This is a genomic window from Trichocoleus sp. ST-U2 (assembly GCF_039961875.1).
Taxonomy (GTDB): Bacteria; Cyanobacteriota; Cyanobacteriia; order Cyanobacteriales; family FACHB-T130; genus FACHB-T130.
Genome location: NZ_JAMPJY010000007.1, coordinates 1 through 57,671, shown reverse-complemented (window position 1 = coordinate 57,671; position 57,671 = coordinate 1). Strand labels below are relative to the sequence as shown.

The window sequence follows — 57,671 nt, the reverse complement described above, 5'->3', positions numbered from 1 at the left end:
ATATGGGGTAGAACCCCACCCCCGACCCCCTCCCCGCAAGCAAGGAGGGGGCTAAGAAGTGAGGATGAGGCTAAGAGGTAAAGAAGGGGTTCAATAGATTAGGTTTATGAGCTAGTGCGATCGCTATCAGATGCAGATGTGGCTTGGGCTGATAAATTGTTCGGTACGCAAGCTTTACGGTAGTTCAAGCTTGAAGAGGTGCGTAGGAGGAAGTCTGAGGCGATCGCGATCGCCTGCTGTGTCTTTTCTATCGCTTAAGTAAATTTTATTGAGAATAGACCCACAAAGCCCCAAGGTTGACTGTCTTGGGGTTTTGCTTTAGCAATTACAGGCGATCGCATATCCCAAATGGCTTACAGACGCCCATAGGCAGTTGAACGCTTGAATTTGTAATCCATCTTAAAGCTCAGAGTTCTGAGTTTTAAGATGAGACGAAATCACGAAGATTGCATTGCCCTTCTTGAACAAATTCGCTGGAGTGGAAAGCCAAAGTGTCCATATTGCGAATCGACCAATTATAGGAAATTGAAGAATGAACACAGATACCAGTGTAATGAGTGCTTTACTTCATATAGCGTTACAGTTGGTACGCTATTTCATAAAACTCATGTAGACTTGGACAAATGGATTTTGGCGATTCCCCTTGTTTTAAAGTCGCCAGCAGGCATCAGTGGGCGTCAGCTTGCTAAGGAGATCGGGGTGAACAAAAACACAGCTTGCTACATGATCGAGCGTATCCGTAGAGCCATAACGGAGGAACCGGAACTGTTACAAAAGCTCAGTGTGGTTTAGTCTAGTGCCTGATTAACTGACAAAACTTCTGCAACCGTTACGCAGTCAGACTAGCTGATAATTCCTAGGGTGAAAGCCAGGAGCCTTTACTTGACAACGATTTCTCTAATTTCCTTAACGGGGTCTTTCCTGGCTTTACCAGTCAATCAGGGCTAGACAGACAACTTTGACAGTCTTGGCACAATTCCGACAGAGTCACAGTGTCTCTGAAATGATTTTTAGAGACTGTGTCATTTTGTTAGAAAAATTGGACAGGGTTTATAAAGATGAATCTAGGGTTTTTACATGAATTTAGGAAGCTTTTTTAAAATTAATTCATCATCAATTTTTGTTTTTATTTTCGGTGCCTTTACATGGCTTATTGGTTTCATATATAGTCAATTTCCTACAACTCTTTCAGAGCGGGATAGGCAAATCGTAAATTTTGTTTTCGCTCCTGCTGTCGCACTAGGTTTTCTGACCTTGGTTAATTATACAATCTCAAAAGAGATTGAAGCAGAAGCAGAAAAACGATCAAAGGAAAATTTAGATGAACAATTAGAATCAGAAATGGAGGATTTTAGGCAGCAATTAGAAGGCGATACCAATGAATTAAAAAAGGCAGTTGAGTCTTTGGATGTTTCTGAAGAACGAGAGAAATTGTTAGAGATTATTCGCTCAATTCGGTTTGCTCCAGAGAAGTTTCATTCCAGCCGCAAGGCGGCTGAAGAAATTGCTAAATGGTTGGATGTTAGAGCTAATAGGTCAGCTTTACTTAAAACTGCTTTGGGCGCTGTATCAAAGGCAAACTTTAATATTCCTAAAAAACACAAAGCTAAGTTTAATGAAGATATTCGTGAATGTATCAACTGGTTATATGATAGTATTCTAAATCGTGCTGCTTGCATAGTAGAACCAGAGAAACACGCTTCAGCAATATCCCATATGCCTGAGAAAAATAAACCATACGAAATAGCGATAAAAGCTATTGAAAAACATCTTGAAGAACAAGAAAATATAAAAGAATACTATGTCAAAAGTGATACTGTAAAAAGAATATTTAAATATATCATAATCGAATTTGAAAAAATGTCTATTAAGGTAAGATAAGCGGCTTTTTCAAGGAAACATAAAGATGGCAGCAGTACAGCCAGGAAATGATTAAAAGTTGGTACTACGCTTGCGCGCTTTCGGTTGACCTCTGGAAATACGAAGTTTTATTCTGTAATCGATATCTTTACACAGGTTCAGAACTATCTTATTTAGTGTCTCAGGTACACCTGTAAGCTTCTCTAATGATGTTTGAATTTCTATAATTTTGTCTTTATAATACAACAGTTGTTGTAAGTCTTCATCTGGATAATCTGGTAGATTGATATTCAAAGATGCTGTTAACTTAGTTTTACTTTTATCCAGTAATATCCTGGTTTCATAGATGTGATTTTTAAGAGTGTTAACATCATCGTCTTGGATTATTTGATTGTTTAAATAAGTTTGAAAATTATTTAAATCTCTTCCCAATTGCTCTAAAAATAAGGGTAGCTCCATGTAATTCCTCAAAAATTAGGGCTGTTAACATAAACGTAAACTCTACTTGAAATAATATTTAGCTATTTATAGAAAGTCCCGACCGCTAACTAGGACACCGCGATTTTATTTTTAAACTTCCAGCAACGTTAAAATCAGGAAGCTTTAAATCATCTGTACTACCGTACTGCGTTGATCGCATCCTCATCACCGCAAGTGCGATCGCACCCATCTCCCTCTTAGCCCCCTCCTCGCTTGCGGGGAGCAGGAGGAGGGATTGGAGGAAGAGGGGGAATTGGAGTGGCGTAGAAGCTTTGGTTCTATGGGTTCATCTTGGGTCATTTGCTCATCTTTGATTCGTTGCTTATTTCAAGCCAGCGCGATCGCTTTTTCCTGCAAATTATCCTCTACTTCATAGTTGTCTGGTATTGATAAACCAGTGGAGCAACTTCAGAGGCGTAAGCAGCCAAAACACTTTCTGCCTCTTCGTCAAATAAACTGCCGTCAGTACGATTCCAAGCTTGTAGCGCTCCCAAAAGCTTGCCTTCGTAGTAGAGTGGTACGGCTAAAGCTGTCTCAATTCCCAATGCTTTAGCATGATCTTGCCGGACTCGGAGATCGCCCTCAGTACGACAAACTAACACGGGTTTGTCGCTCTGAAATGCCGTACCACACAATCCGGAAGTCGCTGCGGCAACCCTTTTGTTCGACACCCACTCAGCGTGCTTGCCTATTGCTGCCGCATAGTAGACGGTTTCCCCTTCGGACTCAGCTAGCACCACGGAGGCTGTTTCAGCATTGACAATTGCTTGGATGCGTTCGGCAATGTCATCTAATATCTGGCGATTTTGACTCATCGTTAACATCTCTTTATCTGCAATCAGTCTATCCAAATACAGTTAGGTTAAATGGCACTAACGTTCGGAGCCTGGAAATAAATTTCACAGCTAAAGTAGAGACACGATTAATCGCGTCTCTACTCTGGAATCAGATTCGCCTGTTAACAGCAAACTTTAACGCGAAATTATTCCAGCCTCTCGGAGTCTGTGGTAGCGCTTTTGTTTATACTTCGACAGGGGTGCTGCCAGCAGTAAAACTTTCTCTAACAGCCAAGGTGCAATGCGATTGCACCACACAGCTAAATGACTTTGCCATCCCACTAAAATTTCTGGCGATTCCTTTTGCAGTCCAGTGACGAGTGCTTGAGCAACTTTCTGAGAAGTCGTGGGCACTACCCAGCGAAACCACTTTAATTCTCGCACCATGTCAGTGTCGGTCAAAGATGGCAGCAAAGCCATCACCCGGATATTGTAGTCAGCGAGTTCGCCGCGCAAGGCTTGGGTGAATCCCAAAATCGCAAACTTGGTGGCTGAATAAGTCGCCATCGTCGGCGCGGCAATTTTGCCCATCAAGCTAGAAACGTTCACGATGGTTCCTTCCCGTTGGGTTGCCATACGTCGAGCAACCAGACGAGTCATCGTGTACATTCCCATTAAATTAATCGCGATTTCTTGCTGCACATCTGGGAGTTGAGATTTTAAAAAGGGCGCTTGGTGTGCAACTCCCGCACAGTTGACGAGCAGATGAATCTGACCATAATCTCGCCAAGCTTGGGCGATCGCAATATTCACTTCTACTATCTGAGCCAGATCCAAAGGCAGGATCGCGGCTTCTACGCCAAGTGCTTCAATTTCGGCGGCGACTTCCGCTAAGCGATCGGCATCGCGTGCCACCAGCAACAGGCGTTTGGCTCCTTGTTGCGCGAGTTCAAGCGCGATCGCTCGCCCAATTCCACGGGAAGCTCCAGTAATCAGAGCCGTCTTTCCTTGAATATTCATAACTTAAACCTTCTCCATTTGAGGTCTCACCGCGCTGATAGTGCCGAGTTCAAGATGCAAGAAGTAGAGGTAGCATCTTCTAAGCTCGCAGTGAGGAAAACAGTAACTCGTAATTACAGATGAGTTGAACTGAACTGTTGGGAGCAAGACATTTCTCAAAATTCTTGCAGGGAACCCTATTTTTGTAGACAAACCTGAGAAATGTCTTTCCGGAAAACTTCAGTCAAATAAGAGTTGGACTGGCAGTACGTAAGGGGAACACGAGTTAGGAACCAGATGAAATTGAAGAAATGCATTTTGAATCGTGAAACAAAGAAATTCCTCCGCCGTCTAGCAAGGTTGGTGTACCGTCAGAGAAATAAAGTTTCAGGCAATCCTGCAATCAGTGAATGGGTGTACAGCCAAGTTTGATGTAGAGCATGGATGGCACGTCTCCTAAAATACGGGCATTGACCAGAAGCAACTCTTAAGCACACCTTAGCAACTGCATCAACGAATCGCAATAAATTTTAATAAATTCTGCTTAACATTCCGTTACAAAACTGCCAAATGCTTTGCTGGAGCTAAATTGGGCGAGGTGTTCCTTTGGGGAAGTCAAGGGATGCCGTGAGCGCAGGAGCGGGCGACTTCCTATTTACTGGTGTTGTGGAACACACTGGGCGTCCGAAGAGAGCCAACCAAAAAGCGATCGCTCACGCCAAAACCCAAGCGAAAAAACCGCTCGGTTTTGAGATATTTGATATTCTGGCAAAAGTTTAAGATGATCCCTTTCGCCTATGGCTGCTTTGATTAAAGAAATCCAACAGAGCTTATTAAACCTGATGGGTCAAACTATTGAGGCACTACCAGGAATTTTGATGGGGATCGCGATCCTCTGTTTAACCCGGTATGGAGCGAATCTAGTTCGGCGGCTCGTCCGTGGCGTTGGCAGGCGTGCCCTGAAAAACCCATCACTGCGCCTGCTGCTCGTGCAGACCAGTTTTGTAGGAACCTGGGTGGTAGGGATTCTCTTCGCCTGTGTTGTTGCCTTCCCAGACTTGCGGCTGGGCGACATCATTGGTTTGCTGGGACTCAGCTCGGTAGCGATTGGCTTCGCCTTTCAAGATATTTTTAAAAATTTTCTGGCGGGAGTCCTGCTGCTGTTGCAGGAACCGTTTCGGTTGGGGGATCAAGTGATAGTAAACGGTTTCGAGGGAACGATTGAAGAAATTTCCCTGCGCGCCACCCAAATTATCACCTATCAGGGAGAGCGCATCGTCGTGCCAAATGCAATCGTCTTTACCAGTCCGGTGCAAGTGCTGACGGCGATGCCCCACCGCCGGACTGATTTAGAAATTGGCGTTGATTACAATACACCTTTACCCTACGCTGTCGAAACCCTGCTCAACGCCGTGTTAAAAGTCGAAGGCGTCTTATCGAAGCCAGCACCGGAAGTAGATGGATTGGGCTTTGGTGATAGCTCGATGAACTTGGTAGTCCGCTATTGGACATCGCCGCACAAAGTAGATGTGCGCCGCACGAGAACCAAGGTGATGATCGCGCTCAAACAAGCTTGCGATCGCGCTGACATTAACATTCCTTACCCCATCCGCACGCTTTACAACTACAATCAGCAGCAGTTTAACGATGCTTCCCCAGTTGCAGATGGTGCCCAAAAAAGCTGAAAGTTTTGAGTTTTGAATTGAAGAAAAACTCAAAACTCAAAACGAATTCATCCCCTAATTTTTGTTAAACCACCGCAGCCACTTTCAGCTCAAAAATCCTCTCGATCGTATCCTCTACCACCTTATCGGGAGTTGAAGCTCCAGAAGTAACTCCTACCACGATGGGACCAGCGGGGAGCCAATTTTCCTGAACTTCCAAATCGCCATCCAGCGGCTTATGCTCCACACGATTGCCAGGGCCAATTCTCTCGGCGCTATCGATGTGATAGGAAGGAATTTTCCGCTCAATGGCAATTTCTTGTAAGTGCGTCGTATTGGAAGAATTGAACCCCCCAATCACCACCATGAGATCTAGTTTTTCATCTACTAGCTGAAACATAGCATCTTGCCGCTCTTGAGTCGCATCACAGATGGTGTTGAAGCTTTGGAAATGCTCGTTTAACTCGCTTGGCCCATACTTTCTCATCATGGTGCGCTCAAATAGCTTGCCGATTAGCTCGGTTTCGCTCTTGAGCATCGTGGTTTGATTAGCAATACCAATCCGCTCTAAATCGGTGTCGGGATCGAATCCCTCTGAGCAAGCGCGGCTGAATTTTGTCATAAATTCGTCGCGACTCCCACCATTGAGAATGTAGTTAGAGACATACTCCGCTTGTGCCAGATTCAGCACGATCAAATACTTGTCAGCAAAAGAACTGGTGGCGACAGTTTCTTCGTGATTGTATTTGCCGTGAATGATCGAGGTATAAGCTTTTTTCTTGTGCTTTTCGACCGTATTCCAAACTTTAGAAACCCAAGGACAGGTTGTATCGACAATCTTGCAACCCTTGTCGTTGAGCAGCTGCATTTCCTGAACGCTGGCACCAAATGCCGGTAAAATCACCACGTCACCCGCATCGACAACGGAGAAGTCTTTTTCCCCTTTCTCTACTGAGATAAACCCTACTTTCATGTCGCGCAAGCGCTGATTCACAGAAGGGTTGTGAATAATTTCATTAGTAATCCAAATCTGCTCGGTCGGGAAGTGCTGGCGGGTTTCATAAGCCATTGCGACGGCGCGTTCCACACCCCAGCAAAAACCAAACGATTCGGCTAACCGGATGGTGACATCACCGCGTTTCAGGGTGTAGTTGTTTTCCCGAATTTCCTGAATGAGATGGCTCTGATACTCGGATTTGAGGACACCAGCGACTTCCTCTTGATGACCAAAGCCCTTGCGATGGTAGTTCTCAGAACTGTTTAATGACCGTTTGAAGGCTTTTGTATCCATGCAGCCGTTTCCTCTCTCATTCTGGTGGTTCTCCTCGTCGATCATAAAATGCCTGGACGCTCAGCTGGCGTTACCCAGCAAAGTCAAAGCCAGGAATTTTTAATTGGCTTTGCTGGGTTCTGTTTCCACCTGCATGAAGAATTGAAGGGCATAGCGCCAAATAACATAGCCTTGGGGACTTAGGTGCAAGCCATCCGTCGTCAGTTCGGGCTGTATATTGCCGTTACTATCGGCAAACAGGGGATAGAGATCGAGATAGCTGACAGATTCCGAACGAGCGATCGCGCCCAGTTGTCGGTTTAGTTCGCGGATGCGACTGCTAGGGATAGCAATCAGGCGATCGCGTCCCACCCAGGTTGACTTTTTACCGCCGTGGGGCAAAATCGACTGCACAACAATCTGTGCTTGGGGATGAACCCGTCGCAGATAGCGGATAATCTGTCGCTGGTTCGCCAGAATTCTCCGATCCCCCACCCCTCGGATCAGGTCGTTAATGCCAATCATCACCAAGATCGTTTCCGGCTGAGTTTCGTCCAACACATCCAATCGGTTGAGCAAACCCCCCGAAGTATCTCCAGAAATTCCTTGATTGAGCCAAGTGCGCTCTGTGGGCAATAGCTCCGAAGGAAACCACAGACTGAGCGAATCCCCAGCCAGTACGGTTAAATGTTTGGGATTTTTGGTTGCGGCTACCTCCGCTTCTTGCCTGAGCAGCGTCACCCACTGAGCGTAATTCAGCTGGTGGCGCGGCCCTAACGCGGGTGTGGAAGGTAGTGTTTTCGTCAGCAGGCTGGTAGAGACGTCTTCTGGGATCGGCTCTACAGAGGTAGCATCGCTAGCTTGTAACCTAGCTGATAGCCACCGATCCCGATTCAGCAACAAAATTACTGTTAGCATCAGCAACCCGTTGGTAGCTAGGGACAAAAGCGCCCAAGCCGGAAGAAAGGTTTTCGAGCGAGTGGACACACTAAATCAGATTCAGCACAGGTTGAATTTAATCTTAAATTGCTAGCATCCACAAATCGAGCGATCGCCTAGCTGCCAATGGAACAGATTACCGATTATTCGCCTTTGAAGCTCACTCCGGTTGCACAATCCTCTCCATAGAAGAAAGCTAGCCCAGGCGTCATCAGCCCTAGTGCGGCTGATGACACTATATATAAATGCCGTACCGCCGTATCGATTTTTGCAGCCGCAGAAACCGTTGGAGGCTCTCCCGCAGCGGCTCCTGGTGCCCCAGCCACTACGGGAGCGGACAACTGATTTTGTTCCATCAACGTTCCATCAACGCGATCGCGATTCTTGAGCAAATGAATCTGATTGCACCAATTTCAAACGGGGCAGTTTTGCATTGGATTAAACAAACCATCTGGGGTGCTCATAAGTTTTTCACCCAGAGATACAAGACAAAAAGAAATCCGCCCAATTCCCAGAGCTTCTATATAGTTGGGAACTTTGGCGGACTCTATTGGGGCAAAGACAAAACTCAAAAGCGCAAAATGTTTTCTTTTGGCTTATCTGTCCTTACTTGACGTATTCACCCGGTGAATTTGGCATCCCACCGTGCTTACCAGTATCAGAAAAACCACTAGAGCTTCCTTCCTTGAGGAATCCACTGTAAGCTTCCATGCCGTGTTCGCCGATATCCAAACCTTCAAACTCCTCTTCTGGAGTGACTCGGATACCGAGGGTCGCTTTCAGCGCCAGCCAGAAGATTGTACTAAGTAGAACGGTTATGCCTCCCACTGTGACAACACCAATCAGTTGAGTGATGAACTGTCCGGGACCACCACCGAGCAATAACCCCTTGGTTGGGCCAAGACCCTCACCGTACCAGGAATAGACACCAGGGCCAACAGCAAATAAACCCACTGCCAAAGTCCCCCAGATGCCGCAAACTAGGTGAACTGAGGTCGCACCCACCGGGTCATCAATTTTGATTTTGTCAAAGAGAGTGACAGCGAAAACGACTAATACTCCGCCAACCAAACCGATGATCAAAGAACTGCCAATGCTGATAAAAGCACAGGAAGCTGTCACCGAAACTAAGCCAGCCAAAATGCCGTTGATAATCATCGACAGATCCGGCTTACCCAGGTACAACCAAGCTGTAATGGTAGCGGCAATTCCACCCGCAGCACCCCCCATGTTGGTTGTCAGGGCAATGTGAGTAATGGCGTTTGGATCGGCAGCCATTGTGGAGCCAGGGTTGAAACCAAACCAGCCCAACCAGAGAATCAAAGTGCCCAAGGTGGCAATACTCAGGTTATGACCAGGGAAAGCAACGCTTTGCCCGTCTTGATATTTACCAAGCCGTGGCCCTAAGAATGCGGCTCCCATCAAAGCTGCCCAGCCACCCACTGAGTGAACGACCGTGCAACCCGCGAAATCCCAGAAGCCTCTGGTTTGCAGCCAGCCACCACCCCAGATCCAGTGTCCGGTGAGCGGGTAGGCAATCCCGACGAGTAAGAGGCTGAAGATTAAGAAGTCAACAAACTTAATTCTTTCTGCAACCGCTCCAGAAACAATCGTGGCGGCTGTTCCGGCAAATACTAGCTGAAACAAAAACTTAGCAGCTAAGGGAACGCCAGCCCATTTCAGAGAGCTAAAAATCCCTTGATAGGCATCGTTGGTGGCGGGACTGTTATCGGCTCCGCTCAAAAACCACCCGCTCAAACCAATGAAAGGATTACCGTCCCCGAACATCAAGCCAAAACCAATCGCCCAAAACGCGACGGTTGCTAGAGCAAACACAATCAAGTTTTTGGCAAGAACGTTGACCGCGTTTTTCTGGCGGCAGAAGCCAGTTTCTAACATACAAAAGCCAGCGTTCATGAAGAACACCAGGAAAGCAGCGATCGCTACCCATAGGGTGTCTAGCGCTACCTTCAACTCGGCTGTTGTCGGCCCCTCAGCTGCCGGAGCATCCTGGGCGACTGCTGCATAACCCCACACCATCACAATCAAAATGGCGATAGGAATGCAAGCTTGCCAACTTGGAGTCAGCCGCTTAATGGCAATTTGCAACTGCTTAAACATCGTGGCAGTCCGGGGAGATTGGACTTGCCAATTAGAAGACAATCGCTTCTTTTTGGCTTTCGATTTCTTCTTTTTGAGCGTTAATTTAGGCATCATCACTGCACTTTCCTCAATCAGTCCAACACATCCATCGGTTTAGTCAAAAATCAGTAAATCCAGTCATTTGAAGTGAGTATATGACAAAACCTTACAGGCAACTCGTTAGGGATTTTTTCCTTTATCAACATCTAGACGGGATGTCTAATTTGTCCGGGAAATTTTAAGATTTTGTATTTTCCGAGGCGGGATATTCTGTATCGAAAGTTACATTTTTAGATTCTGGCTCTGGCATCTCAACCCGCAGAACTCTCCTGGAAGTATAAATCGCGGGAGTTTGAGCGAACTTGGAGCTAAATTAGTTTATATCCATCTATGGGGGGATGACCCAAAGAAAAGCCTAAATTTATTAAGCGAATCCATTAAGACTTCAGAAGCTTAAATTTCTCCGGAAATCCCATATTATAGAAACTTAAATTAAGCAATTACTTTATTAAATAAATGCTTTTATAGAAACTTTCCTATAAATTAAATGCAAGTTTTTTTATTTTATATTTGATGAACAGATAAAAACTGTTACTAAAATAGCAAAAACAAGGTTATCAATTTTTTTTAGGACAAGATTAAATTTGACTTTGATCGCGAAACATTCAACGAATAGATTGGGTCTAAATCTCAAAGAAACCGCCCCTGTCGCCCCTCCAGTTCCGCTAAAAATGAAATCAGCAGTTTTCTTGACGCACCTCGCTATCGGTAAACAAAGCGATTGGCATCAAAAAATTATTCTTGAGATTTCAATCGTTTCTCCTCTCTGCCAAGCCTAAAAAAATAACTGACTCGCCCTTAAAATTAGGGCATCTTCTCCAAATACTGCTTATAGCCGATTTCATCCAGAAGCTGCTGCTTCTCCATCACGGAATCGCTTAAACTGCGGCGATATTGCTGCACTCGTTCGAGTAATTCTGGCTGGTGGGATGCCAAGATTTGCACAGCCAACAAACCGGCATTTTTCGCATTACCAATCGCGACAGTCGCAACGGGAATTCCCGCTGGCATTTGCACGATGGAATAGAGAGAATCAACGCCCTGTAGGTGACGGCTGGCGACTGGCACCCCAATTACTGGCAAAGGTGTCAGAGACGCTACCATACCGGGGAGATGGGCAGCGCCACCGGCACCCGCGATAATCACTTTGATGCCGCGCTGGTGGGCTTGTTGGGCGTATTCCACCATTCGTTCCGGGGTACGGTGGGCAGAGACGATAGCGACTTCGCAGCCGACGCCAAATTCTTCACATATTGCGATCGCGCCTTGCATAGTGGGCAAATCGGAATCGCTACCCATGATGATGCCAATTAACGGTTGAGTCATTTTTTCGGGAGTTATTCAGTTGGTTGTTAGATAAACTGGTGTCTGCTCGAATTTAGGTATCTTGTCGCAAAAGTGATGACAGACGCAACAACGCTATCCATGACTGCCCCAATCGTGATTCGCAATGCTCGATTCCGAGGCTACGAAAGCTTACAGCAGATTTGGATTCATCAGGGCAGGATTGAGCAAATTCTGTCAATGGACACTGTATTCAAAATGTTTCCACCTGCGGATTTGCAAGTGCTGGATGTAGAGGGAGATTGGGTGTCGCTGGGTGGCGTCGATTTGCAGATTAATGGGGCGTTGGGGTTGGCATTTCCAGAATTGAATCTGGAAAATTGCGATAAGCTACCGGAAATTTGTCAATATCTATGGAATCAGGGCGTTGATGGATTTTTACCAACCATCGTTACAACATCGGTTGAGAACATTCAGCGATCGCTCTCCATCTTCTCCAATTTTGTCGCTTCCCCGAACCAGGATCGAGCCACTGCCCAAATTTTGGGGGTACATTTGGAAGGGCCATTTCTCAATCCCCAGAAACGAGGCGCACACCCCGCCGAGTACCTATTGCCGTTGACGATTGACAACGTGAAACGGGTTTTAGGGGATTATGCGGGTATCGTGAAAGTGATTACTTTGGCACCAGAATTAGATCCAACTGGGGAAGCGATCGCGTATTTGCGAAGTCTGGGGATCACCGTCAGTCTGGGACACTCCCAAGCCACTGAAGCCGAAGCGCAGCAAGCTTTTAAACTGGGGGTGTCGATGGTGACTCATGCCTTCAATGCCATGCCCGGATTACATCACCGCGAACCCGGCTTATTAGGAGCCGCCCTGGTTCATCCAGCCGTACAGTGTGGTTTAATTGCCGATGGTCAGCACGTCTCTCAGACGATGATTCAGCTGCTGTTACGCGCCAGTTCTACCCCTCTAAACAACGGGAATCGGGGGGAGTCTGAGCAAGGCATTTTCCTGGTTAGCGATGCCTTAGCACCCTTGGGACTCCCCGATGGCATTTATCCGTGGGATACGCGGCAAATAGAAGTGAAAAACGGCACCGCCCGACTGCCAGATGGAACCCTATCCGGGACAACGTTACCGCTGCTAGTAGGAGTACAAAATTTAGTGCGCTGGGGGATTTGTGAAGTCGAGACTGCGATCGCGCTTGCCACAGAATCCCCCCGTCGCGCCATCGGGTTGCTCAAAGAACCGTCAAAACGCGATCGCCAAAAAAACAACAAAACTAGCCCCTACCTCAGCCAGCCCGCTCATCAACTGCTGCGCTGGCATCTAGACGAATCAACGAATGGACTCACCTGGCAGCGCTTATTACCCAATTCCTAAAATAAGCAATGCCTCTCCTCTTCCTCTCTTCCTCTGCGTTCTCCGCGTCCTCTGCGGTTCGTATAAATGGTAAGTTTAACCGTTGGGAACACTTCGACAAAACCAATTTCATGAACGCAGCAGACGATAAAACAATTGTCAAAGACTATTTCAACTCCACAGGCTTTGATCGCTGGAGACGTATTTACGGCGATGGTGAAGTTAATAAAGTCCAACTAGACATCCGTGAAGGACATCAGCAGACAGTCGATACCGTACTTAGCTGGCTGAAAGCCGATGACAATCTCGCCACTCTATCCATCTGCGATGCGGGTTGTGGCGTTGGTAGCCTCAGCATCCCTCTCGCCGAAGCGGGTGCCAAAGTCTATGCCAGCGACATCTCCGAAAAAATGGTCGGAGAGGCTAAGGAAAGAGCCGAGGCAGTTCTAGGCAACGCCAGCAATCCGACTTTCACCGTGCAGGATTTAGAAACATTAAGCGGCAAATATCACACCGTTATTTGCTTAGATGTCCTCATTCACTATCCCCAAGACAAAGCCGCCGAGATGATTTCCCATCTCACTTCTATGGCAGAATCTCGGATAATTCTCAGCTTTGCGCCGAAAACTTTAGCCCTCAGTTTGCTCAAAAAAATTGGCAGTTTTTTCCCTGGTCCCAGCAAAGCCACTCGCGCTTATTTGCACCGAGAGGCTGATATCGTCAAAATTCTAGAAAGTAACGGTTTTTCGATTCAGCGGCAAGGAATGACGAAGACTCGCTTTTACTTTTCTCGCATACTGGAAGCCACGCGAAAGTAAGGTTAAGATCGCGGCTGTATTGACAACATCAGCTGGGCACCATGAAGCTCATCAAAAAACTGTCTGCGGGCTTGCTACTGACATTCGGCGGGATTTTGCTAATGATTCCGCTCATTGTTTATACCCTGCCGAATCCGAATGCTAGCCCGGAGGATAAACAGGAAGATGGAGACGCTGCCATCGGGGGTCTAGTTTTAGGACTCCCAGCGGTAGCCCTTGGAGGTTGGCTGGTGTGGGGATTGCGGAAACAACACTCGAAAGAAACAAGCGATCGCCTCCAGTCTACCTTTTATCAGCTACTGAAAGAAGGCGATGGAAATATCACCACTTTACAGTTTGCGATGGAGGCGAAGCTAACAGCAGCGGAGGCAAAAGAGTATTTAGATGATAGAGCTAAAGAATACGATGCTAACTTTAAAGTAAGTGAGGAAGGAGGAGTTTCTTACTACTTCCTGCTGAGATAAAAGTTGTTGAAATTATGATGACGCAGATTTTTTTATGCATCGCCTCTATCTTAGGCGGATTGTCCGTCGCTGCTGGTGCTTTTGCCTCCCACGCTTTGAAAGAAAAACTCAGCGAACGGGCAGCAGAAATCTTTGAGACGGGTGCCCGTTATCAGATGTATCACGCATTAGCTTTGCTACTGGTGGCATTATTATTAAGTCGCGCCGAGGCAGCACAGTCAATCCTTGTGGCAGCTGGGTATGCCTTCATCGTTGGCGTCGTCCTTTTCTCAGGCAGTCTTTATGCTTTGAGCCTGACGGGTGTAAAGTGGTTGGGACCAATTACTCCACTAGGAGGCGTAGCCTTTATTGTGGGATGGGGTTGTTTAGCAGTTGCTGCATTCAGATTTTAAATAGTTAGCCTTTTCAGCAAGTCCCGCTGAGCTTTACTAAACTCAATTCCAGAACGTTTATTCTTGATCAGTGCTTCTGCTTGGTTCGCATTATTCACAAGCCCCTTGGCAACAAGGGTAGCAGCAACAACTGTTGCTGAACGCCCATGCCCAAGGGCACAGTGAATATAAATATTTCCCTGCCATGCACAGATTTCATTAACCAATTTTTGGAATACTTGATAATCTGGCACAGCCGCATCTAATGTAGGAACGCAGATATAAGCTTTTCCTGAAGTAACGCTTTTAGGTTCTGGGAATTCTGCCGTTAAATCAACTATTAAGTTGATATTATCGGGCAATTCATTAAGAAATACTCTACGACCCAGCCAGATGCCAGGTACTATCTCGTTACAACATTCCTCTTTCCCAATCAGTCTTTGAAGATGCCAGGTTATCCAGGTTAATAATAGATAAGGCATCAATAAGCATATATTCAGCCATCCCATCGTTCCATCTGACCGTTTTCCAAATACCTTAGCTCCCAGCCATCCGTATGCTGCTCCTACTGCAATAAAACTAACACCAGTCCATAAAATTCCCCATTTAGCATTACCAAATCTCAAGCCAAATACAATTAAGTAAATACCACCCAGAAAAAATATCAGACTATACTTCATTATTTGTTGACAATAGAGGCCATTCTCAATAGTATTAATAGATTATTCAGTGCATCTTTAATAGAGGGAGATTCAGGCAAGTGACTACTTTGACTTGCCTCTTCTAATTCGCCACACAAACGATTAAATTCTCCGCGATAAAATGCTATATCAGCATCTTCCAAAACAGATTTTTCTGCTCCTGCTAACTTTCGCTCAATCAAGTCGGGAATATAAGGCAATTTAAAAATATCATTTAAATGAACCAAATTAGCTTCTATAACACCCGTTTGCATTAAATGAATGCCAGTTAATAGCACTCGATAAACATAAAGTAACGGCTTAACACGATGCGGATTTTCTTTCTCAAAAAGCCGCCATTGCGTATTTGCAAAGCCGAGATAATGGTGAGAATGGTGGCGGGTGATGCAACCTTTGGCAATCTCTTTTAATTCTTCATGTTCTGGCGTCGTGTGGAGAATTAGCGGTGAATATAGCTGCTCTAGTACATAACCGTTCTTTTTAAGAAGTAGCGAAAAGAACTTTTTGACATCGTGAGTTACAAGGTCAATTTCCAGCTTGTCCCGTACTTCTGAAATTTCAATCGTTTCACGCCCAATCTCTAATCCAACCACCTCCGACACTGGCAGAATGTGTGACCCGCGCAAGTCATAATCAGAATCGGGAGATGGAAAGCCATACAGATGTGCGCCACTGATTGTTGCGAACAAAAGTGGATAGGGTTGCTCAGAAATGACTGGGAGTAGCGGCTGTGCTATTACCATAATTTATTAATGGGTATTGCCGATAGTTAAGAAGTAAGCTTATAGTATGAATCAACTGCTACAAAATCCGGGTAAATACACCCTTAAACTACTCAAATCGTGGTTTAAGGGTGTTTTTTAGCTGAGTTAAGGTTTCAGGATTGACAGAAGAAAGAGCTATCGCATTGAGAAAAGATATGCAATATGTCATTTAAACATTAGTTGAGCTTCACTGCCGTCCAATCCAACCTACTAATGGTTCATGATTCGTTGCTCTCTCCTAGGAACCTCTTTTTGATTACCCATTCGCTTGCTCGTGAAGCTTTTCCGCTTTGCAGTAGAGTTTTCTCGGTGCTTCATTGAAGTATTTAAACAAGGCGGGGCATAACCATCCTTCCTTATTATTTAACTCCCAGCGATACCAATTGCCACCATACTCTTCTCTTACCAAAGTTAGTTCCGCCTGATATCCGGGAAATGGGTTTCCTGAGAACAAAAGCTTAAAACCTTTCTCAGCATTGGGAATCTCTTTAACCAGAAGATCGATCATCTCAGGAATCCCGCTGACAAAAGGCTCTCGGACAAGTCCGACTCGCTCATCATCAAACACCCAAGTGTGTTCGTAGCGATAGGGGAAAATCACCATCATTGCGTTAGACATTGGTTCAGCCTTGCAATAGATTTTCTGTGGCGTTACAGGGAAATACTTAAACAATGCTGGACTTAGCCAGCCTTCTAAATTTTTGGCTTGCCAGCGATACCAGTTACCGCCGTACTGTTCTCTCACCCAAACCAGTTCTGCCTGATCCTCTGAAAAAGCGATTGGAGAAAACAAGAGTTTAAAACCTTGAGCAGCATTGGGAATATCTTGAACCAGACTGTCAATGATTGCAGGCATCCCGCTGACAAAGGGTTCGCGGATAAGTCCGGCTGGCTCATAGTCAAATACCCAATAGTCTTCATGACGATAGGGAAAAATCACCATCATTGCATTCGGCATCATCTAAATTCCCTCTTATTTTTTTTGGCGTCTTTTACATCTTTGAAATTCAATTTCTAAACCATACTTCGACGCGCTTTAATCAAAAAAGCATTTGCCTTTTCATAATCCGGACGTTCGGGCAGCGATGTTGTGGCGAAAGCGTCATCAAACTGGCGATGCAAGCTTAGCCGCCAAGCGTTAACTTCCTCCCAAGGCATCTCCCCGTTGCGGATAGCCAGCAGTTGTTGTCGGTGTTCTTCGACGCGAACTGGGACAAAACCCTCTTGCAGCACGGTGATGCCCGACAACAACAGGCGGATTAGATGCATCGCGTGCTTCCATTTAAATTCCCCCTTTGTACGGATATCTTGTTCAAGTTTTTTGAACTGTGACATCACATATCCGTTATATGTCTGGTAAACTAACTGAGAGAGAAAAATAGACCGAATTCCTAACAATTCTTCAGCCAGGGGCATCACCATTTCTACACCTGGTGTGTAGAGGCACTCTAAGACATTCGGATTTGCTTTGAGTGCCAAGGTCAAAAATTTCTGGAGTTCCCAGTAACACTCCTCGTTCTCTTTATTTTCTAACTGCTCCGGAATCCCGTAGAGCGACCAGTGGATATCGGCGGGTGGTAAGTAAATGCCGCGTCGGTCAATATCAGAGTTGGCATTATCTAAACCGTAGGCTCTTGAACCGACGATACAGCGGTAAATGACACACTCGTAAAGGTCAAAATCGGCAAGAACGGCTCCTGGTAGTTGCAGACCTTCTTGTTGCCAAGATGAGTGGATGGTGAGTTCTGAGCGCCGTAGAGACGCCTCTCCCCCGTCTGGAAACTGGACGCGATAGGCGTGGGAGTTGTCAATGGGTGATTTGATAATAACGCCGACGGTGCCGCGCGATCGCGCAATTTCACCCGCAGCATCTTGAATCTCAACACGAGTCACTATCTGGGTTCCAACGGGCAAAATCAGATTGGGGTTAAAGGCTAAACTCTCTGACAATTATTGCTCCCCCTTTGGACTGGTATTCTCCTCTACGCTGCCATAGCCAAAGATGGCGTGTCTACAATATGAAGTATTGTCAAAAATATGAAAGCGATCGCTCTTGCATTTGCAGTATAAGTTGCTACTTTTGGCTGCGGATTCTCTTGGACGACTGATGGTTCAACAAAAATAAGCTTTTCATCTGGAACGACGTTCATCTAACGAACGTCAAACTCATCGGTTTCTCAGCAATTTCCTATCGCCAATTCACCCCAAATCTCAGCCTTTTTTAAGGTTTGGAGCTTAATCTCAACCATTAATGTAGGAGCAAACCCTAGAAAATGTGCCGTATACTTGGCTACCTCGGTTCGCCTATTCTACTGGACTGCCTTTTGTCCAAACCGGAACACTCGCTGATTGTCCAAAGCTATGAACCCCGCGAGATGACCTCTGGTGTCGTTAGTGCCGATGGTTTTGGAATTGGCTGGTATCACGCCCAAAAAGAGACCGACCCCTTTATCTACAAAAATTTGCTGCCCATTTGGGGTGATACGAATGTCTCCAACCTCAGCCGTTATATTGAGTCGGGATGCGTCCTTGCCAATGTTCGCAGCGCTACTACTGGTCAGTCAGTAGATTTGAGTAACTGCCAGCCGTTTCGTTCCGAGCGTCTGGTATTCACTCACAACGGTGCGATCAAAAACTTCCGCAAGACACTGTATAAACCGATTCGGAGCCGACTAAGCGATGAAATCTACCAATCTATTGACGGCACGACAGACTCCGAGCATATGTTTGCCTTATTCCTGAATGAATTGGCATCTAACCCTGGGATGAGCTTGGAAAAAGCACTGTACAAAACGTTGATGACTTTAACCGAGTTAGCTGATGCTTACCACACACCAATCTCTGCCAACATAATTGTCACAGATGGACATCGGATGGTTGCCTCGCGCTTTGCTCAGGGAACAAATGTTCCCTCACTGTATTGGCTGCGGGACGATCCTATCTTTCCAGAAGCAGTAGCGATCGCATCTGAACCATTGTTTACTGGCAACTGGATCGGGTTCCCCGAACAAAGCATGATTAGTGTGGGAGAAGACCTTGAAGTTCAAATCCATCAACTCTGAAGTAGCCAGAGCGAGTACCCTTGATGAGCGGCGGCAACAAATCAAACTATCGATGCAGCGCTGCCGTGCCGGTACTTTAGCACTGTTTGAAGGCATTAACTATGACACCTTCTGTCGTCAGGTGCATCCCGACTTTAGCCCGATTGGCTGGCATTTAGGCCACATTGCCTACACCGAGGCTTTGTGGCTGCTAGTTCGTAGTGCGGGTAAAACGCTCGAACTTCCCTTTGGGAAGGGGGGACAAGAGATCGCCCATTATCAACGCTTATTTGCGGCTGATGGCTTACCCAAAATGCAACGGGTTTATTTACCCCTGCTCACTGAAATTCGCTGCTATCTGCACGCAGTCAGAGAACAGGTATTCGATTACCTGGAAGTCGCGCCTTTAGATGAGCAAGAACGTCTTTGGCGCTGGTTAATCCAGCATGAGAGCCAGCATAGTGAAACTATCTCTTTCGTGCTGCAATTACAGCGTCGAGACGCCCAATTCCACGTAGGAAGTCGTGCTAACCTACCGGAAACGTGCAATCACCCCATCTTAGAGGAGATGGTTGAAATTGCGGCGGGTGAGTTTGAGATGGGCAACGAGTCCATCGAAGCTTTAGACAACGAGCGTCCAGTTCACCGAGTTTACTTGGATACCTACTGGATTGACCGTTATCCCGTTACTTGCGGACAGTACCGGGCGTTTATGGAAGCGGGAGGATATCAAAATGCCCGATGGTGGACAGAAGCTGGGTGGAAATGGCTGCAAGAAAATCCCGTGAATCAGCCCCTATACTGGGCACCTGACACAGCTTGGGATAATCATCCAGTCTGCGGCGTTTCCGGGTACGAGGCACAAGCGTATGCCCGATTTGTGGGGAAGCGACTGCCAACCGAGGCAGAGTGGGAAAAAGCAGCCAGTTGGGATGCGATCGCACTGCGTCGTCGCACATATCCTTGGGGCGAGGCGGAGCCAGATGCCCTGCGATGTAACCACGACAACTCGGCAGGGCAAACCACACCCGTAAATGCTTATCCCTCTGGGCAGAGTGCCTATGGTTGCTACGATATGCTCGGCAATGTCTGGGAGTGGACTTCTACCTGCTTTGATGGCTATGACGGTTTTGTCAGTTACCCTTACGTTGGTTATTCCAAGACTTATTTTGATGGAGAGCATCAGGTATTGAGAGGTGGTAGCTGGGCGACTCGTCCCGCCGCTTTGCGCTCTAGCTTCCGCAACTGGTATTATCCGAGCGTCCGTCAGATTTTGTCTGGATTTCGCTGTGCGAAGTAGCTATATCTATAGCGGTTTTCATTCAAGTGCAATAGACACACTCGGAACCTCACCCCCAGCCCCTCTCAGTGAACGGAGAGGGGAGAATATTGAACTTCTCTGGGTAAATGGGGAAGAGCTGGGTGGGGTTAAACCGTACTGCATCCAATCGGTATTTCTCCCTCTAATTGATGGGAGCTAGGGGAATCTGACCGAATTTGCTTGGCTCGATTCCCCCAACCCCCGCTAAATTAGGAGCTAAGAAATAGTGGTACATGGCGTTTCAATCATGTATCAACACAGCCCGATTTTTTATTTACTGAAATAAGCTGCCGATTTATCAGGAAAATGTATAACAAGTAGGCTGAGTCTAAATACATCTAGCTCAGGCATGATTTTATTCAATATAGCTTTGTGTTTCACTAGCTGACGGTTATAGCCAACTATTTTGACCCTCGCGATCGCGTAAAAGCGGATGCCGCAATGATTCGGCTGTTCGCGCCCACACAAACGGAGGATAAATGACAATTTCTAAAACTGCAAGCGGTAAAACTGCTTCCCAATCTACGATAGAAAAACGCTTGCAGATAGAGCATCTACTCAGCGCCACGGCACAGTTACAAAATCAAGAAATTGACGGAACTGATGTTGTTAAGGGTTTAAGTGAGACTCCCAAATCTCTGACGCCGCGCTATTTCTACGATGACAAAGGCTCCCAACTATTTGAGCAAATTTGTGAGTTACCTGAATATTATCTAACGCGCACAGAAACAGCTATTTTACAAAAGTGCGCGGGTGAAATTGCTCAGTTGACGGGGGAAAGCGAACTGGTAGAACTGGGAAGCGGTAGCTCAACAAAAACCCGGATTCTGCTAGATGCCTACCAAGAAATCGGCTACCCACTGCGCTATCTGCCAATTGACGTGAGTGCTGGCATTTTAGAAAGTAGTGCCAGGGAATTGCTAGTTGATTATCCCTCCCTCCAGGTTCACGCTTTAGCCAGCACTTATGAATTGGCATTGACACGACTGGCACCGACGCAATTGCCTAGTCGAACGATCTGTTTTTTGGGTAGCACCTTGGGTAATTTAAATCCCCAAGAATGCGATCGCTTCTTCACCCAAATTGCCGAGGCTCTGGAAGTGGGTGAGTATTTCTTACTCGGAATAGACCGGCAAAAACCAAAACATTTGTTGGATGCAGCCTATAACGATAGCCAAGGCGTGACCGCGGCGTTTAATCTGAATATCCTACACCACCTGAATCGCCGTTTTGATGGCAATTTTGACCCTTCTCAGTTTGAACACTGGGCGTTTTATAACGAATCCGAGCATCAAATTGAGATGCATCTGCGGAGTTTGCGATCGCAAACTGTCACACTTAACGCCCTCAATTTAACGATTGAATTTGAAAGCGGCGAGACTATCCTAACGGAAATTTCTCGCAAATTTAACCTCGACGCCCTGCAACAGGAACTTCAGACAAGAGGTTTAAAAACACTGCAAGTTTGGAGCGATCCGAATCAGTGGTTTAGTTTATTGCTTTGTCAACTACAACCGCCTACCAGTTGACAGCAGGACAGTGGAAGCCCTCCCCTAACCCCTCCTCGTCAACGGAGAAGGGAACATGAATTGAGGGGAGAGAGATTTTCCTAGGTTAGGAAACGCCAGCAAACCTAACACCTGCATGGTTTACAAAGAAAGCTAACACATCCTACAAATAATTAATCCCGCTTATTTCATCACCCACATCATTGCTCGCTTGTCTAAAAGTTGTGAGCAAGCAATTCAGATCCCCAACTTCGATAGAGAAGTCGGGGATCTTGTCTTCACAAATCATTTAGGGTCGCTAGAGAAAAGTTTATTGACCTCTTCTCGATCTAGCTTCTCGACTTCTAGAAATATCCTGACGGACTCGATTGAGCGACCAACCATCTGCTAAACGTCTTTTGTAGGTTCTTAATCCTTCACGATCGGCATTACGACCTAGCTCAGTTTGATAAAGTCGGTTAATCGCTTGTTCTGCTTCTGAACTATCAGCAATGTCATGACGGACTTTCTCCAGTGACCAACCGGATTCTACCCGTTGTCTATACATCCTCAGTCCACGATTATCCGCCTGACGACCTAACACATTTTGATAAATCCGATTAATGCTGTTGTAAACGTTTGACCGATTGCGGCGATAGTCATAACTGCCATCCCGGCGATCGCGTCGATAGTCGTAATCGTCGTTACGGCGATCGCGTCGATAGTCATAATCGTCGTTACGGCGATCGCGTCGATAGTCATAATCGTCGTTACGGCGATCGCGTCGATAGTCATCATCTCGGTCATAATCGTCTTGCCTTGACGACTCTCCTCGATCCCAACAAATCCCCAAAAAACAGGTTTGCTCCCTCCGTCCTCTTTCAGGCTCAGCAGCCGCAGGATTTGCTGATAGGACGACTGGAGCAATTATCAGTGCAGATAATACAGTAACCGTAGCAGCAGATCTGAGAGAGCGTGCTGTGGTGTGCATTCCAATTTTCATAATTTTCCCCTCAAGGAAATTTAAAAGTCAGAGAATATTTTTCTTTGTGGCATATATTCGCTCTATTTTCCGGGTCTCAACTTCCTACGATGGAATAACCCAATTGGGTGAGATCGGTTAAATTTCGCCAGAGAAATTTTCCTCGAAACAAGCCAAGGTCGAGTTCAGAGAACCGCCTTAAGACAACTGGAAAATCTCTAGCATAGCGATCGCGCGGATACCGGATTAAGCTAGATAAATAAATACGATCGCAAATCGTCTAATTTTGTTCCCGCTGCTAACCCTAAAATTGGGAAAAGGCGAGCTTTTCAACTGGACAAGGAACGACAGCCAGATGAGAGCGATCGCATCCGGTTAGCAGATAGTAATCCTTCTGTTAAATTCCAACGGTTTAGATCCCCGATTTCTCTCTCGAAGTCGGGGATCTCTCATTCAGAAATCATTTAGGATTGCTAGATAAAGGCAGACCCAATGAAACAGCAAAAAATAACGACCGATTTTGTGTAGAACTTTTACTTCTTAAAGCTTTATCAGTTCAGTATTATCTATTCCTCTGACTGGAGAAAATCTCAATGCCGAAAGCCAGCATTTGTGTTAATGCCAAAACACCCGAACAAGAGTTAGTTAAGGAATGGATTAAGAAGTGGAAAGGCAAGATCCGATATTTGTCCAATAACGAAGGGTGCGGCTGCTGTATTGACCTGTATCAGGTAGATGCTCCAGCCGAGGTACTGAATGAACTACCCGCAAAAGTCTTTGCCTCTAGTGAATGGTCAAATTGGTCGCCAAAGTCGCGAACAACTCGCTAACAGGCGCTACCAAAGACCGGCTTATGGTAGTAGATGACCCTAATCATTAGTGCAATCGTCGATTTTTAATTCCTACTACTTGGTAGCGAATAGACCAATGGAGATAAGGAATAATTTTCTTTTTCAAAAGTCAATAATTTCAGAGAGAGTCGCAGTAATTACGATTAAAAAAGGTACCGAATAATCAAGATTTACATTCAGAAGCTAAAATTCATTAACCAGCGCCAGACGTCCCCGACGAACCGCATAAAGCATTCGGTTCAGCAAAAGTTGTTCATCTTCGCTGAGAGAATTTTCAAGCAGTGCTGTTCTGAGTACGCAACGGTCTGTAATTGTTATCTGACCTGATTCAGCAACTTTGGCAGATAAGTCAATGATTGCAGACGGTAAAAGACAGGCTTGAGAAAAAATCGAAGAATTCATGGTTAAGATTGCTGCTATTTGATACTCAGGTTATTGGTTCAAAACAGCACCTAACTCAATCTATAGCTAGAGATTTAATATGATTTAGATTACAGCTCAAGATAGAAGTTTAGTATTTGCACAAAACTTTGAATCACCCCTTTTGAGCAGGAATCGAGTTTTTTGCTACTGAAGAAACTGAAGAAGTGAGAGCAAACGAACACTTTGCTAAATTTGTCAAGGATTTTGTCTTGTGAGTTGAGCGATCGCGCCTGTCGGAAATTGAAACAGTCAAGATTCTCCACCCACAAAACTCCACTTACTTGGCTAACTCCGTATTAAACTCATTCACGAGTCGCCGCTTCAGCTCCACCGATTCTGAGCGAGGTAACAAGTTAAACACTTCACGGAAAACATCGTCTACTTTCTCAAACGCCACCGTACCCTTTTGGTTGAGGACAACTTCGCCCTTCTGGTTTAGCAAGACTGTTTGGGGGACGAGGCCTTCGTAGTAGTAGCCCGGTTCCGTAGGTGTAAAGTTGGATTGTACTGGAATCGAATCTACGTCGATGGGGATGAAATCAGCGGCTCGACCATAAAAAGCTTGAAGCTGCGAAACGACGATTGCGTGTTGCTTGCAATCGCTACTGTCGTCCACGTAGAACACCAACAATGCCGGTTTACCTCCTTTAAGAGAATCTGCCAATGCCACTCGCGGGGGAACCAGCGAGGCATTGCCGCCATAGAGGAGAAAAACATTCCCGTCAAAGTTGTCGTCGTTGATACCCGCTAAAGCTGATGGCGTCCCCAGCAGGCAGCTGAAAGAAACAACCAGTGTCAAGAGGCAACTCAAAAAAAACTGCCGCCAGGAACGGCGAGAAGCTGTCAGAATCCTGATTTGAAATTGTTGCAAGCGAAGAATCATACCAAAGTTGCTGTAGAAACCTTTTTTCTTTCAGTAGTCCTTAAATCGTCTTTGCGTTCACCCGTTATGGCTCCCGATTCTCTATGAAGTTCCCTGTTTTTCCAGTCACCCTACTAGGATTATCCCTGTTAGCCGGTAGCTTAGTCCTTACTTCCTTATCGTTTATCTCCGAAAGTGTCCGAGCTGCGGTTAGTCCACGCTCGATAGAAGTCAAAGAAACGAACGGTACGGTAACAACTCAAGGAAAGCCAGTGAAAGTTGGCGATCGCTTGCAGGCATCCGGTAGTCTCAGCACCAACTTCGACGCCAGTGCTGTTTTGGCGATGGAAGATGGCATCGGTACGGTTCAGGTTTCCGAAAACACCAACGTGCAAGTCAAGACTTTAAAGACAAGTAAGGATGGTAGCAAACAAACGCGCCTTTATATGGATAAGGGACAGGTCAGCGCCAAAGTGCGATCTTTTACTAACCCTAACTCTAGCTTTGAAGTGGAGACGCCTGGGGGCGTTGCTGGGACGAGAGGCACAGAATTTGGCGTCACCGTCGGTTCCAATGGGAAAACTGGGCTTTCAACTATCCGAGGCAAAGTAGCCTTTAGTGCGCGAGGGAAAACTGTGTTGGTAGAGCCGGGGTATTCTGCTTTAATTGTTCCGGGACAGGCTCCAACGATTCCCAAGGTGACAACGGGTGACACGAGACTGAAATTACAGGTTCTATCGGTGACAGGCGATGGTCAAGTTAGAGTCACTGGAACGGTAGACCCAATCAATTTAGTGTTAGTGAATAATCAGATTGTGGATACGGGAGGCGAGGGACAACTCGATACGGTGGTGCCAATCCCGTCTAATCGGCAGCTGAGATTAGTCGTGCGGAATCCCTTGGGCAATCAACAAGTTTATGAATTGGAAATTCCGAATAGTGCGGGGACATCGGAGAATCCTGTGAATCAATAATTTTTATCGGATAGCCTTTTCCTCTCCTTTTTAGTCGGAAAAGACGAGGCAGCAACCCACGAATTCGCGTTCTCAATCTGAGCTTGGGAACGCGAATCAATTGGCAAAATCCTCCGCACGAGTGAGGTAAAAATTCTCAAGGGCATGAGTTACTGGAGAAGTCGTCAAAGAACTTGAAAGCGCCAATACTGTGACGCGATCGCGTATCTCGTGATGCGATCGCGTTTTGTCTGAATCAAGCTTGTAGCAGTTCTCACTCTTAGTGCATATATACACACTCGTAACCTCACCCCCAACCCCTACGGTGTATACACATCTTTGATTAATTGGCAAAACGTTGATTGATCCCCCTAAATCCCCCTTAAAAAGGGGGACTTTGACTTAATTCGCCCCCCTTTTCAAGGGGGGTTGGGGGGATCAAAACGGGACTTGCAAGTTCAAGAAGACTTGTGTATACACGGTAGCCTCGTTCAAGGGGAAGGACAGGGGCGGGGTTCAACTGGACTGCATCCAAGAATAGAGAATCGCGATAAATTCAGTATTCCATCAGGGGCATTTACCATCCGGTGAGCGTGCGGAACGCTTGGGAAAAGTCCGTATGTTTCCAGGCAAGCAATCACGATGGTTGATGTTTTTGATGGAATCAACGTGTTAATCAAAAATTGGTTTAAAAAAAATCAGCGTTTTATTTCTAGCAGTCAATCAATCGTTCCGGGCGCAATGGTCGGTTTATTGTCTGTCGGGTTATGGCAGATAGGGGCATGGCAACCCCTGGAACGGCTTGTATACAGTGCGCTGTTTCAAGCTCGTAGCGCCAGTATCTTACCGCAGACGAATTGGGATCGTCGGGTCGCGGTGATTGCGATTGACGATGCGAGTTTAAAGAAATACGGGAAATTTCCTTGGTCGCGCGATCGCTATGCCCAATTGTTGCAGAAGCTAGAACCAGCCTCTCCAGCAGTCATTGGTTTCGATGTGTTGTTCGTCGATCCAGGCCAAGGGGATGAGAAATTTGCCAAAGCGATCGCTAAATCTGGCAATGTCATCTTGGCAACGGCTTGGGACAATCGCGGGCAACCTCTGGAAGTATTACCCAAATTAAAAAAAGCGGCACTTGGGGAAGGTCAAATTTGGCACAATCCCGACGCAGACGGCATTAGCCGACAGGCAGCCCTCTTTTTTGGCACCAAACCCGCTCTCGGTTTAGCAATGCTGCTAGAGGCACCAGAGGCGGTATCCCTGCCTCATCTGGCTGAGGTTCAGAGGCGTAAAGATGTCTGGATTAACTGGCCTGGGCCAACCCAAAATGTCTCCACCTATTCTTATGCCTCAATCATGGAAGGCAAAGTTGACGCGAAAGCCTTCGCCAACAAGTTTGTTTTAGTCGGTGTCACGGCAACCGCTATCGATCGCTTGCGATCGCCTTACAATCAAAATCCTCCTACGGCTGGAGTTTATCTCCATGCGGCGTTAATTGATAACTTGCTGAACGACAAGCTGCTGCACACGCTGCCTAAAACAACAGTAATGCTCTTGTTGTTGGGGATTGCCCCGATTACTAGCTGGCTGTTGTTAAAACAGGGAGTGTGGGCGCGAATGGCGATCGCTATTTTGTTACCGAGTGGTTGGGTAATCTTTGCCCTGAGTGCCTTCATCGACGATGGCTGGTGGTTGCCCATCGTCGCACCTGTGGGAACCGCGATCGCTGCTGGGATCGGCGTTCAGCTGCGAGAACAATATGAAAAGCAGCAGCTGATGAGTTTGTTTGCCAAGCACGTTGCGCCAGAAATGGCTGACCTCATTTGGCACCGGAAAGACGAAATCTTCCACAAAGGGAAGCTGCAAGCCCAAGAAATGATGGTCACGGTTTTATTTGCCGATATCCGGGGTTTTACCAGTATTTCCGAGAAACTACCGCCGGGGGAATTAATCGAGTGGCTGAACCTGTTCCTAGACGCCATGACAGATTGCATCATGGATCGTGGCGGTGTGATCGACAAATATATTGGGGATGCAATTATGGCGGTTTTCGGGATTCCGTTTTCGCACACCACGCCGGAAGAAATTCAACAGGACGCCCTAAATGCGATCGCGGCAGGAATTGCGATGCAGGAACGACTCAAAAAGCTCAACCAGCGCTTCCACAACGCTAACAAGCCTACGATTGAGATAGGGATTGGCATTCACACAGGGCCAGTGGTTGCCGGAAGTGTGGGAGGTTCCCGACGCCTGAATTATTCAGTCTTGGGGGATACCGTCAATGTTGCCGCCAGACTGGAACCGATGAATAAAGAAGTAAAAATTCACAACCCCTACCAAATGATTGTCAGTGGGAGTACATTTGCTTATGCAAGCGATCGCTATCACGGGCCTGCTGTCCGCGCCATTCAACTGCGGGGACGAGAACAGGCAACAATTATTTACTGCATCCAGGGAGAGAAGGTCAACTTGGCAGATCCAGCGGAAGCGATCGCACCCCCACTGAATATTTCAGCCTAAAGCGGCACATCCAGCGTGAAATTTCTTTTAACTTCACCGTTTGAAGAGGATTTGTGCATCTACTCGCGATTAGCAGATATCTTGATTAAACCCACTTTTACACAACCAATCGCTGACAACAAACTAACAGCTAATTTTCAAACTTTTCCTAAAGTCAGTAAATTGATTATATTAGCTGCGGTGAGTTGGATTATTTGGAATTTGCAAGCGTCAAGCGTGCAGGCATCGCCCTGTTCCGAGCTGCTGAATATATCGCAAAGACCCGGTTTTAATACTCGTCAGGAAGGGAATTTAATCGTTCTGGGACGCCTGCCTAAATATCACTATGTGGTCGTGGTTCCCTCCGGAAGTGAAGCCACGCTGGAACAAGTGCGTCAGTGCGTACCCGATGCATTGATCGCCAAGTCAAATTTAGGAAATTACATTTTAGCGGGGTCATTTCCCGACCAATCCAGTGCGAAAAGTATCTATTACGCATTGCGATCGCTGAAACTAGATGCACGAATTATATACGTTCGATAGCGATCCCCAGTAACCTTCCCTACTTTCTGCTCTATTGATTGGGTGTGACGCCTTGAGCCAGCTTCACCATCGAGCCAGAGGCATTAGTGCGATAAATCCAGCGGCGTTGCCCATTCCCTACCGTGACTTGCCAGCCAGGAACTTGCATCTCGGTGCAAAGCACCTCCAAGTTATTAATATCTAAGCAGTCATCAGACCAAGTTTGCGGTTGAGTTTGGACAATGTTTAGCGCCGACTTTGGCAACCCTGAATGTTGAGACACGTCCTGCAAAACCGCATTCTGAACCGATGTTAATAAACTAACCCCAGAACGAGGATTTGAAATAGTAACTTTGCGATTGGGGAGCGTTAGTGTAGCGGTCAAAGATAAAATGCCCGTCAACACCAAAGCCTGAACAATTAGACTTAGCTGGCTAGCCTTTTGAGCGATAGTTTCTGTGGGAGAGGCAGGGGTAGTAACTTCTTCCATAGCAAACATTGACAGGGGTGCTGTTATTACAAAGGGCATTAATTGTATTGGTAGAATATGCACCCAGATGCTTAGAATTTCCGGAAAAAGTTAAAGGTTCCGGCAAATTAAGTATGAATTGACTTGCAGATTGCTTTTCCCTAATTTCTGAAGCGAGCCTTCTCGTTAATGCTGCGAATCTCCTTTTGGAGATGCCACCTTTCGGAACGCTAACTCGTTTAGAGTTGCTACGAAAAGTGCTAATGCGTACTGGTTGATAGGAATTCAGACACTAACACCCTGCAAATAAGTTCCCTAATTAATCTTTTTTTAGTAGAACTACGGTGCCCGATCCCTAATACTAATGTGCGCCCTCTAGGTGCCTAAATGAAACCCAGAAACTACTGAATTGTTAGCAATTTTGTATAAAGATTTACTGATTTTAGTCCCGCTTGATTATTTATCAAGTGGACTGAGTATGGAGAAAATAATCTTGCCAAAAAAACAGAAGTATGCATCTCCTCCCTAGAAGGTAGATGATTCCTCTACCTGCCCGCCTTGGCGCAGCCCGATAGCAATTTTGCTATGCTTTTCAATTTGGCTCATCACCTGCTTGGCGCGTTGAATCACGGGTGCGGGTAAACCTGCTAGCCGCCCTGCTTCGATGCCATAGGAACGGTCAGCGCCTCCCGGTTGCACCTGATGCAAAAAGATAATCTGGTCGGGTAACTCCTTCACCGTCACCTGGTAATTTGCCACATTCGGCAAAATTGAAGCAAGTTCGTTCAATTCGTGGTAATGAGTGGCAAAAATCGTCCGCGAGCGAATTTCACTGGCAAGATACTCCGCCACCGCCCAAGCAATCGAGAGACCATCAAATGTTGCCGTCCCCCGACCAATCTCATCTAAGAGTACCAGAGACTTCGCCGTTGCGTGATTGAGAATATTTGCTGTCTCGTTCATCTCCACCATAAAGGTAGATTGACCCGTCGCCAAATCATCTACCGCACCGACACGGGTAAAAACGCGATCGCATATTCCCAAAGTCGCCGCCCTGGCTGGCACAAAACTACCAATTTGTGCCATCAACTGAATCAACCCCACCTGCCGCAAATAGCAACTCTTCCCACTCGCATTCGGACCCGTCAAAATAATTAAATCTGGTCTTTCTTCTTGCTCCCCTTCTTCCTTCGCGCTCTTTGCGTCTTTGCGGTTCAATAACACCGACATCCCCAACCCAGTCGAATTCGGCACAAAAAACCCAGAAGGCAAAGACTGCTCAACCACCGGATGACGTCCATCAATAATCCGGATTTCCCGACCTTCCACCATCTGAGGGCAGCAATAACCCTGATAAACCGCCACCTCAGCCAAACCACACAGCACATCCGCTGCCGCCACCGCACGAGAAATCGTGCGAATTTGTTCTGCGTATTGCCCCACCTCTTCTCTTAAAGAAGTGAAAATCTCATATTCCAGGCGATTTAAATCATCCCGCGCCGTCAAAATCCGCGCTTCTCTCTCCTTCAACTCCGGAGTAATGTAGCGTTCCTCATTCGTCAGCGTTTGCTTGCGGATGTAGTTATCGGGAACTTGGTCGGCTTTGGTACGAGAAATGCTGATGTAGTAGCCAAATGTCTTATTAAAGCCCACCTTCAGCGTGGAAATCCCGGTTCGCGCCTTCTCCGTCACCTCCAAATTCGCCACCCATTGCTGATCCTCTTGGGCAAGACTTCGCATTTCATCCAACTGGACATTCACATTGGGGCGAATCAAACCGCCTTCCTTGATATGGATGGGAGGCGCATCTACCAAATGGGCGCTGAGTCGCTTTGCCAGTTGTTCTAATTCCGGCGGCACCTTCTGCAAAGCTCTCATAAACGGAGAGTAAGCATCCGCCACCAGTTCCGCTAATTCCGGCAATTTTGCCAGAGAATCCGCTAAAGCAACTAAATCCTTCGCATTCGCCGTGCCGGAACCAGCGCGACCCGTTAGCCGTTCTAAATCGTAAATTTGCCGCAACAGTTGGCGCAAATCTTGCCGCAGAAAGCTATTTTCGACTAATTCTTGAATCGTATCTTGCCGCGCTGCAATGCCTTTGATATCCAGTAGCGGTTGCAGCAACCACCGCCGCAAGGCACGTCCCCCCATCGCCGTGCTAGTTCTATCCAACGCCCAAAGCAGGGAACCGTGAAAGGTGCCATCCCGCACAGTTTGCGTAATTTCTAGATTGCGGCGGGTTTGGTGGTCAAGAATTAGATAATCGCTGAGGGTGTAGGTGCGGAGAAACTGGAGAGGAACGAGGTTTTCTTTCTGGGTGTCTTCCAGATATTCCAGCAAACCACCCGCAGCGCGGACAGCAAGAGGGAGGTGTTCGCAACCGAGTCCTTCCAGACTTCGCACCTTAAACCGCTGCAATAATCGATGTCTCGATTCACCAGCCGTAAAAGGAGTTTGCGATCGCAATGCATAACAAAAAGATGGCGGCAAACAACTCGGTAAATGCTCGGAAGTCTCCCCCGGTCGCAGCAAACTGCCCAAATCTGGCGCATTCGTCGGCACCAAAACTTCAGAAGGCTGCAAACGCATCAATTCTTGCGTTAGATGCTCTAATTCGCTCGATTGGGTAGTCAGAAATTCCCCGGTAGAAATATCTGCATAAGCTAAACCCCAATGATTCCCAGCAATCACCACCGCCGCCAGGTAATTATTGCGACGCGCATTCAGCATCCCTTCTTCCAGCAACGTACCGGGGGTGAGAATCCGCGTCACTTCCCGCTTCACCAGCTTTCCAGGGTCAGTATCGGCAGAGTCTTCTACTTGGTCGCAGATTACAACTGCATACCCCTTCTCCACCAGCTGAGTCGTGTAGCGTTCCCAAGCATGGTGCGGCACTCCCGTCATCGGCACCCGACCAATTTCTCCCGCTTGCTTGCTGGTGAGGACAAGTTCTAATTCTCTCGATACAGCGATCGCATCTTGAAAAAAGGTTTCAAAGAAGTCTCCCACCCGGTACAGCAGCAGCGCATGAGGATACTTATCCTTCACTTCTACGTAATGGTGGTACATCTTACTCAGCTTGCTGCGATCCACCAGTCGTGAGTCAGCGTTACGGATTTTGGGTTCGGTCGGGGTAGATGCCGAGTCAGAAACGTTCATGGAAAGTCAGTGCTACGCCGTGGTCTTTAATGACTTTACCGCACGTATCTCTTGCCGTTGTTTGCAGTTTGTTAACCTGAAATCTTGTACTGAACGTCTTCACCCGCCAGGGGATGTAGAGGCGCAATTAATCGTGTCTCCACACAAGGAAGTTTGCGAGATGCTAAAAATCGTTCCTACTGGTGCGTAATTTCGCGAAATTCCTTCAAAAAGCGTCGAAATAGAGGATGATTTGCCGAATCATATTCATAAGGATGAATACTTGCTAATGGCTTCAACTCCATCATCGTCGCAGCCAGAAAAGCTCCGTCAAAATTCCCTAATTCCTCTGGTCGCACATCCCGTTCAACCACTTCAATTCCTAATTCCCCTGCAATATCAAGCAGTGTGGCGCGGGTGATACCAGGGAAAATATTCGCAGTCAGCGCAGGCGTAATTACTCTATCCTCTTGCAGAAGAAAAAGATTAGCTACTGCCGCTTCAGTAATTCTGCCTTGTTGGTCAAGCAAAATAGCATCATTAAATCCAGCCACTTCAGCAGCGCGACGAGCTAAATAACTGTTTACATAAGTTCCACAGAGTTTCCACGCCACTGGAATTGCATTACCAGAAACCCGTTCATAAGGGGAGATGTGGCAAGTCAGAGATTTATCAACATCGCGGGGAATCGTCACCGCCAAGATGGTTACATCGACTGGCATTGTATCGTTAAAGTTCAGTTGAGGCACCGAACGATAAACAATCGGTCGGATATAGTAATTTGTTGCCGGAACTGCCTCTAAAAGTCCCAGAATACCTGCTTTCAGGTCTTCGTTCGACCAAGAAAAACCCAAACCAATATGTGTAGAACCATTGCGAAGGCGATCTAGATGTGCATCTAAGCGATGAATGTAATAGCGATCGCAATTCCAATAAGCCATGATCCCATCAAAAACGCCGATACCTAAATGCAGAGAATGGCTAGCAATAGAAGGCGCAGCATTTTCCCGTTCAACTAACTTTCCGTTATGCCAAACTATCGGCGTTGATTCAAGAAACATTTATTAGTCTTGCCTTCTCAAGGGGCATTTGTACCAATTAAAACAGTCATCAACTCCCGGCATCGCTCGCTAAGCTATTGGGCGCTATGATAGGCGAAACATTTAAGGGTATAGAGTCAGATTCAATCTCCTCTATCTCGCTCCATTTTCCGTCGCGCAAGCTATCTGCGGTACTTTTAATGAAACTCGCTAAAGGTACGGCAATTAATAACCCCAATAGCCCTCCCAGCTTCGCTCCTATCAACAGCGAAAGCAAAATCCAAACAGGATTTAAGCCAGTAAAACCACCTAAAATGCGAGGCGCGATGAAATTAGCATTGATTTGATCGATGGCGGCGGCTACAGCTAACACTTCCACCCCTAGCCAAAAATTTTGTAATGCTACTAGCAGACTAACAATGCTGATACCGATTCCGGCACCAAAGGGAAAAAGAGCCAAAAAACCAATTGCAATTCCAAACAATAATCCTAACGGCACTCGCAAAGCCAGAAATGCCAGCGTGATCACACATCCGCTCCAAGCAGCGAACGTCGCCTGACCGATAAAATAATTATGGAAATCTTCGCGGAGAGCTTGCCTTACTTGGGAACTAAAGCTAGCCGGAAACCACTTAAAAATTCCGTCCCAGAGACGATCTCCATTTAATATTAGATAGAAAGTTAGAACCACTGTTAGCAGAACATTGACAGCAGTGCCAATCGTATCAAAGGCAAAATTAAGAATTCTACCCGTTACGTTTTGAAGTTGACTGGATAATCGGTCTGTTAGTTGAGTAACGATTCCACCTAAGTTAATTGGAAGTTGCTGAGTTTCAGACCAAATTTGAAAAGCTTGGAGTTGTTGCCTCCCCGAATCAATCCAACTAGGCAAGATATTCGCCAGTTCGTTGAGCTGTTGCCAAATGATCGGAACTAAGGTAAGTCCTAAACCTACCAAAATTAGCAATGCCACCAGGGAAACGGCGACGACCGCATTGTTCCGTTTAACTTTTTGTTGCTGTAAAAACCGGATAGGATAATCTAATACAAAAGCCAGCAAGAGTGCGGCAACAAAAACGTTAACTAGAGGTTGAAAATATTGCAACACGAGTAGCAATAGCCAACCATTGAGAACGGCGAGGGGAAATGCCAATCCTAAAACGACCCATCGCGGTAATTTGTTTGCTGATTGCATCATGTTGAGGTTTTGAAATCGGGATTCATAACAATTAAAAAGTTATGCCTCTGGCTACGCAGTCAATTGAGGAAACTTGTCCATAAAATCCAGTAAAATTTTTTGGTGAGGAGGGCCTAACGGTCGTAATTGCCCAGCTTTTTCAGAGTAACCCTCGCCGCGTTGAATTTCTTCAGGCGTTAATAAATCCATATCCCAGCCTTCTCCTAGCACCAGATGGTTGAGTTCCACGGGAAGCGGAGCCTGATAGACATGGCGAAGAACGTAAGTATCGGGATAATAGCCAAATAATGATAACGCGGGCGGTGTATAGCCGATTTCCTCCAGCAGCTCCCGCTTGATAGCCTCGTCTGGCGTTTCCCCAGGTTCGATGTGTCCGCCAAAAAATGCCCAGTGTCCGGGGTAGAGAATACCGGGGATGTTGTCGCGCAGCTGGAGGAGAAATTTGCCCTGGCGATAGAGGATGGCGATCGCTACCTCAACAATTGGTTTATTGTTCATAGCTTCCTTCCGGTAGTAAAGGCGCTCCCTTCTTCGCTGGCTTCCGCTCTAGCTGTTCCTGCTGCTGAAGAAAAACTTCTCCTAAATCTTTCCCTGCGAAGGGAATGCTTTGATACTGTACTTTCCCCTTGATTAGAACTTCATCTCCTCTATCGGGGAGACTCTGGCTGGTGAAAACCCATATTTTTCCCGTCGCATCTCGCAATTCATAAGCGCCGCTTCCCACAAAAGGCGCTTGAGATGCTACCTTGCCTTCCAGATAAACCGTTGGGTTGCCCTCATAACTCTGTTGAAGATCGCTAATACTGGTGATCGGGACACTGCGGTTGTTAAACAGACCCAATCCAGACTGAGCCACATGACCGCAGCCGAACAACCCACCCAAAAGTAGCGTGGTGGTGCTGAATTGCAATACCCGGATTTTGACTGACCTCATATCTTGCATCGGGGAAATCTCAAGTTTCTCACTATTTCGGTATTAATACTTATCCCTATCCAGATGGCTCTGACTGGTACAAATATAGTGAATCTTCCAAAGATTTACAGTCGGGCAGGATTGCCTCAAATAAGATTAAATGCAAACAAGGCGAAGGAAATCGCCCTGCGATGCAGCTACAAGGCAAACGGAAAAACGCGATCGCGTTCCTTTTCTCTCATTATCCTTTGGCAGTAAGGGTGGGAAATCTGCGAAACTATCCTATGACAGATGCGCTCTGTTTCATCCCCAAAGAACGAATTCCTGCCCACATTCCTGACACCACAATGGACGAATCAATCGCCCAACTATTAGACGGTAAAGCCCTCGCTGAACGAATTTACGGACAGCTACAAGAGCAAATTCAGCAAATACAAGCCACGGCGGGACGCCCGCCGGGACTCGCAGTGCTGATGGTTGGCGATAATCCAGCCAGCGCTGCCTACGTGCGGAATAAAGAACGCGCCTGTGCCAAAGTTGGGATTGCCTCCTATGGTTCCCATTTCCCGACGGAAACGACCGCTTCAGAACTAGAGCAAGTCATTCAAAACCTGAATCAGGATGAGCGAGTTGATGGAATTCTCGTTCAACTGCCCCTACCTAACCACTTGGATGCTGTTTCCCTGCTGCATCAAATCGATCCAGATAAAGATGCCGATGGACTACACCCCCTGAACTTGGGGCGGCTGGTGCGCTCTGAAGCTGGTTTACGCAGCTGCACGCCAGCCGGAGTCATGCGCCTGTTGCAGGAATACCAGATTGATGTGAAGGGAAAACAGGCAGTAGTGGTAGGGCGGAGTATCCTCGTGGGCAAGCCGTTGGCTTTGATGCTCTTAGACGCAGACGCCACCGTTACCATCGCCCACTCGCGATCGCACGAGCTTCCAGCCATTACCCGCAACGCTGATATTCTGCTAGCAGCCGTGGGGCGTCCAGCGCTGATTACCGCCGAGATGGTCAAACCTGGCGCTGTCGTCATTGATGTTGGCATCAATCGCGTCACCGACGACGCCGGTAATTCTCGTTTAGTGGGAGATGTCCACTTTGATTCCGTCAAAAAGGTCGCGCAGTTTATCACCCCAGTTCCCGGCGGGGTTGGCGCGATGACCGTCGCCATGCTGCTGCAAAATACAGTCTGGAGCTACAGCCAGCGCTATCTCTAGTTTTGATTGAATGAAGACGGTTTGAGGCGCGAGGATTCTGGACGAATTCCATCACTTAACACCGATCGCTCATAATTCGTAACTTTTTGTGACCCAAAGCCCCGTAAAATTGTTACGGAAACGACTGTGCTACAAGGAATCACGGGATGTTAGCGACAGATGACCTTCATGCTCCCAAAGGTGAATCAGCGACCTTTGACCTTTCAACCTACCTGACTCAACAACAGGCTCTGGTAGAAGCAGCTCTGGATAGTTCCCTCCCAGTCACGTATCCAGAGAAAATTTATGAGGCGATGCGCTACTCGCTTTTGGCTGGAGGCAAGCGCCTGCGTCCGATTCTTTGCCTTGCCAGCTGCGAACTGGCTGGAGGCACCCTAGAAATGGCGATGCCCACTGCTTGCGCCTTGGAGATGGTTCATACCATGTCCTTGATTCACGATGACTTACCGGCGATGGATAACGACGACTACCGGCGGGGCAAATTGACCAACCATAAGGTTTATGGTGAAGATATTGCCATTCTGGCGGGGGATGGTCTACTGACATACGCCTTTGAGTTCATTGCCTCAAATACCCAGAATGTACCGGCAGCGCGAGTGTTGCAGGTGATTGCTCAGTTAGCCAAAGCGGTTGGTGCTGCGGGATTGGTGGGCGGTCAAGTCGTTGACTTGGAATCTGAAGGAAAACCGGATATTCAGGAAGAAACGCTCACTTTCATTCATACCCACAAAACAGGGGCGCTCCTAGAAGCTTGTGTGGTCTGCGGCGCGATTTTAGCGGGAGCAGAAATGGAAACCTTGCAACGGATGTCTCGCTACGCCCAAAATATTGGGTTGGCGTTTCAGATTGTGGATGACATTTTGGATATCACGGCGACTCAGGAGGAGTTGGGGAAAACTGCTGGGAAGGACATTCAAGCCCAAAAGGCAACTTACCCGCGACTTTGGGGACTTGAGGAATCAAAAGTTAAGGCTCAGCAACTGATTGACGCCGCCAAAGGAGAATTGGCAACCTTTGGAGAAAAAGCCAATCCCCTGATTGCGATCGCAGATTTCATTACTACTCGCACTCACTAGAAAATAAGCAGGATGATCCGTTTATTTCATCCTGAGTTCTCGACCCCTCACTCCTTAACGCTCATACGAACCATGCTGCTCGCTTTTACCCAACGCAAAACAAAATGCAGGAATTTGCCCACATCCTAGAAAACCATGTGCTACTGGTTGCGACCGTAGCTTGTTTAATTGCTCAAGCATCCAAGCTGATCATCGACTTAGCCCAACATGGCAAGGTGAATGTGCGCGTCTTAGTTACCACTGGCGGGATGCCAAGCGCTCATTCAGCATTGGTAACAGCGCTGGCAACCGGCATTGGACAAACGGTGGGATGGGACAGTATTGAATTTGCGCTAGCCACCATTTTTGCCGTTATCGTCATGTACGATGCCGCGGGCGTCCGTCAGGCTGCGGGTAAGCAAGCTCGCATCCTGAACCAAATTATCGATGAGCTATTTCAAGAACATCACAAGTTTAACGAAGACCGTCTCAAGGAGTTACTGGGACATACACCGTTTCAGGTGATTGTGGGTTCAGCACTCGGCATCGCTGTCTCCTGCTTAGCAGGGCCAGCGTATTAGCGATTGGTCATTAGTGATTAGCGAGTGACCAGGACTAATGACCGATCGCAACGATTGGCTATTTACTCACCACTGATGACCTGAGCAGTGTCACTCGGCGGCTATCGACTAGCATCACCAAAAAACCGCGATCGCTCAATCTTCTTAAAGCCGAATTTGCCTCATTTGAATTGGTTGTGTAAACCGCCAGTAAATAAGGACGTTGGACATAGGAAACCAAGCCAACATCGCGACCCAACATCTGCCGTACTTGAGCCGCTACTTCCGGTTTGCTTGAATAATCCACCAACACCGCATAACCAGCACCGAGTGCCTGCGGTTTATAGGTGGGTGCATTTGGATTTGCCGGTGCCTCTGGAGGTCGGAGAACGAAAGCCGATAGCCCAACAATCTCATTCAGATAACGTGCCCAACCGTTGGCATCTTCCACGCTCCTGAAGCCACCAATCCGCGTCATCGTATCTTCAAGATATTTACAAGTTGACGTACTTGTGTTGTTAGGCAATGTTCGTTGAATTTGCTCTTGACTTTCCCTCGTTTGGCTTCCCACTAATACCAAATACTCGCCTTGGGGAGGCGGCTGGCAAGTGGGAGGCGACGATTGAGCAGAAGCAACTGCACCCGGCAAAAGAAAAAAGGCAAAAGGCAAAAGAAAGATTTTTTTCATGTTTTCAGTTTTTCCTTTTTGCTTTTTTCCTTAATTTTTAACTGTTTACTTTTGCCTTCTCAGGAAACGGATGCGAGGGAAGCAAGTGGATTAGGGATACTTTGGGAAGGTGCCTGAAATTCCCCGCTCAGCACAAACTCTAACCGCAGCTTTAACCAGGTAATAAATTGGGAATTCGTAGAAATGACTGCCACAGCAGGTTGAGGGCACTGAGCCTTAATTGCTGCCATTTCCGGTGCCTCTAAAAATGCCGGTTGCTTGACTAGCCAAAAATCAATTTCTTTTTCTTGTTCGTGGTAGTTACGGGTACGCTCTTTGAGGACTTCATCCAAGGGTTCTTCTTCAAGTAAAAAGCGTTGGCTAGCCAGAACGTAGTAGTAATTTTGCATCTTAATAGGTTGTTAATGGGTAATGGGTTGTTAGCAATCGGTGATGAGTCATTAGCGAGTGACTGAAGACTCATCACTCATGACACTTCAGTTGTTACCAATGACCGAACATTGCTTGTTTCATCTCTCGAACGGCTCGTTCTATTCCGACAAGAGCTGCTCGACTAATAATGGTATGACCAATATTGAGTTCTTCCATCCCTTCAAGGCAAGCAACAGGGTAAACGTTCCAGTAGGTAAGACCGTGACCGGCGTTGATCCGGATGCCAGCAGCACGCGCTTGCTCGCATCCTTTGGCTAACACGGCTAATTCCTTCTCTCGACTGGTTTCATCTGCTGCTTCGGCATAGCAACCCGTGTGCAGTTCAATGAACTTCGCCTTAATAATCGCAGCTGCCATAATCTGACCGGGATCGGCGTCGATGAACAAGCTGACGGGGATTCCGGCGTCTTGCAACTTTGTCACCATTTCCCCAATTCGGTCGATTTGACTGGAAATATCCAATCCGCCTTCTGTCGTCACTTCTTCGCGTTTTTCGGGCACGAGAGTGACGTAATCGGGTTTGATGTCGAGAGCGATCGCGACCATTTCTTCGGTGGGTGCCATCTCCAAATTTAAATGAGTCCGCACTGTCTGCCGCAGTAATCGCACATCTCGGTCTTGAATATGCCGCCGGTCTTCCCGCAGATGCACCGTGATCCCATCGGCACCGGCAAGTTCTGCCAGCACCGCTGCTGCCACCGGATCTGGTTCTACTGTCCGTCGTGCCTGCCGAATGGTGGCAATGTGATCGATATTGACGCCAAGTGTAGGCAACGGAACCTCTCCCAATGTTTTAGAGTCTTCCGCAATTGATTTTAACCTGAAACGCTGGAAGGCTATCTTTAAAAAGGAGTTAGGACTGAGGACTGAGGAGTTAGGAGTTAGGACTGAGGACTGAGGACTGAGGGCTGAGGGCTGAGGACTGAGGAGTGAGTGAAAGACGGCTGAGGAGTTAGGAGTTTAGGATTGAGGGCTGAGGAGTGAGTGAAAGACGGCTGAGGAGTTAGGAGGCTGATCTGCTATCTATGTATCTATAGCAATAGTAATCCCATGTTAGTTGTGAGATACCAGTGGTTTAGATCCCCGACTTCTTAGAGAAGTCGGGGATCTCGCTTTCACGAAGCATTTAGGACGGCTATATCAGCCGATTAACTCAAAGAAGGCATCATCCAGCTCATAGCCCAGCATTTTAGCCATTGACTTTACACGAGAGGTACTGGGGATTCCCATCTGCTTCATCCATTGTGTCAGGACAAAGATTTTTTGCATCACAAAAATCTCTAGGGCTTCGGGATTGTACTCAATCCCTTCTGTCCGATTGAACTGGTGTGGCACGAGCATAGCAGTGTAGCGGGCGAGTTCACCGGATTTCCAATCCAGCAGAAAGGGCATCCAGGGATATTGGGCATCTAAGCGAATAAACCATAGACGGACTTCTGGGATTTCGGAGAGTTCTCGTGGATCTTCCGGTTCGCGGGGATAGTCAATCTCAAAACGCAGTTGCTGTTCCGAGGATGCGATCGCTCCCTCTTGGAGCAACTTTTCGATCGCCGACTGCACCGGCGACAGATCCAGAGTTTGAATTAAGTCAGAATTGAGCGCGATTGCTGTCGTCATTGAACCATTGTTAAGGTGACACACTTTGAATGCCGACAATAGCGCTGGCTAGCGCTGGCTTCTCTCTACATTGTTGCAGCCTTGCTCCGTCACGTCAGTCCCGGCTCTAAATTAGTTGTCCCACGCTTTGTGTCGGGCTAGTGGCAATTCGCCTGATGTCCTTTGATAGCTTTTCCACCGTCATTTCCCTTTTTGACCAGGGTAGAAAGGAGCTTTAGCTGTAAGATGTCGTTAGCTTTTTGTTATCCCCGCTGTTATAACTGCGTTAACAGACATTTTGTTTGGCGATATTCTCTCAGCGCGATCGCACTTAATCTCACTTAATCGCACTTTAGTCTTATATTCTTTCAGCAACCATACGGCGTACAGGTTTGCAATCTTTACAATACAGGCAACTTGAGTCTTCGCTTCCAGGTTTTTCAGCATAGAGCGGATACGATGCATTCAGCAAAAAATCTGGGGGATTCATCCATCTCCGAAATCCATCTCAATTTTCCTGTAGCAGCACTATGTCAGGAAGTAAGTATTTTCCACAAGGCTTTGTGAAGATTTGATAAAGAGCGGGCATCTACTCCTGATACTTTGCGTGAAATTACGAGTTCTGATCGTTAAATGAAAACCAAAGAACAAGGAGAGGCAATGATCCCCCAAGAAATGCTCAAGCACCTTGTAGAACAAGTTGATTCTGTTAGTCCATCCAAAGGGATTCAAAAATCTGAGCAGACGGTGGATGAAGTAATCTTTGAATCTGATGTTGACGGAACCCACTATTATTTGGTGCGTTGTCGCCCCAAGTCAGAACGCGGGATTAGCCTCAGCCCCCAAGAACAGCGGATTGCCCGATTGGTCGCACTGGGTCTTCCCAACAAGTGTATTGGGAATCAGCTGGGCATTACCCATTGGACAGTTGCTACCTATTTACGCCGGATTTTTGGCAAGTTAGGTGTCACTTCTAGAACCGCCATGATCGCCCGGCTTCTAGAAGAAAATTTACTGCAACAATAGAATCAATTAACCGGCTGCACTCGATAGTGCTGTCCTAGAATATTGGGACGGTGGACATTCCGAGAATAGCTAGGTTAAAGTGGAAATGAGTTTGGATTAGCAGGCAAGCGTGTCAAAGTCTAAAGTATGCAAAAAGAAGCGGCAGCGGTTAAACCTATTCGCTCGTTAGAGGATGCCTTAAATCGGTGTCAAGCGCTGGGTATGCGCGTGAGCCGTCAACGCCGCTTCATTCTGGAATTGCTGTGGCAAGCGAAAGAACACCTGTCGGCGCGAGAAATTTATGACCGCTTGAACCACCAAGGTAAGGACATCGGTCATACATCCGTGTATCAAAATTTAGAAGCGCTATCGGTTCAAGGCATTATTGAGTGTATTGAGCGTGCGGATGGTCGTTTGTACGGCAATATCAGCGACGCTCACAGCCACGTAAACTGTCTGGATACCAATCAGATTTTAGATGTTTATGTAGAACTGCCTGAAACCCTGCTTAAAGAAATTGAACAACAAACAGGGGTTCGGATTAGTGAATATTGCATTAACTTCTACGGGTACAAATTACCGGAATCTGGGTCTCAAGCGGAGAACGGGTAATCAGTAGACGGTAGAATCCACTTTTTAACACCGATTGCTGCTATATCAATAATTTTTTAAACCGTTTGTAGGGACGGAAAATTTTGCGTAACTACAGGCTGATTAAAGTTTAGTGAAAAACGCTTGTAGCAGGCTGTCTAGTTTGATTAAGTGGGCTAACTGAGGGTGGGAAAACTGGAGATTAAATCGCTGCTCCAAATTTCCTTTACCTAACATTTACAAATAGACCCACTAGCGCTAGTAAGTGGAATTGGGCGTTAGCGAAACCTAACGAATACTTCATACGGTTCTAGAGTTTTTAACACCCTCAACAGCTAATTGCTTAGTTGAGGGTTTTCTACTAGCGCCGTCTCATCATCGTATTGGGAATCTACCTTCGGAGCTTCTTGGAATGCTAAGGGTTCCCCTAGGGTAGAAGAAGTTTCTGCAATCACCGTTTCATCGTCTTCATCCTCCATAGGTTCTTCCGGCAACATCGGTTCTCCTTCGGCACTTTCTATCAGAAACACTGTAGGTTCAGAATCTGCACTGCCTTTGTCCTGAGCGCTTCCAGCCTGTTTGAGACGGGGTAATCTTTGAATGTATGCCTGGAACTCTTCCAAGGAAAATAGGGCACCATTTTTCCGGGCAAAGTAGTGGTTCTGGTCATCTAACTGGGCTTGAAACAGACAAGCATGAGTGATGTTCGCTAACGTAAGATTAGTTCTTTGCAGGTTAGCGCCGGTTAAGTTTGCCCCTTCAAGCCTTGCTCCAGCAAGATTGGCTCCTGATAAGTCAGCACCGGAGAGATTCGCCCAAGACAAATTAGCTTGCTGGAGGTTGGCACCTGCTAAATTGGCTCCTGCTAGCTCAGCCGCTAACAGATTAGTTTGCCAGAGGTTAGCCTCTGCTAACAGAGCATGATTCAAACAGGCAGAGCGTAGCTGTAATTGACTGAGGCTGTGCCGCGCCCTCTGCCAAAAGGCGGTGGGAGATAGGACAACAGTGCGACCGATTAAAGTCAGCAGTGCTTCGGCGTCAAATTCAGATGGCAGGTCGGGGTTGCCGCAAGGCCAGAAAGAAATCTGCGTTGCCCGATGACCGAGATGTGCTTCGCGCATCTGCTTTGCGATCGCGCTGAGCAACAAGAAGACATTCAGCCCAACGGCGGCATCGATTTGCAAGATTTTTAAGGGGTTGTGCAACGCCTGCAACTGGGTATGACACTGGTGGGCGATTCCTTCATCTAGCCAGCGACCTCGACAGTAGGTGCGGTAAAACCGATAGAGGCGTTCAAACAAAACATTGAAGCTAAACTGAGCCGGGTTGCGCTCAAAAATCCGCCGCAGTCGCTCAATTACCATGTCTTCGATTTCAACTGACAATACGCCATAACCCAGTAATTGATAAAGATGCTGGGCTACATTGATCGGCGAGTGGATCGCAAAGGTGAATTCACCGTAGGTATCTTGGACTGGTAGGGTGAGGGCTTGCAGCTGAGTGGCAATTTCTTCAGCGCAGAGATATTCTCCAAGGTTGCGGTGAGAAAACTCGATCGCTGAATGATGAGTGTGGAAGAAAAAGGCTGGCAGGGTGTCATCTGACGGCTGTAAGCGGGGGTTTATCGGTTTCTGTGACTCCGTCACCATTCTGGTAAAGGTCGCCTCTACAGCGGATTGGGGGGCTTGATGGCGACCTGTTTGCAGAATGGTCAGTGCCGCCACTTGCATCTGGTGGCGTAGGTCTTGGGGGCGTCGGTTTTGCAGGAGATGAGCGATCGCATCATTGCTGCGGTAAGCATGAGCCAGACCTTCCCGAATCACAAAAGGCATGGAACCACTGCCAGCTTCGGGGTATGCCAAGAGCCAGCGGCAAATCCGGTCGTAAATTTCAAACTTCGCTTGGGGTAATGTCAGGTGAAAGATCGTGTCGTTGAGCAGTCCATCTCGATGCAAGATACCCAGTAGATAGAGCATCAAAGGCTTGCGGACGAGGGCGGCGAGTACGTTAGCAGCGCCTGGGGTGCCAACAGGACGAGTCGAAAAGCCGCCTCTTTCTTTGACAAAGGCGAAATATCCTTGAGCGATCGCTTTCGATTGCAGTTTCGACCACTGCTTGAACCACTCCCGGAACTCCTCGTGTTCCATTGGCTGAATTGCAATCCGCCGCCGCAAATCGTGGGGCAAAGGGATCAGAGTAGAGGCAAGATCGAAATATTCTCCTTCTCTTCCAGTTGTCCGGCTGGTCAGAATAATCTTGTGGCGGGGCGTGCCCTCAAAAGACGCCATTGCTTCCCCTTGAAACTGCATCAGCTGGTTCAGGAAGGCATGGTAATGACGCCCTGCATGACTTGAGCGGGGCAATTCATCCAAGCCATCCAGAATCAACAAGCAAGGAGGATGCATCGGTGAAAGCCAACCATCTGCATCTGTAAATCTGCCCCAAGGGAAGGCAGAGTTCAGGGTTTGCTCCAAAGTTTGCCCCAAGGTAGCGTCCTTGAGTCGGATAAACGCTGGCATCCATCTAGGGTAAAGCTCCTGAGCAACGGTTGATGCCAATATCTGGCAAAAACTCGTCTTGCCCGTGCCCGGAAGACTCTCGATCGCCGCAATGCTGGTCGTATCATTTAGCTGAGCCGTGACCCACTCCATTAAATCCACGGGTTTCGCAGGTACGGCGTTAGCGGCAAGCGGTGTCGTGGTCGGATCTGACTTGGGATTTTTCGTCTCTAACCGGGTGGAGCTTTCTTCGAGCAGCACTCCCTTCAAGGGGACGTATAAATCCTTTAGGGCAAAAGGTTCTGCCAGTAACGGTTCGCTCAAAGATTGTAGAAGGCTGGCTCGATAGCGTTCTCGTTCGAGGTTCAGCGAAAATTGTGGCGTGTTTGGGTCTGAGTTTTGATTTGGCTCAAAATTCAAAGTGGTGGAGAACCCAGAACGCTTCCGCTCCGGGTTTCCCGCACCAGGAGTATCCTGCCAAGTTGATAAATTCCCTAGCTGGACAAATTTCTGTAGTTGTGCCAGCGGCAGGGCATTTTCAGCGATCGCGGCAAGTAAATATCCTGGGAGTCCGTGAACCAGGCGTTGGGCGATTAGCTTGGCTTCTGTTTCCTCGGCACCATTGGCGATCAACCAGGCAATGCCGGTACTGTTCATCTGCTGCACGAGAAAGGAGTCGCCCACCATACTCAGCGCTTGTTCTGCCTGACTATCGGTGAGGCGTCCGGGACGCAAAGTTTTCAGTAAGGCTTGCAACTGGGGATCGGAAAGGGGCGCATCCCAGACCTGCCCGTACAAGTCTTCTGACTCGCCTGGGACGCCTGCACGAGACAACCACGGTCTTCTCAGTTGAGATTCTTGTTCTAAAATTCCTTGTAAGGCGTTCAGGTAAGCAACTTGGAAAGTTAGCCAGGTTCCTTCGTTGCGCTTCAGGGGCTTTTTTTGACTCAGGATACGCAGCAACCCCACACAAAGTTGGGAAGCTACGCCTGCCACTTCCCAAGCTGCTCTCAAAGGTAGTTCTAAGACTTCCGCTAAGACACTAATATCAAAAGGTGTCAGGCTCTTGAGTTCCATATCCCGGACAATGCGAAAGGCAATCCCGGCAATCTGAGTGCCTGGGTGCCTCAAGGTTGCCAGTTCAATGTTGCGTTCCGCCAGCCAATGCCGAATGCTAAGGCTCATCCCACCTCAATTCTAGGAAATAACTCAATATGCCACTTATTAGTCATGTTATCGGGAGTGTAGGCGGCTGGTGTGCCGACCAATCGTGATGAATGGGGTAGAAGCTGTTTTTCATCATCCCTAATTGAGTTGAATTTCAGGATAACTTATGTAAGAGCGAAGCACGGGTGCAAAAAATCAGCTCGATCTCTAAATTCACTCACAAAAGCTTTACCCCTACAAACTTAAAGCTTTTATTATCAGTTTTAGACCCTTTACGCTGACGGCGATTCGGCTCCGGATCGATGTCATCAAGCAGGAGCAGCAAAACGAGGACTCAAGGGTAGTGGTAGTGAGATGGTAGTGAAAAGACAATTACATGAATTTCAAGTACGCACGGCAAACCGATTGCGGCAACGGCAGGGACGCAAACTGGTAATTAGAGTCGTCTCGAATGCCAGCGCATCTGCCACCAAGCTCCGGGACGAGGATGCGGAGCAAACTGAAGCCCCTGCCTCAGCGATGCAGCCACCTCTGACACCGCTTAAACGGCGAAACAAATTTTCGCGGTGGTGGCTGTTGTGGCTAAGTATTATCTTTGGGTTGGGTGGGACAGCACTCGCGGCTTTCTTCTTGCTGGCAACGATTCCTCCCCAAGTTAACTGTAAAAATATGTCGCCTTTAGCTCCGGAAATGGATCGGTTGACTTGCGCCCAGCAGGCGGCTCAGTCGGGCAAGTTAGAGCAGCTGGTGGAGGCAATGAAGTTCGTCAAGAGCTTGTCCCCCGATAACCCGGTGTATCCAGAAGCGACTCGGCTGATGGAAGACTGGTCGCGATCGCTCTTGGCGATCGCCCGTCAGAGAATTGACCAAGGAGATTTAAAGGGAGCGATCGCCATTGCCCGCCAAATTCCCTCCTCTAGCCCCCTGTATCCAGAGGTGCAAGCAGCAATGAAACAATGGCAAGGGGATTGGCGGCAGGGTCAGGAGATTACCAAAAAATTCTTAGCAACTTTAAAAGAACAAAAGTGGTTTGAAGCTTCTTTGCAAATACAGGCTTTGTCTCGTCTCGATAACCGCTACTGGGATCAAAAACAACTCGATAAACTGATCGATCGGATGAGTCAGGAAAAAAAAGCTTGGCAACAGCTAGAAGAGGCGCAGACATTTGCCGAAGCCAAGACACCTGAGGGATACGCGCCAGCGATCGCCCTGGCAGGAAAGGTGAACCCCAACACCTATGTCAAATCAAAGGCAAAAGCCGAAATCAATCTCTGGAGCCAGGAGTTGCTAAAAATAACTGCCGAGCATTTCGAGAAGGAAGAGTTTGACCGTGCTATTACCGCCGCCCAGCTGATTCCTCCGAAGACTTCAGTCTATAAGGAAGCTCAAGATTGGATTCAACTGAGTCGTTCTTATGCAGTTGCTCAGGAAAATAAAATCCTCAGCTTCCTAGAGGCGCAAGCGGCGCTGCGTCAGATTTCCCCAAAAAGTCCGCTTCGCCAGCAAGCACGAGTGACCGAGGCGCTTTGGCAATCTAATTTACAAGATCGGCTGCAAATGCAATTTGCCGAAACAATAGCCAGCTTCGATCAACCGTTGGCATTTGAATTTGCGATTAGCCAAGCCCAAGCGATCGCGCCCAAACGACCTGGACGCATCGAAGCCCAAACTCAAATTGCCCACTGGCGGAAGCAAATTCAACAAATTCAAGACCGAATCGCCCTTGCCCGATCCAAACAGCTGGCAACACCGGGAACTCTAGAAAGTTTGAGGGCGGCGGTTGAGGAGGGAAGCCGGATTAAGCTGGGTCAGCCTTTGCGGATAGAGGCACAAACCTATATCGCCCAATGGACTAAAGCTATCCAAACGATGGAAGACCGACCGATCCTAGATTTAGCGAAAGGTTTGGCTCAGCAGGGAAATCTCCAGGCGGCGGTTGCAGCTGCCTCCAAAATCGCTCCTGGACGTGCTTTGTACTCTGAGGCACAGGCATCGCTGAGCGATTGGGTAACGCAAATTCAAATCGCTGAAGATACGCCGATTCTTAACGAGGCGAACGCTTTAGCGGCTAATGGGCGGCTCACTGCGGCAATTAATAAGGCTTCTAGGATTCGCTACGGTCGGGCACTGTATCGAGAAGCGCAAGGAGCGATCGCTCGTTGGGCATCTGAACGAGAAGCCATTTTAATAGAAAGACAAAAGGCAGCTGAACTTCAGCAGTCTATCGAAGACAGTTCCTCTGAATCTCAAACGAATAGTGAGCCAGAGGGGAATTATTGACGCTGTCGATCTCCCTCACCGAGAAGGGACAGTAAAGTTTCCCAAGGCTTGGATAATTCCCCCCAGCCTCTCATCCTGGAGCGAAACAAACAAAGGCTGCGTATGCAGCCTTTGTTTGTTTCGCTGCTTGACTTTTTCAGCATTTTCTCTTTTATTGGCACGCTCCTGCTGGAGAGTGCCCATCGTTCTGTATCTGCTTTAAGCTGCAATCATCGCTTCCCAAGTCCGAGGGCCAACGATCCCATCCGGGCTTAAGTTTCTCGACTGCTGGAAGGCGATGACGGCTGAGCGCGTTTGCGACCCATATACGCCATCAATTCCGCCTTTATAGAGTCCTCGATCTTTTAATACTGTCTGAACTTCTGTCACTACTGCTCCCTGACTACCGCTTTTTAGCATCGGCGCGGGTGAGGGAGAATAGCGGGCAAGGGGATTAAATTTTGCAGGTGCTATGTTTTCAGCGGGCACAGTTGGCCCTTCATTACGCCCAGTTGGATCGGGAATCAGCTGCGCTTGTCTTGTTGGCTGCTCATAGCTCCCACCGTGCATATCAATGGGCATTTCTTCGATCTCAGGGTTGATCTGAGAAGCACTGATCCCGGCAGCGTTTGCACTCATCCCGTTCAAGAGTAGCGGGAGCGAGGCAACCGCAGAAAGAATGCTCAGGGATTTGATACTTGACTTAAAAAATTTTGCTGTCATCAGCGTCAGTTCCTCTTTCAAAAACACAAGATGCTAATAAATGCACCGTTTGTGGCTTAGAAAGCCTCCTATTTTTGGTTCATCCAAATCTTCTTGCTTTGAATGATTTCCAGCTTTTGTATGTCTTCGTTAGCTTATAGGAGATGTCGAGTCTGAGCATAATTCTATAGTTAGAGCTTCTAAGTGCTAAATATCTGACTATAGAAATAGCGGCTCGATTTTCAATACAGGAACTAGATGATGATGTTTCTGTAGTAGCAGGGGGAGCAATGCCTGCTCTAATCGCATTTTGTGGGCCTTGTCCGCTCTAAAATCTACAACTTTTTCTTTAGCGTGAACTAAAGACAGGGGAAGATTAAATAGGATGATTTAAGATAAATTTCCCAAAAAACAAAAGAATAGTTAGATAGCAGCGATCGCGCTCTGTGGAAAATACAAGGGAAAGTACAAGCGTGGCGAACTGACTTTTTCTGCGCGAGGCGTTATCCTCGCTTCCAAGGTACGCGATCGCGCTTTGTTCGTATCGCCCCTGGAATGAGTAATCTGTTATAGCAGGGAGAAAGCGGTGTGAAGCAGGAGGTTGTTGATGAGCGATCGCGTAGCGGATACCCTTGGGACTGTTCGCCGCTTCAAGTTGATGCTAATCGATGATGACCCGATTTTTCGGTTGGGTCTTAGCACCGCTTTGGCGTCGTTTCCCGACCTACAAGTCGTTGCCGAGGCGGATAGCGTTGCTGACGCTTTGCAGACGTTGGCAGCTGGAGTTGGTACAGACAACGCTCCAAATCTGGTGATTTTAGAACTAAACCTAGGTCGCTCTAACTTGTCTTTGGGGGGATCGATCGGATTGCAGCTGTGCCAGGAATTAAAGACGCAATTCCCGAAATTACCGATATTCCTTCTCAGCCAACGACTCACGCCAGAGGAACTGATAGCAGCCAGAACCCTAGGCGTCGAGGGCTATTGCCCCAAAGGCACCGATCTCTCGGTTCTGGTGCCAGCGCTTCGTCAGGTAGCCGTTGGGGAAGTTTACTGGTCAGAACTTGTACAGACGCAAAACGACGCGCCTGTAGAAGCCTCAGATGTCATACAAAGTCGTTCATCCTTGCTCTGGCAAATCCGTCAGTCGGGACTACGGCAAATCGATACCGCGATCGCCCAGGTGACAAACCAGGTACAAAACCCCAATCTTTCGACACTAGACTGGTTCATCCTAACGGGACGGCGACGAGAATTGCGGACAGCCCGTTGGCTGGTCAATCAGCTGTTACCTGTGGCGACGACAGGCGCAAGAAATCAGGTGGCAGGGACGGGTTTTACTGACCCCCCTGAGGAAAGCCCGAATGACCTCCTCAACCCACCTAGATCGGGAAGTCGCGATCGCCGCAGTGGGATTCCTCTCCCTACCCCGGAACCGAGGAGAAGAAATAATCCCTCGTTAGACTCAACACTCGCGACTCAGTCCTCAGCACTTTCTGAATCCTCGATCCTTAGCCCCCTGCTAGACGCTACTTTAAATAAACTTCAATTTGGGCTAAAAAATCTGACTGGCTCTCCGTTGGAAATTGATATTCTGCTGGAAGAAAAGAAACGGGAATTGCTTTATCTGATCTTGCGTAAATTCGAGGATGTCTTAGAGGAACTGCGCTTTTCCCAGCTACAGCCGGAAGCGATCGCTCTGAAGCACTCGCTGATTCTGCGGGATTTGTGGCAAGCGTCTACCACTGATTTTTTTGGCAAATATTGCACGATTCAAGTCGGAAATCTTGAAGTGGATATTGTCAATACCTTGTTACAGGATGCAACAATTATTCAACAATCTTTTCTAGATAAAATTCCTCTGGTTGTCGAAATCATCAACTATTTGCTTTTTCAAACTTCGCTGATGATTGATAATGTTTCCTACTCTTTTGGGACACCGGAAGCGCGGGATCGAGCAGAAGTTATCTTGGAGAATTTATTAATTCAAATTGCCAATAGCGTTGTCCAACCCCTGCTGAACTATTTCGCAGATGTGGAAGCAATTAAGCAGATTTTTTACGATAGACGGTTAATCTCATCGCGGGAAATTGCTCGATTTCGGAACAATCTATCGTGGAAATATCGTTTAGAAAGATATGTGGGTGAGCCAACCGCAATTTTTGAAAGCCGATATCTTCTGCTAGCGCTAGGTGGCATTGGAATCAAAAAAATCTCTATTTATGCCCCCCGCACTGATGAATTACAGCAACTCAGGGGTGCCCAACTCGCTTGTACGCTAGCGCTAGAAACTAGAGATGCGATCGCGCCACGTCTGCGCTCAACGGTTGCCTTCCTAGGTAGCGGTGTTGTTTACGTCCTCACGCAAGTAATCGGCAGAGGCATTGGCTTAATTGGACGCGGCATCATTCAAGGCATTGGCACAACGTTACAAGAAACTCGGTTTGGCAAAAATGGCGAACGCCAGAAGTAAAAAAGGCAGGTGAAAAAGGACAAGTAAAAAGGGTAGGGGTGCAGGGGCATTCTACCTCGTTCTCTGTTCCTTCTCCTCGATTTCCATAAGATTAACTCATAGGAAGATATACTCAGGCTATTCCTGAAGGTTAAACAGTTTTCAACCGCTGCTCCGATAAAATTTAAACACTTGAATCAGGCAATCCGATCGTGAGAGATTGCGATTGCCACCACAATCTCAGCGTTCAGTATAGAGATGAAGGGAATCAATGATGCAGCCCAAGAGATGATAGCAACCTACGATTTACGTCTGGTTGTGCTTTCGATGGCGATCGCGATCGCCGCTTCCTACACGGCGCTGGATTTAGCGGGACGAGTCACGGCGGCTCAAGGACGTGGGCGGAAGCTGTGGCTAGCGGGAGGTGCAATCGCGATGGGAAGTGGCATTTGGTCGATGCATTTTATCGGAATGCTCGCCTATTGCCTGCCAATCTCAATGGCTTACGATTTCCCCACCGTCTTGGTTTCGATGGGAGTCGCAGCGATCGCATCCGGCGCAGCTTTGTATATCGTTAGCCGCGAACAAATGGGTTGGCGAAGATTACTCGCAGGTGGCATTTTCATGGGCTGTGGCATTGCCGCGATGCACTATACAGGCATGGCGGGGATGCGGTTAGAAGCGACCGTTACCTATGACCTTAGACTGGTAGCAGTTTCGATGGCGATCGCCATTAGTGCTTCCTGGCTCGCCTTGTGGTTAGCTTTTCATCTGCGTACAGCGGCGACATTAACCGGGAACTTGCGAAAGATCGGCAGCGCGATTGTCATGGGATGCGCGATCGCAGGGATGCACTATACCGGGATGGCAGCGGTAAGCTATCAATCAACCAATCCCTCCGGGATGGAGTTGTCGCTGATAATGGACAATTCTTGGCTGGCAGTTGAAATTGGAATTGCCACGACGATCGTGCTAGCGCTAGCGCTGCTGGGTTCTGTCTTCGATCGACGGCTGAAAATTGAGCTTGCCAGAGCAGAGGCACTGCGGGAAAGCGAAGAGCGGTTCCGGGCTTTAGCGCAGAATGCCTCTGACATTCTTGTGATTGTTGCAGCTGATGGCACAATTCGCTACACCAGTGCCTCCATTCAATCGATTTTGGGCTACGAACCAGAAAATTGGCTCTCGAAAAAAGCAATTGAAATTGTTCATCCGAGCGATCGCCCTCAAGGAGAGAAACTATTAGCAGCTGCACTGAATTCTCCAACTAGCAACTCTCCAACTAGCAAAATTACCGCACAGTTTCGCATCCAGAAAGTCGATGGCTCTTGGCGAGATTTTGAAGCGATCGCCAATAATTTACTAGATGTGAAGAGTGTAGCGGGTATCGCGATCGCTTACCGCGACATTACCGAGCGCCAGCGATCGCAGGAGTCGCTGCGGGAAAGCGAACAACGATTTCGCCTGATGGCAGATATGGCTCCCGTGATGTTGTGGATGTGCGATTGCGACAAAACTTGTAATTATTTTAATAAAGGCTGGCTCGACTTTACTGGCAGGACTTTAGAAGAATCAATCGGCATGGGTTGGACGCAAAGCCTCCATCCTGACGATCTTCAGCAGTGTGTAGAAACATACCGCACTGCCTTTGATGCCCGCGAAAATTTTGACATGGAATACCGCCTGAGGCGCTTTGATGGCGAGTATCGCTGGGTTTTCGATCGAGGCGTTCCCCGGCTGACTCCAGGCGGGAGCTTTGTCGGTTATATCGGCTCTTGTATAGACATTACCGAGCGCAAGCAAGCCGAACAAGAGCGCGAAAAACTGCTCGTTTACGAACAACAGGCGAGAATGGCAGCTGAAGAAACCAACCGCCTGAAGGATGAGTTCTTAGCAACCCTCTCTCACGAGCTTCGCACCCCCCTCAACTCAATGCTGGGATGGACTCAGTTGCTTCGGACTCGGAAGCTTGACGAAGCGATTATTGTGCGGGCAATGGAGACAATTGAGCGTAATGCTCGGTTGCAAACACAGCTAATTGAGGATCTGCTGGATGTTTCGCGGATTATTCAGGGGAAATTTCGCCTTTATGTCCGTCCGCTGGAGCTATCCTCCGTCATTGAAGCTGCGATCGCGACCATCCAACCGGCGGCTAGTGCCAAGTCGATTCGATTGGAGTCTTTTCTTGATTCCTCCGCAGGGCTAATCTGCGGCGATCCCGACCGCTTGCAGCAAGTTGTATGGAATTTACTGTCGAATGCAGTGAAGTTTACACCCAAACGGGGGCGAGTCGAGGTGCGGCTGGAGCGGAGCAACTCTTGGGTTGAGATTCAAGTCAGCGACACCGGACAGGGAATCGCTGCCGACTTTCTCCCCTATGTGTTCGATCGTTTCCGTCAAGCTGATAGCTCCATCACCCGGTCATACGGCGGACTGGGACTGGGGTTAGCCGTCGCCCGCCACTTGATAGAACTGCACGGAGGTACGGTCTTTGCCCAAAGTCCGGGAGAAGGAAAAGGCGCAACCTTTACAGTGAAGCTGCCGATCCTCGCTGTCCTCATCGAGCCAAAGGATATCGAGCAGGGATTCTGGACAAGGGACAACGAAGGACTCTCAGAGTGTCCTCCAGGACTCAACGGATTGCGAGTGCTGGTAGTAGATGATGAAGCCGATGCCCGTGAGTTGCTGACGGTTATCTTGCAACACTACGGAGGCGAAGTGATGGCAGTTGCATCCGCAAAAGAGGCAATGGCAGTCTTAACTGACGATGCTTCGGATTGGCGTCCGGATGTCCTGGTGAGCGACATCGATATGCCGAACGAGGACGGCTATACTTTTATCCGCAAAGTTAGGGCGCTGGATGCACAACAAAAGGGAATTCCAGCTTTGGCTCTGACAGCGTATGCCAGAGAAGAAGATCGCTCGCGGGCTGTCAAAGCTGGCTTTCAGACACACGTCGCGAAGCCAGTGAAACCATTAGCATTGGTGGCAGCGATCGCCCATTTATCCAGACGATGCGGATGAATCGGAGAATCGTCTCCAGACGCCATCAATCTCGTCTGGAGCTGCGGAGTTGAACCGGGAGGGGTTCAATATTCGCCCCTCTCCGTTGACGGAGAGGGGTTGGGGGTGAGGTTCCGAGTTCAAGTCAGAACCGTACTAATTTTTCGATCCCCGCTGTGCAGAAGCCGCTGGCATCTTGACGCCCAACTTTTTAAACATCGCTTCTCGCCCCTGCATTGCCAAGACATCATCCAAAGGTTTTAAAGAAATTGGCGTTTGATATTTTTCTGCAAGCGCAGTTTGAATGAGCCAGTCAGCAATCGAGGGATTTTTGGGTAAAAGAGGACCGTGAGAGTAGGTCGCGATCGCATTCCGATAAAATGCTCCTTCCATCCCATCTTCCCCATTATTCCCATAACCGCTAATCACACGTCCCAAGGGTTCCACCTCACCTAAATAAGTGCGTCCGCCGTGATTTTCAAAGCCGATTACCAAAGGCGCATCCTCCGACATCTTTCGCAAATCCTCCGCCAATCGCGACGCCGTGATCTCAAACACGACATTCCCAATACAGCGACGGGCATCTGGCCCCGGATGCTTGCTGACAAAATCCAATAAACCCAATCCCTCGATCCGTTGCCCTAATGCGGGTTCGTAATAGTGTCCTAGCAGTTGGGGCGATCCGCAAGTAAATACCCCAGGCGTTCCGGCTTCGATTTTCTGAGCGATCGCTTCTGCTTTGCCTTGGCGCAAATCGCGCATGACGATTTCCTGCTGTCGGTCTTGTGCGCCGCCACCCACGATTACATCGACTTGGTGAAATTGCTCGGTCGGGGCGTCCCGATCTAAGGGCATGACGTTGACTTTGATCCCCCGCCATTGGGCACGTTGTTGTAAACAGATGACATTACCGCGATCGCCGTAGGTACTCATCAGCGTCGGATAAAGCCAGCCAATTGTGAGTTCAAGTTGTTCGGTCATGGTGACAGTCAAATTTTTTGATTTTTAACGCAAAGTAGCGCCAAGGAAATCGCAGAGGTACGCAAAGGAAGGCTACTTTCTGCGTACCGAGAGCGTTTAACATCTACAGAATTTTTCGTCCAGTCAAAATACCTCGGACTTCTAGCATCGCTGAGTAAGTCGGTAGAATGTGCAGGGTTTCGCCGGTAGCGGTGTGTTCTAAAGCAGTGGCGATCGCTTCTTGTAAATCTTCTTTCACAATTAGTTTGCAGCCATGTTCCTCGTCTGCTTGGCTGTATTGCAGGCGTAGCGCCATATCGTAAACGCGATCGCCGCTGACTACCACCGTTCCTCCCTGTTCTACCAATTTTTCGGTGTCTACATCCCAAATCCAAGAGACATCAGTACCGTCTGGGGTGCGATCGTTTAGTACCATCAGTGTTGTGGAAGAACCGCCGTGGCTTCTTTGCTGATTTACTGCGCGGATGGTTTCATTCAGCGCCACGGGATTTTTTGATAGCAAAATCCGCACCTTTTTCCCGGCGACTTCTAATTCCTCAGCCCGTCCAAAAGCTGCATGGAAGTTTTTAATCGTGTCCAGGATATTTGCGGTATCAACGCCAATTTCTTGCGCCGCTAAAATAGCCGCCAGCGTGTTGTATTTGTTGTAAATCCCAATCAGAATCTGAGGCCATTGGCGACTATCGATTGCCAAGGGGCCTTTTTCAAAGCCACAGCTAGGACACCGATAATCGCCCTGATGAGATAAGTAGACGCCCTGATAATCGAGAGAATGTCCGCACCGGGGACAATATATAGAATCTACTGCATGAGGAATTTCGTCAAGATAAGCTTCAGGTTCGTTTAAACCGAAGAATAAAACTCGTTGCGATAACTGCTGACCCAGATGAGACAAGGTGGGGTCATCGCCATTTAAGATCGCTACCGTATCTTTGGATTGGGCGATCGCTTTCTGCCAACGCTGGCTAATCATATCCACTTCCCCGTACCGATCCAGCTGATCCCGAAATAAATTCAAACACAAAATCAATTTTGGCTGAACCGGCGGCAAAACCTTCGGCAGAATATTTTCATCTACCTCTAAAATTGCATAGTCAGCGTTGAGCTGTCCGATTAAATTGGTGTTGGTTAGCAGTGCCGTGATTAATCCATTCACGAGATTGGCACCCGCTGCATTGTGAACAACGCGCCATCCCTGACGTTCCAGCATTGTCCGCAACAGCAACGATGTCGTTGTCTTTCCATTCGTCCCCGCAATGAAAATCACACCGTGCTTTACTTGACCAGACAGCAGGGACAACAGCTGCGGCTGAATGCGTCCGGCAATTTCTCCCGGTAAAACACTAGCAGCTCCCAAACGCAGCAGGCGCACCAGCCGCGTCACTGTCTTTGCTGTCCCAACTGCTACGCCCAGCCGTAACCTATCTAAAAGCGATATTTTCACCACCACACTCCTGCCCCGGCTACACAGCCGCACGCTCTCGTCGCGGCTTTACTGCTACTTACTGAGCTGTGCTTTGCTCGTCAGCATTCTACCGTACTTGGCTGTAAATCCCCTGTCAATGATGAGTAATAGTACCCAACAGCTAAGAAAAACAAATTTCTTGTCCGTACCGGCGATACAAACTCTCAGGGGATTTATAAACCGCGTAGGGGCTTTTTGATTGCCATGCCCCTACAAAACGGCAATAGACCTCTTGCAAAAGTCGTCGCTGGGGTAATATGGGGTCTAAAATTAGGCGATTGCTAGCTGCCGGTCATAAGTTTTACTCATCTTACCTTTGACTGAGCCGAAGTTCATAA

The 57,671-nt window shown here is 47.7% G+C and carries 55 protein-coding genes; 24 read left to right on the top strand and 31 right to left on the bottom strand.

Annotated elements, in window-relative coordinates; genetic code table 11:
* Nucleotides 1-426 precede the first annotated feature (426 nt).
* Both NC996_RS06520 and NC996_RS06515 read left to right on the top strand, forming a co-directional pair.
* Entirely contained in the window at nt 427-792 is a 366-nt protein-coding gene (locus NC996_RS06520) for a transposase (RefSeq protein ID WP_190436416.1), read from the top strand.
* A 285-nt stretch (nt 793-1,077) separates the two neighbouring features.
* The gene (locus NC996_RS06515; RefSeq protein WP_190689435.1) at nt 1,078-1,881 is read left to right on the top strand and encodes a hypothetical protein; all 804 of its coding nucleotides are present in this window, start codon (nt 1,078-1,080) and stop codon (nt 1,879-1,881) included.
* Between the two features lie 51 nt (nt 1,882-1,932).
* On the opposite strand, the gene NC996_RS06510 is transcribed toward NC996_RS06515, so the two are convergent.
* The 3 genes from NC996_RS06510 to NC996_RS06500 form a co-directional block, all read right to left on the bottom strand.
* On the bottom strand, nt 1,933-2,319 hold the full coding sequence (locus NC996_RS06510; RefSeq protein WP_190436421.1) for a hypothetical protein: 387 nt from the start codon (nt 2,317-2,319) through the stop codon (nt 1,933-1,935).
* A 386-nt stretch (nt 2,320-2,705) separates the two neighbouring features.
* Nucleotides 2,706-3,155 carry a GAF domain-containing protein gene (locus tag NC996_RS06505; protein ID WP_190689431.1) on the bottom strand — a complete coding sequence of 150 codons (450 nt, stop codon included), beginning with the start codon at nt 3,153-3,155 and terminating at the stop codon, nt 2,706-2,708.
* Nucleotides 3,156-3,311: 156 nt separating this feature from the next.
* Nucleotides 3,312-4,136: an SDR family NAD(P)-dependent oxidoreductase gene (locus NC996_RS06500; RefSeq protein WP_190436426.1), complete on the bottom strand. Its 825-nt coding sequence runs from the start codon at nt 4,134-4,136 to the stop codon at nt 3,312-3,314.
* Nucleotides 4,137-4,742: 606 nt separating this feature from the next.
* On the opposite strand from NC996_RS06500, the gene NC996_RS06495 reads away from it, so the two are divergent.
* Together NC996_RS06495 and NC996_RS06490 are read left to right on the top strand one after the other, a co-directional pair.
* On the top strand, nt 4,743-4,895 hold the full coding sequence (locus NC996_RS06495) for a hypothetical protein (protein ID WP_190411397.1): 153 nt from the start codon (nt 4,743-4,745) through the stop codon (nt 4,893-4,895).
* 17 nt (nt 4,896-4,912) lie between these two features.
* Nucleotides 4,913-5,800 (top strand): mechanosensitive ion channel family protein, encoded by an 888-nt coding sequence (locus tag NC996_RS06490; protein ID WP_190689429.1) that lies wholly within the window; start codon nt 4,913-4,915, stop codon nt 5,798-5,800.
* Nucleotides 5,801-5,864: 64 nt separating this feature from the next.
* On the opposite strand, the gene NC996_RS06485 is transcribed toward NC996_RS06490, so the two are convergent.
* The 5 genes from NC996_RS06485 to purE form a co-directional block, all read right to left on the bottom strand.
* Complete coding sequence (locus NC996_RS06485; RefSeq protein ID WP_190427982.1) at nt 5,865-7,070, bottom strand: 4-hydroxy-3-methylbut-2-enyl diphosphate reductase; 1,206 nt, start codon at nt 7,068-7,070, stop codon at nt 5,865-5,867.
* A gap of 99 nt (nt 7,071-7,169) precedes the next feature.
* Entirely contained in the window at nt 7,170-8,036 is an 867-nt protein-coding gene (locus NC996_RS06480) for an SGNH/GDSL hydrolase family protein (RefSeq protein ID WP_339380495.1), read from the bottom strand.
* Nucleotides 8,037-8,131: 95 nt separating this feature from the next.
* Complete coding sequence (locus tag NC996_RS06475; RefSeq protein WP_190689426.1) at nt 8,132-8,380, bottom strand: hypothetical protein; 249 nt, start codon at nt 8,378-8,380, stop codon at nt 8,132-8,134.
* Nucleotides 8,381-8,594: 214 nt separating this feature from the next.
* Nucleotides 8,595-10,205: an ammonium transporter gene (amt, locus tag NC996_RS06470; RefSeq protein ID WP_190689424.1), complete on the bottom strand. Its 1,611-nt coding sequence runs from the start codon at nt 10,203-10,205 to the stop codon at nt 8,595-8,597.
* Nucleotides 10,206-10,994: 789 nt separating this feature from the next.
* Nucleotides 10,995-11,516: a 5-(carboxyamino)imidazole ribonucleotide mutase gene (purE, locus tag NC996_RS06465; RefSeq protein ID WP_190411392.1), complete on the bottom strand. Its 522-nt coding sequence runs from the start codon at nt 11,514-11,516 to the stop codon at nt 10,995-10,997.
* Nucleotides 11,517-11,591: 75 nt separating this feature from the next.
* Between purE and nagA the strand changes: the two genes are divergently transcribed.
* The 4 genes from nagA to NC996_RS06445 all read left to right on the top strand — a co-directional run bounded on the left by nagA (nt 11,592) and on the right by NC996_RS06445 (nt 14,516).
* A complete protein-coding gene (nagA, locus tag NC996_RS06460) occupies nt 11,592-12,863 on the top strand; it encodes an N-acetylglucosamine-6-phosphate deacetylase (protein ID WP_190689421.1) in 1,272 nt (423 codons plus the stop codon).
* Between the two features lie 110 nt (nt 12,864-12,973).
* Nucleotides 12,974-13,660, top strand: a complete 687-nt coding sequence (bchM, locus tag NC996_RS06455) for a magnesium protoporphyrin IX methyltransferase (RefSeq protein ID WP_190411390.1) — start codon at nt 12,974-12,976, stop codon at nt 13,658-13,660.
* A 41-nt stretch (nt 13,661-13,701) separates the two neighbouring features.
* Nucleotides 13,702-14,124, top strand: a complete 423-nt coding sequence (locus NC996_RS06450) for a hypothetical protein (protein WP_190689418.1) — start codon at nt 13,702-13,704, stop codon at nt 14,122-14,124.
* Nucleotides 14,125-14,141: 17 nt separating this feature from the next.
* Nucleotides 14,142-14,516 carry a DUF423 domain-containing protein gene (locus tag NC996_RS06445; protein ID WP_190534835.1) on the top strand — a complete coding sequence of 125 codons (375 nt, stop codon included), beginning with the start codon at nt 14,142-14,144 and terminating at the stop codon, nt 14,514-14,516.
* Here the strand turns inward: NC996_RS06445 and NC996_RS06440 are convergent.
* From NC996_RS06440 to NC996_RS06420, 5 genes are all read right to left on the bottom strand, one after another.
* A complete protein-coding gene (locus tag NC996_RS06440; RefSeq protein ID WP_190689415.1) occupies nt 14,513-15,175 on the bottom strand; it encodes a dual specificity protein phosphatase family protein in 663 nt (220 codons plus the stop codon). The genes NC996_RS06445 and NC996_RS06440 overlap by 4 nt on opposite strands.
* Nucleotides 15,175-15,939, bottom strand: coding sequence for a nucleotidyltransferase domain-containing protein (locus NC996_RS06435; protein ID WP_190689413.1), 765 nt, complete (start codon nt 15,937-15,939; stop codon nt 15,175-15,177). Before NC996_RS06435 ends, NC996_RS06440 begins: the two co-directional genes overlap by 1 nt.
* 277 nt (nt 15,940-16,216) lie before the next feature.
* Nucleotides 16,217-16,921, bottom strand: coding sequence for a DUF6717 family protein (locus NC996_RS06430; RefSeq protein ID WP_242037697.1), 705 nt, complete (start codon nt 16,919-16,921; stop codon nt 16,217-16,219).
* A 53-nt stretch (nt 16,922-16,974) separates the two neighbouring features.
* Entirely contained in the window at nt 16,975-17,910 is a 936-nt protein-coding gene (locus NC996_RS06425; protein ID WP_190689410.1) for a nucleotidyltransferase domain-containing protein, read from the bottom strand.
* A gap of 32 nt (nt 17,911-17,942) precedes the next feature.
* Entirely contained in the window at nt 17,943-18,110 is a 168-nt protein-coding gene (locus NC996_RS06420; RefSeq protein WP_190526749.1) for a hypothetical protein, read from the bottom strand.
* Nucleotides 18,111-18,233: 123 nt separating this feature from the next.
* Here NC996_RS06420 and egtC point away from each other — a divergent pair, with 123 nt between their 5' ends.
* From egtC to egtD, 3 genes are all read left to right on the top strand, one after another.
* A complete protein-coding gene (gene egtC, locus NC996_RS06415; RefSeq protein ID WP_190526751.1) occupies nt 18,234-19,022 on the top strand; it encodes an ergothioneine biosynthesis protein EgtC in 789 nt (262 codons plus the stop codon).
* On the top strand, nt 19,012-20,301 hold the full coding sequence (locus NC996_RS06410) for an SUMF1/EgtB/PvdO family nonheme iron enzyme (protein WP_347277799.1): 1,290 nt from the start codon (nt 19,012-19,014) through the stop codon (nt 20,299-20,301). Before egtC ends, NC996_RS06410 begins: the two co-directional genes overlap by 11 nt.
* Nucleotides 20,302-20,801: 500 nt before the next feature.
* Entirely contained in the window at nt 20,802-21,851 is a 1,050-nt protein-coding gene (gene egtD / locus NC996_RS06405) for an L-histidine N(alpha)-methyltransferase (RefSeq protein ID WP_190689407.1), read from the top strand.
* A 289-nt stretch (nt 21,852-22,140) separates the two neighbouring features.
* On the opposite strand, the gene NC996_RS06400 is transcribed toward egtD, so the two are convergent.
* The gene (locus NC996_RS06400; protein ID WP_190689402.1) at nt 22,141-22,812 is read right to left on the bottom strand and encodes a DUF4214 domain-containing protein; all 672 of its coding nucleotides are present in this window, start codon (nt 22,810-22,812) and stop codon (nt 22,141-22,143) included.
* A 572-nt stretch (nt 22,813-23,384) separates the two neighbouring features.
* On the opposite strand from NC996_RS06400, the gene NC996_RS06395 reads away from it, so the two are divergent.
* Nucleotides 23,385-23,621: a hypothetical protein gene (locus tag NC996_RS06395; protein WP_190411381.1), complete on the top strand. Its 237-nt coding sequence runs from the start codon at nt 23,385-23,387 to the stop codon at nt 23,619-23,621.
* A gap of 204 nt (nt 23,622-23,825) precedes the next feature.
* Here the strand turns inward: NC996_RS06395 and NC996_RS06390 are convergent, their stop codons facing one another.
* Both NC996_RS06390 and NC996_RS06385 read right to left on the bottom strand, forming a co-directional pair.
* Entirely contained in the window at nt 23,826-24,044 is a 219-nt protein-coding gene (locus tag NC996_RS06390; RefSeq protein ID WP_190411380.1) for a hypothetical protein, read from the bottom strand.
* Nucleotides 24,045-24,342: 298 nt separating this feature from the next.
* The gene (locus NC996_RS06385) at nt 24,343-24,948 is read right to left on the bottom strand and encodes a thylakoid membrane photosystem I accumulation factor (RefSeq protein ID WP_190411379.1); all 606 of its coding nucleotides are present in this window, start codon (nt 24,946-24,948) and stop codon (nt 24,343-24,345) included.
* Nucleotides 24,949-25,031: 83 nt separating this feature from the next.
* On the opposite strand from NC996_RS06385, the gene NC996_RS06380 reads away from it, so the two are divergent.
* Entirely contained in the window at nt 25,032-25,901 is an 870-nt protein-coding gene (locus NC996_RS06380; protein ID WP_190526763.1) for a FecR family protein, read from the top strand.
* A gap of 96 nt (nt 25,902-25,997) precedes the next feature.
* Here the strand turns inward: NC996_RS06380 and NC996_RS06375 are convergent, their stop codons facing one another.
* Nucleotides 25,998-26,177 (bottom strand): hypothetical protein, encoded by a 180-nt coding sequence (locus tag NC996_RS06375; RefSeq protein WP_190411377.1) that lies wholly within the window; start codon nt 26,175-26,177, stop codon nt 25,998-26,000.
* A gap of 345 nt (nt 26,178-26,522) precedes the next feature.
* Here NC996_RS06375 and NC996_RS06370 point away from each other — a divergent pair, with 345 nt between their 5' ends.
* Nucleotides 26,523-28,400 carry an adenylate/guanylate cyclase domain-containing protein gene (locus NC996_RS06370; protein WP_199303325.1) on the top strand — a complete coding sequence of 626 codons (1,878 nt, stop codon included), beginning with the start codon at nt 26,523-26,525 and terminating at the stop codon, nt 28,398-28,400.
* 15 nt (nt 28,401-28,415) lie between these two features.
* A complete protein-coding gene (locus tag NC996_RS06365; protein ID WP_190436465.1) occupies nt 28,416-28,922 on the top strand; it encodes a hypothetical protein in 507 nt (168 codons plus the stop codon).
* A gap of 31 nt (nt 28,923-28,953) precedes the next feature.
* Here NC996_RS06365 and NC996_RS06360 read toward each other — a convergent pair whose 3' ends face one another.
* Complete coding sequence (locus NC996_RS06360; RefSeq protein WP_190429281.1) at nt 28,954-29,391, bottom strand: hypothetical protein; 438 nt, start codon at nt 29,389-29,391, stop codon at nt 28,954-28,956.
* 504 nt (nt 29,392-29,895) lie between these two features.
* Nucleotides 29,896-32,529 (bottom strand): DNA mismatch repair protein MutS, encoded by a 2,634-nt coding sequence (mutS, locus tag NC996_RS06355; RefSeq protein ID WP_190689399.1) that lies wholly within the window; start codon nt 32,527-32,529, stop codon nt 29,896-29,898.
* On the opposite strand from mutS, the gene NC996_RS06350 reads away from it, so the two are divergent.
* Complete coding sequence (locus tag NC996_RS06350) at nt 32,528-32,719, top strand: hypothetical protein (protein ID WP_190689396.1); 192 nt, start codon at nt 32,528-32,530, stop codon at nt 32,717-32,719. The two genes, mutS and NC996_RS06350, sit on opposite strands and share 2 nt — an antisense overlap.
* On the opposite strand, the gene NC996_RS06345 is transcribed toward NC996_RS06350, so the two are convergent.
* From NC996_RS06345 to NC996_RS06330, 4 genes are read right to left on the bottom strand one after another with little or no spacing between them, the layout of a single operon-like run.
* Nucleotides 32,706-33,569, bottom strand: coding sequence for an aminotransferase class IV (locus NC996_RS06345; RefSeq protein ID WP_190689393.1), 864 nt, complete (start codon nt 33,567-33,569; stop codon nt 32,706-32,708). The genes NC996_RS06350 and NC996_RS06345 overlap by 14 nt on opposite strands.
* 49 nt (nt 33,570-33,618) lie before the next feature.
* Nucleotides 33,619-34,743 carry an AI-2E family transporter gene (locus NC996_RS06340; protein WP_190689658.1) on the bottom strand — a complete coding sequence of 375 codons (1,125 nt, stop codon included), beginning with the start codon at nt 34,741-34,743 and terminating at the stop codon, nt 33,619-33,621.
* A gap of 54 nt (nt 34,744-34,797) precedes the next feature.
* Nucleotides 34,798-35,244: an NUDIX hydrolase gene (locus NC996_RS06335; protein WP_190689390.1), complete on the bottom strand. Its 447-nt coding sequence runs from the start codon at nt 35,242-35,244 to the stop codon at nt 34,798-34,800.
* Nucleotides 35,234-35,680, bottom strand: a complete 447-nt coding sequence (locus tag NC996_RS06330; protein WP_190689656.1) for a hypothetical protein — start codon at nt 35,678-35,680, stop codon at nt 35,234-35,236. Before NC996_RS06330 ends, NC996_RS06335 begins: the two co-directional genes overlap by 11 nt.
* Before the next feature lie 326 nt (nt 35,681-36,006).
* Here NC996_RS06330 and folD point away from each other — a divergent pair, with 326 nt between their 5' ends.
* From folD to NC996_RS06315, 3 genes are all read left to right on the top strand, one after another.
* A complete protein-coding gene (gene folD, locus NC996_RS06325) occupies nt 36,007-36,882 on the top strand; it encodes a bifunctional methylenetetrahydrofolate dehydrogenase/methenyltetrahydrofolate cyclohydrolase FolD (protein ID WP_190689654.1) in 876 nt (291 codons plus the stop codon).
* Between the two features lie 146 nt (nt 36,883-37,028).
* The gene (crtE, locus tag NC996_RS06320; RefSeq protein ID WP_190411371.1) at nt 37,029-37,958 is read left to right on the top strand and encodes a geranylgeranyl diphosphate synthase CrtE; all 930 of its coding nucleotides are present in this window, start codon (nt 37,029-37,031) and stop codon (nt 37,956-37,958) included.
* A 104-nt stretch (nt 37,959-38,062) separates the two neighbouring features.
* A complete protein-coding gene (locus NC996_RS06315) occupies nt 38,063-38,518 on the top strand; it encodes a divergent PAP2 family protein (RefSeq protein WP_190428920.1) in 456 nt (151 codons plus the stop codon).
* A 58-nt stretch (nt 38,519-38,576) separates the two neighbouring features.
* Here the strand turns inward: NC996_RS06315 and NC996_RS06310 are convergent, their stop codons facing one another.
* The 4 genes from NC996_RS06310 to NC996_RS06295 all read right to left on the bottom strand — a co-directional run bounded on the left by NC996_RS06310 (nt 38,577) and on the right by NC996_RS06295 (nt 41,234).
* Entirely contained in the window at nt 38,577-39,185 is a 609-nt protein-coding gene (locus tag NC996_RS06310) for a hypothetical protein (RefSeq protein ID WP_190534830.1), read from the bottom strand.
* A 59-nt stretch (nt 39,186-39,244) separates the two neighbouring features.
* Complete coding sequence (locus NC996_RS06305; protein ID WP_190428918.1) at nt 39,245-39,574, bottom strand: MgPME-cyclase complex family protein; 330 nt, start codon at nt 39,572-39,574, stop codon at nt 39,245-39,247.
* Nucleotides 39,575-39,668: 94 nt separating this feature from the next.
* Complete coding sequence (locus NC996_RS06300; RefSeq protein WP_190689387.1) at nt 39,669-40,391, bottom strand: pyridoxine 5'-phosphate synthase; 723 nt, start codon at nt 40,389-40,391, stop codon at nt 39,669-39,671.
* A gap of 366 nt (nt 40,392-40,757) precedes the next feature.
* Nucleotides 40,758-41,234 (bottom strand): CRR6 family NdhI maturation factor, encoded by a 477-nt coding sequence (locus NC996_RS06295; RefSeq protein ID WP_190411366.1) that lies wholly within the window; start codon nt 41,232-41,234, stop codon nt 40,758-40,760.
* 612 nt (nt 41,235-41,846) lie between these two features.
* Between NC996_RS06295 and NC996_RS06290 the strand changes: the two genes are divergently transcribed.
* Together NC996_RS06290 and NC996_RS06285 are read left to right on the top strand one after the other, a co-directional pair.
* On the top strand, nt 41,847-42,239 hold the full coding sequence (locus NC996_RS06290; protein WP_242037694.1) for a LuxR C-terminal-related transcriptional regulator: 393 nt from the start codon (nt 41,847-41,849) through the stop codon (nt 42,237-42,239).
* Nucleotides 42,240-42,365: 126 nt separating this feature from the next.
* Entirely contained in the window at nt 42,366-42,830 is a 465-nt protein-coding gene (locus NC996_RS06285; RefSeq protein ID WP_190411365.1) for a Fur family transcriptional regulator, read from the top strand.
* A gap of 314 nt (nt 42,831-43,144) precedes the next feature.
* Here NC996_RS06285 and NC996_RS06280 read toward each other — a convergent pair whose 3' ends face one another.
* Complete coding sequence (locus tag NC996_RS06280; RefSeq protein WP_190689383.1) at nt 43,145-46,492, bottom strand: pentapeptide repeat-containing protein; 3,348 nt, start codon at nt 46,490-46,492, stop codon at nt 43,145-43,147.
* Between the two features lie 336 nt (nt 46,493-46,828).
* Between NC996_RS06280 and NC996_RS06275 the strand changes: the two genes are divergently transcribed.
* Nucleotides 46,829-48,754: a hypothetical protein gene (locus NC996_RS06275; RefSeq protein WP_190689380.1), complete on the top strand. Its 1,926-nt coding sequence runs from the start codon at nt 46,829-46,831 to the stop codon at nt 48,752-48,754.
* Nucleotides 48,755-48,952: 198 nt separating this feature from the next.
* On the opposite strand, the gene NC996_RS06270 is transcribed toward NC996_RS06275, so the two are convergent.
* Entirely contained in the window at nt 48,953-49,456 is a 504-nt protein-coding gene (locus NC996_RS06270; protein WP_199303323.1) for a peptidoglycan-binding domain-containing protein, read from the bottom strand.
* Between the two features lie 586 nt (nt 49,457-50,042).
* On the opposite strand from NC996_RS06270, the gene NC996_RS06265 reads away from it, so the two are divergent.
* Together NC996_RS06265 and NC996_RS06260 are read left to right on the top strand one after the other, a co-directional pair.
* Nucleotides 50,043-51,908: a DUF3685 domain-containing protein gene (locus NC996_RS06265; RefSeq protein WP_190689373.1), complete on the top strand. Its 1,866-nt coding sequence runs from the start codon at nt 50,043-50,045 to the stop codon at nt 51,906-51,908.
* 237 nt (nt 51,909-52,145) lie between these two features.
* Entirely contained in the window at nt 52,146-54,908 is a 2,763-nt protein-coding gene (locus NC996_RS06260; RefSeq protein WP_190689370.1) for an MHYT domain-containing protein, read from the top strand.
* A gap of 135 nt (nt 54,909-55,043) precedes the next feature.
* On the opposite strand, the gene NC996_RS06255 is transcribed toward NC996_RS06260, so the two are convergent.
* Together NC996_RS06255 and NC996_RS06250 are read right to left on the bottom strand one after the other, a co-directional pair.
* Nucleotides 55,044-55,868 (bottom strand): type 1 glutamine amidotransferase, encoded by an 825-nt coding sequence (locus NC996_RS06255; RefSeq protein WP_190689367.1) that lies wholly within the window; start codon nt 55,866-55,868, stop codon nt 55,044-55,046.
* Between the two features lie 103 nt (nt 55,869-55,971).
* On the bottom strand, nt 55,972-57,312 hold the full coding sequence (locus NC996_RS06250) for a MurT ligase domain-containing protein (protein WP_190689364.1): 1,341 nt from the start codon (nt 57,310-57,312) through the stop codon (nt 55,972-55,974).
* Between the last annotated feature and the right edge of the window lie 359 nt (nt 57,313-57,671).

Coding starts and splice junctions, on each gene's coding strand:
- NC996_RS06520 (WP_190436416.1), top strand. CDS start 427: ATGAGACGAAATCACGAAGATTGCATTGCCCTTCTTGAACAAATTCGC.
- NC996_RS06515 (WP_190689435.1), top strand. CDS start 1,078: ATGAATTTAGGAAGCTTTTTTAAAATTAATTCATCATCAATTTTTGTT.
- NC996_RS06510 (WP_190436421.1), bottom strand. CDS start 2,319: ATGGAGCTACCCTTATTTTTAGAGCAATTGGGAAGAGATTTAAATAAT.
- NC996_RS06505 (WP_190689431.1), bottom strand. CDS start 3,155: ATGAGTCAAAATCGCCAGATATTAGATGACATTGCCGAACGCATCCAA.
- NC996_RS06500 (WP_190436426.1), bottom strand. CDS start 4,136: ATGAATATTCAAGGAAAGACGGCTCTGATTACTGGAGCTTCCCGTGGA.
- NC996_RS06490 (WP_190689429.1), top strand. CDS start 4,913: ATGGCTGCTTTGATTAAAGAAATCCAACAGAGCTTATTAAACCTGATG.
- NC996_RS06485 (WP_190427982.1), bottom strand. CDS start 7,070: ATGGATACAAAAGCCTTCAAACGGTCATTAAACAGTTCTGAGAACTAC.
- amt (WP_190689424.1), bottom strand. CDS start 10,205: ATGATGCCTAAATTAACGCTCAAAAAGAAGAAATCGAAAGCCAAAAAG.
- purE (WP_190411392.1), bottom strand. CDS start 11,516: ATGACTCAACCGTTAATTGGCATCATCATGGGTAGCGATTCCGATTTG.
- nagA (WP_190689421.1), top strand. CDS start 11,592: ATGACAGACGCAACAACGCTATCCATGACTGCCCCAATCGTGATTCGC.
- bchM (WP_190411390.1), top strand. CDS start 12,974: ATGAACGCAGCAGACGATAAAACAATTGTCAAAGACTATTTCAACTCC.
- NC996_RS06450 (WP_190689418.1), top strand. CDS start 13,702: ATGAAGCTCATCAAAAAACTGTCTGCGGGCTTGCTACTGACATTCGGC.
- NC996_RS06445 (WP_190534835.1), top strand. CDS start 14,142: ATGACGCAGATTTTTTTATGCATCGCCTCTATCTTAGGCGGATTGTCC.
- NC996_RS06440 (WP_190689415.1), bottom strand. CDS start 15,175: ATGAAGTATAGTCTGATATTTTTTCTGGGTGGTATTTACTTAATTGTA.
- NC996_RS06435 (WP_190689413.1), bottom strand. CDS start 15,939: ATGGTAATAGCACAGCCGCTACTCCCAGTCATTTCTGAGCAACCCTAT.
- NC996_RS06430 (WP_242037697.1), bottom strand. CDS start 16,921: ATGATGCCGAATGCAATGATGGTGATTTTTCCCTATCGTCATGAAGAC.
- NC996_RS06420 (WP_190526749.1), bottom strand. CDS start 18,110: ATGAACGTCGTTCCAGATGAAAAGCTTATTTTTGTTGAACCATCAGTC.
- egtC (WP_190526751.1), top strand. CDS start 18,234: ATGTGCCGTATACTTGGCTACCTCGGTTCGCCTATTCTACTGGACTGC.
- egtD (WP_190689407.1), top strand. CDS start 20,802: ATGACAATTTCTAAAACTGCAAGCGGTAAAACTGCTTCCCAATCTACG.
- NC996_RS06400 (WP_190689402.1), bottom strand. CDS start 22,812: ATGAAAATTGGAATGCACACCACAGCACGCTCTCTCAGATCTGCTGCT.
- NC996_RS06395 (WP_190411381.1), top strand. CDS start 23,385: ATGCCGAAAGCCAGCATTTGTGTTAATGCCAAAACACCCGAACAAGAG.
- NC996_RS06390 (WP_190411380.1), bottom strand. CDS start 24,044: ATGAATTCTTCGATTTTTTCTCAAGCCTGTCTTTTACCGTCTGCAATC.
- NC996_RS06385 (WP_190411379.1), bottom strand. CDS start 24,948: ATGATTCTTCGCTTGCAACAATTTCAAATCAGGATTCTGACAGCTTCT.
- NC996_RS06380 (WP_190526763.1), top strand. CDS start 25,032: ATGAAGTTCCCTGTTTTTCCAGTCACCCTACTAGGATTATCCCTGTTA.
- NC996_RS06370 (WP_199303325.1), top strand. CDS start 26,523: ATGGTTGATGTTTTTGATGGAATCAACGTGTTAATCAAAAATTGGTTT.
- NC996_RS06360 (WP_190429281.1), bottom strand. CDS start 29,391: ATGGAAGAAGTTACTACCCCTGCCTCTCCCACAGAAACTATCGCTCAA.
- NC996_RS06350 (WP_190689396.1), top strand. CDS start 32,528: ATGGAAAGTCAGTGCTACGCCGTGGTCTTTAATGACTTTACCGCACGT.
- mutS (WP_190689399.1), bottom strand. CDS start 32,529: ATGAACGTTTCTGACTCGGCATCTACCCCGACCGAACCCAAAATCCGT.
- NC996_RS06345 (WP_190689393.1), bottom strand. CDS start 33,569: ATGTTTCTTGAATCAACGCCGATAGTTTGGCATAACGGAAAGTTAGTT.
- NC996_RS06340 (WP_190689658.1), bottom strand. CDS start 34,743: ATGCAATCAGCAAACAAATTACCGCGATGGGTCGTTTTAGGATTGGCA.
- NC996_RS06335 (WP_190689390.1), bottom strand. CDS start 35,244: ATGAACAATAAACCAATTGTTGAGGTAGCGATCGCCATCCTCTATCGC.
- NC996_RS06330 (WP_190689656.1), bottom strand. CDS start 35,680: ATGAGGTCAGTCAAAATCCGGGTATTGCAATTCAGCACCACCACGCTA.
- folD (WP_190689654.1), top strand. CDS start 36,007: ATGGACGAATCAATCGCCCAACTATTAGACGGTAAAGCCCTCGCTGAA.
- crtE (WP_190411371.1), top strand. CDS start 37,029: ATGTTAGCGACAGATGACCTTCATGCTCCCAAAGGTGAATCAGCGACC.
- NC996_RS06315 (WP_190428920.1), top strand. CDS start 38,063: ATGCAGGAATTTGCCCACATCCTAGAAAACCATGTGCTACTGGTTGCG.
- NC996_RS06310 (WP_190534830.1), bottom strand. CDS start 39,185: ATGAAAAAAATCTTTCTTTTGCCTTTTGCCTTTTTTCTTTTGCCGGGT.
- NC996_RS06305 (WP_190428918.1), bottom strand. CDS start 39,574: ATGCAAAATTACTACTACGTTCTGGCTAGCCAACGCTTTTTACTTGAA.
- NC996_RS06295 (WP_190411366.1), bottom strand. CDS start 41,234: ATGACGACAGCAATCGCGCTCAATTCTGACTTAATTCAAACTCTGGAT.
- NC996_RS06290 (WP_242037694.1), top strand. CDS start 41,847: ATGAAAACCAAAGAACAAGGAGAGGCAATGATCCCCCAAGAAATGCTC.
- NC996_RS06285 (WP_190411365.1), top strand. CDS start 42,366: ATGCAAAAAGAAGCGGCAGCGGTTAAACCTATTCGCTCGTTAGAGGAT.
- NC996_RS06280 (WP_190689383.1), bottom strand. CDS start 46,492: ATGAGCCTTAGCATTCGGCATTGGCTGGCGGAACGCAACATTGAACTG.
- NC996_RS06275 (WP_190689380.1), top strand. CDS start 46,829: ATGGTAGTGAAAAGACAATTACATGAATTTCAAGTACGCACGGCAAAC.
- NC996_RS06270 (WP_199303323.1), bottom strand. CDS start 49,456: ATGACAGCAAAATTTTTTAAGTCAAGTATCAAATCCCTGAGCATTCTT.
- NC996_RS06265 (WP_190689373.1), top strand. CDS start 50,043: ATGAGCGATCGCGTAGCGGATACCCTTGGGACTGTTCGCCGCTTCAAG.
- NC996_RS06260 (WP_190689370.1), top strand. CDS start 52,146: ATGAAGGGAATCAATGATGCAGCCCAAGAGATGATAGCAACCTACGAT.
- NC996_RS06255 (WP_190689367.1), bottom strand. CDS start 55,868: ATGACCGAACAACTTGAACTCACAATTGGCTGGCTTTATCCGACGCTG.